This window comes from Pseudomonas gebzensis (assembly GCF_034427815.1).
Classification (GTDB): Bacteria; Pseudomonadota; Gammaproteobacteria; order Pseudomonadales; family Pseudomonadaceae; genus Aquipseudomonas.
Genome location: NZ_JAXQNS010000004.1, coordinates 340506 through 397198 on the forward strand (window position 1 = coordinate 340506; position 56693 = coordinate 397198).

A 56693-nucleotide genomic window follows, 5' to 3' on the forward strand; every position below is an offset into this window, starting at 1 on the left:
CAGGAAGACCAGGCCTGCATCGCCAGGCATCGTCAAGCCATCCAAGGAGCATGTTCATGAGTGATCATCACACTTACAAGAAAGTCGAATTGGTCGGATCTTCGCGCACCAGCATCGAAGACGCGATCAACAATGCTCTGGCAGAGGCCAGCAGCAGCCTGAAGAACATGGAATGGTTCGAGGTGACGGAAACCCGTGGCCACATCGAAGACAACAAGGTCGGCCATTTCCAGGTCACCTTGAAAGTCGGCTTCAAGATCGTTCAGAGCTGAGCACATTCGCTCGCCTGTAAGCACTGCCGCCCGCCGCCCTGATGTCGAGCGGTGACGGGTTGCAGTGCGGTATCGAAGGCCTTTGCGTAGGAGTGGGCGGGCGGTTAGCGGGGGGTCGTTTTTGCGGCCCCTCGCCCGCAGCTCGCTCCCGCGATCGTGGCGGTGTGCGCTATGTTTGAAAGCTGCGCCTGCTGTACTGGAGCGCCGTTCATGCAACCGCGTTTACCGTTGTAATCCGATTTTCATCTGTACAAGGAAAGCAGTCGATGAAGAAGTGGCTAGTGGCCTCTGGCCTGATGATGTTGGCGACCGGTGCTCTGGCAGCCGGTAAACCGTGCGAAGACCTCAAGGCGGAAATCGCCGCCAAGCTCGATGCCAAAGGGGTGCAGAACTACACCCTGGATGTGGTCGACAAGGGCACGCCCGAAGGCAAGGTCATCGGTAGTTGTGAAGGTGGAACCAAGGAAATCGTCTACCGTCGCGATTGAATCGTGGATTCACCCTGCTGCCAAGGCGTGGCCGCCAGGCCACGCACCTTGGGCATCAGCCTTGCTTGAGCGCTTGCGCCAACAGTTCGTACGAGCGCAACCGGTCGGCGTGCTCATACAGATCACAGGTAAAGATGAGCTCATCTGCGCCGGTCTGTTCCAGTAACACGTCCACCTTCGCCTTGACCTTCTGCGGGCTGCCGATCATCGCCAGGCCGAGGAAACTGCTGACCGCTTCGCGCTCATGGGGCAACCACAGGCCGTCCATGCGCTCGACCGGTGGGCGCTGCACCAGGCTCTGCCCACGCATCAGCGCCAGAATCCGCTGGTACACCGAGGTTGCCAGGTACTCGGCGTGCTCGTCGGTGTCGGCCACCACCATCGGCACACCGAGCATGACGTAGGGCTTGTCCAGCACCGTCGAGGGCTTGAAGTGGTTGCGGTAGGTGCGGATCGCTTCATGCAGGTAGCGCGGGGCGAAATGCGAGGCGAAGGCGTAAGGCAGCCCGCGCATGCCGGCCAATTGCGCGCTGTACAGGCTTGAGCCGAGCAGCCACAGCGGCACATCGGTGTCATACCCCGGCACGGCGATCACTTTTTGATCATCGGTGCGTGGGCCAAGGTAGCGCGACAGCTCTTCCACGTCTTCGGGGAAATCATCCGCGCTGCCGGAGCGTTCCCGGCGCAAGGCGCGGGCGGTCATCTGGTCAGACCCCGGCGCACGGCCCAAGCCCAGGTCGATACGGCCTGGGTACAAGCTGGCCAGGGTGCCGAACTGCTCGGCGATGACCAGCGGCGCATGGTTGGGCAGCATGACCCCACCCGAGCCCACGCGGATGCTCGAGGTGCCACCGGCCAGGTAGCCAATCAGCACCGCCGTGGCGGAACTGGCGATGCCATCCATGTTGTGGTGCTCGGCCACCCAGAAGCGGTTGTAACCCAGGCGTTCGGCGTGTTGGGCGAGGTCGAGCGAATTGTGCAGCGACTGTGCGGGCCCGGCGTCCTGGCGCACGGGCACCAGGTCGAGCACTGAATACTTGAAGTCGGACAAAGCCGTCATGGGAGTCTCCGCTGAAAATGGTTGGCCTGGGCCCTGTACGGAAAAAACCTGCGCTTGGGCAGGCGTCTTGCGTAAAGGGCCGATGCCCTTATGACTCAGTATGGGCAGAATCGGTCGATTCAATGCCGGGGCAGGGATTGGTCTGAACTTGCTGTCAGGGGTGTCCTCTGATTTTCAGTACTTCACACTATCCAGGAGGCATCATGAGCATCAAGAAGACTGCATCGGCGATTTGGGAAGGCAGTGTCAAAGAAGGCAAGGGTCAGCTGTCCACTGAAAGCGGCGCGCTGAAGCACAACCCCTATGGCTTCAACACCCGCTTCGAAGGCCAGGCAGGTACCAACCCTGAAGAGTTGATCGGCGCGGCGCATGCCGGCTGCTTCTCGATGGCCCTGTCGATGATGCTGGGTGAATCCCAGCTGACGCCGGAGCGCATCGACACCAAGGCCGAAGTGACCTTGGAAAAACAGGACGGCGGCTTTGCCATCACCGCGATCCATCTCACCTTGCAAGCCAAGGTGCCCGGCGCGACTGAAGCGCAGTTCAAAGAGATCGCCAACAAGGCGAAGGAAGGCTGCCCAGTGTCGAAAGTGTTGAACGCCAAGATCACCCTGGACGCCACCCTGGTCTCCTGATCGCGGCAACTGGAACGGCTTGCTGTAGTCTATTGCGTATCGGCAGCTCGCCTGCCACTACCGGAGCCGTTCCATGATTCGCCTCGCAATCGCTGTGCTGGCATCCCTGATGGCAACCGTCGCTGTGGCGGCGCCCAAGCCGTGCGAAGAGCTCAAGGCCGAGATCGAGGCCAAGATCCAGGCCAGCGGCGTGACGTCTTACACCTTGGAAATTGTCCCCAACAGCGAAGTGTCCGACCCCAACATGGTGGTAGGTAGCTGTGACAATCAGACGCGCAAGATCATTTACCAGAAGAACGATCAGTAACGCCTGATCGACCCGCCCGGCACCGTTCCCGGTGCCGGGCATCTTTATTCATTCATGGCACGCAAAAGATGCGACTGGGCTCGTCGACCAGCACAGTGCGCTGCGCGTCGTACAGGTAGATACGCGGCTGCATGGCCGGCGCGCGGGCCTCGAGGCGGTAGCGTTCACCGGCCTTGAACTGATTGAAGCGCACGGTCAGGTAGCAGGTGCGGTCGGTGGGATTGGTGGAGATCCCGCCTGAGTACACCTCATAGTCGAAACGCACCACGAGTTCGTGCTTGCCTGGGCTCACCTGAAAATAACGGCCATCGTTCAGGCGCTCGCCGTCGAGGCGATCGGCCATCAGCAGGCGGCCGGGGGTGATGGTGTAGAGGTCCACCCATGCCTGTTTCGGATCGACGGGCGGCAGCGGGCTGGCGCACCCTCCCAGTACGGTGAAGGCGAGCAGCATCATGGGCTGGCGCATGGTCAATCTCCTCAGGGGGTCACGATTGCAGCATAGCGCCAAACCGTGCGTATCACGTGCGTTGGCAACCGGCCGGCAAACCTTGGCCGATCAGCTTCTGGCGCTCGTCGTAGAGCTTGATCCACGGATGAAAGCCCGTGTTGCCCGCTTGCAGACGATAACGCTCACCGGCGTTGAAATCCTTGAAGGACACATTGAGCTGGCAATCACGCTGCAACGGCGCATCGACAGCGCCGATGTTGCTGGGTGCCACGGCAAACTGGTAACGCACCGTCAGCTCATGCTTGCCCGGTGGCACCTCGAAATAGCGCGTGTCGGACCAGTCGCGCTCATCCACCTGCACGGCATCGAGCGAGGTGTCTGCATGGGGCGCCAGATCGATCCAGGCCTGTTGCGGATCAGGATCGGGCAGTGTGGAACACGCAGATAGCAGCAACAGGCTGCTGACGGTAACCAGCGTACGCATGGCAAAGCTCCCCCGGGGCAAGATAGGCTTGGATGCATTGGCCATTGAGCGAGATCGACACCGTTGAAGCTTCGATTATTTCTGTTCGAGCGCTCAGGCCGCGGGGCTCTGGACTGCATTTTCAGGCGCTTTGTTCCCGCTTGCGCTGCGCTTCTGCTGAGCGGTTGCACCCCCTTGAGCTACTACGGCCAACTGGCCGAAGGCCAATGGCAGCTGCTGCGCGCCCGGCAGCCGGTGGCCAGCGTGGTGGATGATGCACACACCCGCCCTGCCCTGCGCCAGCACCTGCAACGTGCACAAGCCGCCCGCGTTTTTGCCAGCCAGCACCTGCACTTGCCCGACAACCAGAGCTATCGGGTGTACGCCGACCTGGGTCGACCGTTCGTGGTGTGGAACGTGTTTGCTACGCCCGAGCTGTCATTGCAGCCGATCACCCACTGCTTTCCCATTGCCGGGTGCGTGGCCTATCGCGGTTACTACCGCCAGGGCGCCGCCCGTGGTGCGGCGGCGCTGCTGCGCCAGGACGGGTCGGACGTTTATGTCGGCGGTGTGGAGGCCTATTCGACCTTGGGCTGGTTCGATGACCCGATCCTGTCATCGATGCTCGGCTGGGGCGATGAGCGCCTGGCCACGCTGATCTTCCACGAGCTGTCGCACCAGCAGGTGTATGTGCAGGACGACACCGCGTTCAACGAGTCCTACGCCACCTTCGTCGAGCGGGAAGGCACCCGCCAGTGGCGTGCGGTGCGCGGGCTGAAGGCCGCCAGTGACGAGGGTGTGCGCCAGCGCGAGCAGTTCATTCACCTGGTGCTGCGCAGCCGCGCGCGGCTCGAAGCGATCTACCAGAGCCCGCGTGATGACGCCGCCAAACGTGCGGCCAAACAGGCTGAGTTCGCGCGCTTGCGCGCCGACTATCGACAGCTGCGCGATGGCCAATGGCACGGCGACGGCCGATACGATGCCTGGATCTACGGCCCCCTGAACAACGCCAAGCTGCTGCCCTTCGGCCTTTACGATCAGTGGGTGCCGGCCTTTTCCGCGTTGTTTCAGCAGGTCGGTGGCGACTGGCAACGCTTTCACCAGCGCGTCGCCGAACTGGGGCGTCTACCGGCGGCGGCGCGTACGGCGCAGCTGCAGCAGCTCGCCCCACCGCGCGAGGCCGTCAGCGGCTGACGAAGGCCTGGTGCAGCTCAGCCAGGGTCTCGAAATGGAAGGCCGGCGCTTGGGCCTGCAGCTCTTCAGGGGTGCCGAACCCATACCCCACTGCAACCGCTTGCAGGCCGTTGCTGCGTGCGCCGATGAGGTCGTGCTCGCGGTCGCCGATCATCAGGGTGTGTGCGGGGTCCAGGCCTTCCTCATCGAGCAGGTGGCGGATCAGCTCGACCTTGTTGGTACGGGTACCATCGAGTTCGCTGCCGTAGATCACCTTGAAGTGCTGATCGAAGGCGAAGTGCCGAGCGATCTCACGGGCGAACTCCCAGGGCTTGGAGGTGGCGATGTACAGCGTGCGGCCCTGCTCGCCCAGCGCTGACAGCAGCTGCGGAACGCCGGCGTAGACCTGGTTTTCGTACAGGCCGGTGACGCGGAAGCGCTCGCGGTAGAAATTCACCGCCTCCCAGGCCCTGGCTTCGTCGAAGCCGTAATTGAGCATGAACGCTTGCAGCAGTGGCGGGCCGATGAAGTGTTCCAGGCGCGCCAGGTCCGGCTCGTCGATGCCCAGCTTGGCCAATGCGTACTGGATCGAGCGGGTGATGCCCAGGCGGGGGTCGGTGAGCGTGCCGTCGAGGTCGAACAGAATGTTTTGCTGGTGCATGGGGGGCGTGTCCAATCAGTGAGTGCGTTGACGCGAAGCGTCACTCGGGCCGGTCGAAGCCTTCGGCCAGGTGCTGGTCCTTGAGCTTGACGTAGTTGCCGGCGGTGTAGGTGAAGAAGGCCCGTTCCTTGTCGGTCAACGGGCGACTGGCCTTGGCCGGGCTGCCCACGTAGAGGAAGCCGCTGGCCAGGCGTCTGCCCGGTGGCACCAGGCTGCCGGCGCCGATGATCACCTCGTCTTCGACCACCGCGCCGTCCATCACGGTGCTGCCCATGCCCACCAGAATACGGCTGCCCAGGGTGCAGCCGTGCAGCATGACCTTGTGACCGATGGTCACGTCATCGCCGATCAGCAGAGCAAAGCCATCGGGGTTGAAAGGGCCGGCGTGGGTGATGTGCAGCACGCTGGCGTCCTGCACGCTGGTGCGCGCGCCGATGCGGATGCGGTGCATGTCGCCGCGGATCACGGTGAGCGGCCACACCGAGCTGTCTTCGCCGATCTCGACGTCACCGATGACGACCGCCGAGCGGTCGACGAACGCGCGAGCGCCCAAGCGGGGTGTGTGCTGGGAAAATGAGCGAATGGCCATGGAAATAGTGCCTCTCTTGCAGACTCATAGGCAGGCTGCTTGCTGCGGTCGGCGTCGATTGTAATTAAGATGGGCCAGTGTTTCTTCTGCCAAGGTGCCAAACCGTGAGTGCGACCAACCCGCTTCTGCAGTCCTATGACCTGCCGCCCTTCTCGTTGATCCGCGCAGAGCACGTGCTGCCAGCGGTCGAGCAGATCCTGGCCGACAACCGCGCTGCCATCGCCCGCCTCCTCGAAACCCAGGCCCAGCAGCCGACCTGGGCCGGACTGGTCCTCGCCATGGACGAGCTCAATGCCCGCCTGGGCGCGGCCTGGAGCCCGGTCAGCCACCTCAACGCCGTGTGCAACAGCAGCGAGCTGCGCGAAGCCTATGAGGCATGCCTGCCAGCATTGAGCGCCTACTCCACCGAGCTGGGGCAGAACCGCGCCCTGTTCGAGGCCTACCAGACCCTGGCCAATAGCCCTGAAGCCGCCGGCTTCGACCAGGCGCAGAAAACCATCCTGGAACAGGCCCTGCGCGATTTCCGCCTGTCGGGTATCGACCTGCCGGCCGAACAGCAGCAGCGCTACGGCCAGGTGCAGAGCAGCCTCAGCGAGCTGGGCAGCCGCTTTTCCAACCAACTGCTCGATGCTACCCAGGCCTGGAGCAAGCACGTCACCGACGAAGCCCTGCTGACCGGCCTGCCGGATTCGGCCAAGGCGCAGATGGCCGCCGCCGCCCAGGCCAAAGACCTCGACGGCTGGCTGATCACCCTCGAATTCCCCAGCTACTACGCGGTCATGACCTACGCCAGCGACCGCGCCTTGCGTGAAGAGCTGTACGCCGCCTACTGCACCCGTGCATCGGACCAAGGCCCGAACGCCGGCCAGTTCGACAACGGCCCGGTGATGCAGTACATCCTCGACCTGCGCCAGGAACTGGCGCAGCTGCTGGGCTACCCGAACTACGCAGAACTCAGCCTGGCCACCAAGATGGCCGAGAGCAGCGACCAGGTGCTGAGCTTCCTGCGCGACCTGGCCAAGCGCAGCAAGCCCTTTGCCGCCCAGGACCTGGCTCAGCTCAAGGCCTATGCCGCCGAACAGGGCTGCGCGGAACTGAGCAGCTGGGACGTCGGCTACTACGGCGAAAAACTGCGCGAGCAACGCTACAGCGTGTCCCAGGAAGCGCTGCGCGCCTACTTCCCGATCGACACCGTGCTGACCGGCCTGTTCGCCATCGTGCAGCGTCTGTACGGCATCGAGATTGCCGAGCTCGAAGGCTTCGACGGCTGGCACCCGGACGTGCGCCTGTTCGAGATCAAGGAAAACGGCCAGCACGTCGGCCGCTTCTTCTTCGACCTCTACGCCCGCGCCAACAAGCGCGGCGGCGCCTGGATGGACGGCGCCCGCGACCGTCGCCGCACCGCCGCCGGCGAGCTGCAGAGCCCGGTGGCCAACCTGGTGTGCAACTTCACCCCGGCCGAAGCCGGCAAGCCCGCGCTGCTGACCCACGACGAAGTCACCACGCTGTTCCACGAGTTCGGCCACGGCCTGCACCACCTGCTGACCCGCATCGAGCATGCCGGTGTCTCCGGCATCAACGGCGTGGCCTGGGATGCCGTCGAGCTGCCAAGCCAGTTCATGGAGAACTGGTGCTGGGAACCCGAAGGCCTGGCGCTCATGTCCGGTCATTACCAGACCCAGGCCGCGCTGCCGCAGGACCTGCTCGACAAGATGCTCGCGGCGAAGAATTTCCAGTCCGGCATGATGATGGTGCGCCAGCTGGAGTTCTCGCTGTTCGACTTCGAGCTGCACGCCACCCATGGCGATGGTCGCAATGCGCTGCAGGTGCTCGAAGGCGTGCGCGACGAAGTCACGGTGATGCGTCCACCGGCCTACAACCGCTTCCCCAACAGCTTCGCGCACATCTTCGCGGGCGGTTACGCGGCCGGTTACTACAGTTACAAATGGGCCGAAGTGCTGTCGGCCGACGCGTTCTCGCGTTTCGAGGAAGACGGCGTGCTCAATGCCGAGACGGGGCGTGCCTTCCGAGAAGCGATTCTGGCGCGTGGCGGCTCGTTGGCGCCGATGGTGCTGTTCGTCGACTTCCGTGGGCGCGAGCCGTCCATCGATGCCCTGCTGCGTCACTGCGGCCTCAGCGACGCTGCGGCGGCATGAGCGAGGTGGCTGTCATGAAGACCAAGAAGCGCTTCATCGCCGGGGCGGTCTGCCCGGCGTGCAGCGAGCCGGACAAGCTGATGATGTGGAACGAAGACGGCACCCCGCACCGCGAGTGCGTGGCCTGCGGCTTCAGCGACACGCTCAATGAGCAAGGCCTGTCGGTGCCCAAGGAGCTGGGCACGCGGGTCAATCACCTCGCGCCCAAGGCCGTACCGGTGCAAGTGGTACAGCCCGTGCAGTTCTTCCCCAATCCCAAGCTGAAGAAACCCACAGAGTAAGTGCCCTGTGCCGCCCTTGCGGGCGGCACGACGGCGCTCAGGCCTGGGCGGCAGATAGTCAACGCATCCGCCGCCAGCCCTCCCCGCATGCTCCGGCGCTTATCCAACAGCGCAATGGAGCGTTTCATGCACCCTAACCCCCTTCTGCACCCCAGTGCGGTTCCGGTCGACTACCCGCAGGTCACACTGGAAAACGCTCGTGAGGCCTTCGAGCACGTACTCACGGCCCACCGTGACGGCATCGCCCGGCTCATCCAGAGCCAACGCCATCTGCCCACCTGGGATGACCTGGTGCTGGCCGTCGATGGCCTCGACGCGCAACTGATGGGCGTGCTTATCGCGTTGTCTCCACTGGTCTGTCGCGGTGAAGAATGGTTCACGCTGGTTCACCAGAGCTACGGGCAGCTGCTCGGCCGCTTCGATGAAAAACTCGCCGATACGCAGTTGCAGGCGTTGTACCAACAACTGGCAGACAGCCCCCACGGGCAGAGCCTGGACGCCCACGAGCGGGCCACGCTGCGCTGGTACCGCGACGCCTTCATGCTGCACGGCGCCGGCCTCGATGCCTCGGCCAAGCTCACCCTGGCCAGTCTGCAAACGCGGCTGTTCGCCTTGGCCGGGCAATTCGCCGACAACCTGCAACTGGACCCCACACCGGTCACCGACCCTTCGCTGCTCGTGGGCTTGCCGCCGCGGGTGATCGATGAGCTGGCCGCACAGGCCCGGCAGGCACAAGCCCCAGGCTGGCTGATCGGCACCGACCACACGGCCACTCAGACCATCCTCGACCAGGCGGCCCACCGTGGCCTGCGCGAAACGGTCTATCGCCGTCATCATCAACGCGGTGTGGGCAGTGCCGGGCAGTTGGACAACGGCGAGCTGCTACTGGCGCTGGCCGACGCCCGCGACCAGCGCGCGCGGCTGCTGGGCTTTGCCGATCATCCGTCCTTGAGCCTGAAGGCCAAGAGCGCAGGTTCGCTGGATGAAGTGCTGGGCTTTCTGCACGCGCTGGCCGAGCGCATGCAGCCGCTGATGATCGCGCACCGGGCAACCGTGGAACGTCACGCTGCGGCGTCGGGCTTGGAGCCTCTGCAGCCCTGGGACCGGTGCTACGTTCAGGCGCAGGCGCGCCATGCGGCCAATCTGCTGGGCATGGAGGTCTTCCGGGAACACTTCCCGCTGAGCAATGTGATCGATGCCTTGCTGACGCTGGCAAGGCGCTTGTTCGGCCTTGAACTGCTGCGCCCTGCGGCGCCGCTCCCGGTCTGGCAGGAGGGCGTGCAGGCATTCGAGGTATGGCTCGACCATGCCCATGTCGGCTACCTGTACCTGGACCTTGTGCAATACCCCGGCAAACAGCCGGACCTGGTGGAAACCCGTTACGCACACAACCGCCGGGTCGATGCCGAAGGGCTGTTCCATCCCGCCGTGGCGCTGGTGTTCAGCGATATTGCGCAACCCCCTGAAGGCATCGAGCCATTGCTCGATCATCTGGCCATGCGCAAGCTGTTCCATGAGTTCGGCCACGCGCTGCATCACCTGCTGGTGCGCACCACCAACCACGTCAACTCGAACATCACGACCCTGGGCGCCGACGGCGTGGAGGTGTTCAGCAAGCTGCTCGAGCGCTGGGTATGGGATGCCCCTTACCTGGCAGGCCTGTCGGCCCATTACCTGCACGGCACCCGGTTGCAGCATGCGCAGGTGGCCGGGTTGCTGGAAAGTCTGCGCCTGGCTGAACTCGACAAGGCCGCCGAAGACCTGTCTCTGGCCCTGTTCGACCTCGACCTGCACACCTCCCCGCATGACGGCAGAAGCCTGCGCGCACGCCTGGAGGCCGCGCGCAGTCGCTGTGGCTACTGGCCGCTGGAGGCGTACGAGCACCCCGCGCACAGCTTCGATCATCTGCTGGGTTACTACGACGCGGGCTACTACGCCTATGTCTGGTCGGACGTCCATGCCTTCGACCTGTTCTCGCGTTTCCAGGCCAAGGGGCTGCTCGACCGTGCGACGGGCAAGGCGCTGCACATCGCGCTGCTCGAACCCGGCGCTGCCCAGCCGCTGCATGAGGGGCTACGCGCATTCCTCGGGCGTGAGCCGAGCGCCGATGCCTTTCTGAGCTGGCACGGGCTGGCGCCGCTCGGTCAGGGCTAGCAGCGACCCGAGCAGGTTCGATCGCACAGCGCCATCACCGGCCTGAGGCAGTGCGCCTGCTCGGCTGGCCGGCCCTGAAGGCGCGGCGCTCGACCCTGGACGGTCTGCAGTCCCCACACAGCGCGACACACAAAGAGGGTGCCGCTGATCAGAGGTGCTGGAGGGATCGAACAAGAGGCGATACTGTATGCACATACAGCTTAGAGGTCGCCATGATCCCCCCAGCACCCCAGAAGGGCCGTGGTACGGCCCACAATCCGCATAACCGCTTCGCTCCCAGCCAGTCCGTGGCGCTGGACGACGGCTGGCACCAGGAAGTGCCGGTGACCCAGGGCACCGAAGTGCGCATCGAACGGGCCAAGACCATCATTGCCCGCAACACCTCCCCCGACTTGCCGTTCGACCGCTCCATCAACCCTTACCGCGGTTGCGAGCACGGCTGTATCTACTGCTATGCCCGCCCCAGCCACGCTTATTGGGACCTTTCCCCGGGGCTCGACTTCGAGACCAAGCTGATCGCCAAGACCAACGCTGCCGAGGTGCTCGAACAGCAACTGAGCAAACCGGGCTACGTGTGCGCACCCATCAACCTGGGCGCCAATACCGATCCCTATCAGCCCATCGAGCGCGAGCACCAGCTCAGCCGCCGTCTGCTGGACGTGCTCCTGCGCTTTCGCCACCCGGTGACCATCGTCACCAAGGGCTCGCTGGTGCTGCGCGACCTCGACCTGCTGACCGAGCTGGCCCGCCTACGCCTGGTACGGGTGATGATCAGCCTCACCACGCTGGACGATGGCCTCAAGCGCGTGCTGGAACCCCGCGCCGCCGCGCCGACGGCAAGGCTTCGAGCGATTCGCGTGTTGCGCGAGGCGGGCGTGCCGGTGGGGGTGCTCTGCTCACCGATGATTCCGATGATCAACGACAGCGAACTGGAGCATCTGCTGGAGGCTGCCCGGGATGCTGGCGCGCAGAGTGCGGCCTACATGATGCTGCGCCTGCCGTTGGAGGTGGCGCCGTTGTTCGAGCAGTGGTTGCAGGACCATTACCCGCAGCGCGCCAGCCATGTCCTCAGCCTGATCCGCCAGAGCCGGGGGGGCGAGCTGTATGACAGCCGCTTTGGATCACAGATGCGTGGCGAAGGAGTCTTTGCCGAGTTGCTGGAGCAACGCTTTCGCAAGGCCTCGCGGCAGTTGGGGTTTGCCGGGCGTGATGCGCTGGCGCTCGACTGCACGGCGTTTGCACCGCCGGGGGAGCAAATGAGGTTGTTTTAAAGGAATAAAGAAGTGGTTCCCACAGGCACACTATTCATAACCAATAATTCTACTAATGTCCCTAGGCATCTGATGTTTTTTTGCTATTATCCAATTCCCGCCAAAGCGCTCTAGAACGCCCGTTCTAGGCCACTCGTAATTAAGCTTCAGTTAAGTTTTCCTCTATAGCGTAGGAAATCACTCCACACCGGCTGTGATTAATTACCTGTGCGTGTCATCTAAATCCCCGCATAGCCCTGATCTTTCATCGGTAACATGGACCGTAGCCACTACCGCCAAGAGGATGAATCATGCCCGTCAAGGACCCTACCAAGGCCGTACCGGCTGCACCCGCAGAGAGCGCTGAGAGCGCGATGAAGCACATCGTCGATGGCTTTCTGCGGTTTCACACCGAAGTCTTCCCCGAGCAGCAAGCGCTGTTCAAGAAACTGGCCACCGCGCAGAAGCCACGGGCGATGTTCATCACCTGTGCCGACTCGCGCATCGTCCCTGAGTTGATCACCCAGAGCTCGCCGGGCGACCTGTTCGTGACCCGTAACGTCGGTAACGTCGTGCCGCCGTACGGGCAGATGAACGGCGGTGTTTCCAGCGCCATCGAGTACGCGGTCATGGCCCTGGGCGTGCACCACATCATCATTTGCGGCCATTCCGATTGCGGCGCCATGCGGGCGGTGCTCAACCCGCAGTCGCTGGCCAAGATGCCGACGGTCTCTGCCTGGCTGCGCCACGCCGAAGTGGCGCGCACCGTGGTCGAAGACAACTGCTCCTGCGGCACCGAGCACGAAAGCATGCAACTGCTGACCCGCGAAAACGTCATCGCCCAGCTGCATCACCTGCGCACGCATCCATCGGTGGCGTCGCGTCTGGCCGCCGGCCAGCTGCACATCCATGGCTGGATCTACGACATCGAGACCAGCCAGATCGAGGCTTACGACGCTGCCGGCGACTGCTTCCTGCCGCTGACCGAAGGCGACTCGATTCCCTGCGCAACGCCGAGAGGCCGCTACTAAGCGACCCTGTCACCTGCAAATGCCTGGATAGCCGCCTGCACCCACCGGGTGCGGCGCGGTCATTAGCCTTCCCCTGAAATGCCCTGTCTGTGCTGCCGGACTTTCCCCTGGCGGCTAGCGCCTGCGCGCCATTCAGGGATTTGCGTGCTATCGGCCAGCGGAATGGCCGAGACATTGAGAAAGGAGCGTCATGGTGAACGTCACACAGATGAAAGCGGCGCTGCCGCGTGAGTTACTGGCTTCGGTCGTGGTCTTTCTGGTGGCCTTGCCGTTGTGCATGGGCATTGCCATTGCCTCGGGCATGCCGCCGGCCAAGGGCCTGATCACCGGCATCATCGGTGGGTTGGTGGTGGGCTTTCTCGCCGGCTCGCCGTTGCAGGTCAGCGGCCCTGCCGCAGGCTTGGCGGTGCTGGTCTTCGAGCTGGTGCGCCAGCACGGCATGGCGATGCTCGGGCCGATCCTGCTGCTGGCCGGCGTGCTGCAACTGCTGGCCGGACGTTTTCGTCTGGGCTGCTGGTTCCGCGTCACGGCCCCGGCGGTGGTGTACGGCATGCTGGCCGGTATCGGCGTGCTGATTGTGCTGTCGCAGGTGCATGTGATGTTCGATGCCTCGCCGCAGCCCTCGGGGCTGGAAAACCTGATGGGCTTTCCCGCTACGGTCATGGCGGCGCTGCCGCTCGAAAGCCCCGATGCCGGCTGGCAAGCCGGGCTGCTGGGCCTGGGCACCATCGCCCTGATGTGGGGCTGGGAGCGCTGGCGGCCGCAGCGCTTGCGCTTCGTACCGGGCGCCTTGTTGGGTGTGGCGGCGATGACCGGCATCAGCCTGTGGCTGGCGCTGCCGGTCAACCGTGTGGTGGTGCCGGCGGACCTGTCCGAAGCGATCGATTGGCTGCGCTTCGATGACCTGCTCAAACTGGCCGACCCGTCCCTGCTGGTGGCCGCGTTCGCGCTGGCCTTCATCGCCAGTGCCGAGACCTTGCTGTCTGCCGCTGCCGTAGACCGCATGCACAGCGGGCAGCGTTCGGATTTCGACCGCGAGCTGTCGGCTCAGGGCATCGGCAACATGCTCTGCGGCATCCTCGGCGCCCTGCCGATGACCGGCGTGATCGTGCGCAGCTCGGCCAACGTCCAGGCGGGGGCGCAGACGCGGGCTTCGGCGATTCTGCATGGCGTGTGGCTGCTGGCCTTCGTGGTGGTGCTGAGCAGCGTGCTGCAACAGATCCCCATCGCCAGCCTGGCCGGGGTGCTGGTCTACACCGGTATCAAGCTGGTGGACTTCAAGGCACTGCGCAGCTTGGGCCAGTACGGCCGCATGCCGATGCTGACCTATGCGGTGACCGCGCTTGCGATCATCTTCACCGACCTGCTGACCGGCGTATTGCTGGGCTTCGCCATGACCCTGGTCACCCTGGCACTGAAGGCGGCGCGGCTGAAGATCAGCCTGGTGCAAATGGACCGGAGCGGCCACATGGAACTGCGCCTGACCGGTGCGGCCACCTTCCTCAAGGTGCCGGCGCTGACCCAGGTGCTGGAGACGGTGCCTGCGGGTACGACGCTGCATGTGCCGTTGAGCAACGTCAGCTACATCGACCATGCGTGCCTGGAGCTGCTGGAAGACTGGGGGCGCAGCAATGCGGCGCACGGCTCACGGTTATGCATCGAACAGCGACGACTCAAGCGCCGCATCGAGGGGCAGATGCGCAGTTCGGCGGGGGCTGGGGCGTGAGGACGGTGAGCGTGGGTCAGGCGACCTGCGCAAGACGAGCCGGTGGCCGACTTCAACGCAGCAACGGCGGCGACGTGACTGGCCGCGGGGTCTGAACCCGTCGCCTGTTGCTGCCATGGACGCGATGAAGCCGTTGTTGGAGTGGCGCCGCCGGCCTGCGCAGGCCAAGCGCAGCGCCGGTCGCCCGCGCCTGCAGCGCTGAGGGTGAACCCGCCTGCACGGGGTCGAGGTGGCCCGCTTGCAGGGCGTTCGAGGGTGAGCGTGTTGCCACAGGTTGCGTGGCCAGCCCCGGCGCTGTGTTCATGCGTGCCAGGGCTGGCAGGGCATGAAGCACGCTTCAGGCCGACTGGCCGAGCGCTACCCCCCACTGGCGCGACAAGCACGGCCAGCGCTTCCACGCCTCACCGGTCTCGGGGCTGCACAGGGTATCGCGGTACTGCTCGACCGACTCGGCGGCAAAACTCTGATCGTCGAGCATTTCGTCGACCGAATGGTGCACGACCTCATCGAGCTGGTTGGCGAACGCCTCGCCGATCAACTGATGGGCGATGAGGTTGGCCACGGTGGTGTCCAGCGGAATCAGCGGCTGGCTGAAGTGGCGGATGTACAGGTCGTTGACTTCTTCGACCAGGCGATGCGCCAGGTAGGCTTCGTCGAGCAGGCAGTCCAGCCCCACATGGCCTTGCAGTTCACTGGGCGGCAGCAGGAAATAGGCTTCAGCGATCTGCAGCACGGGTTTGATCTGCGCTTCGATCCCCGCCTGGCGTGCTACCGCATGGGCCGCCTCGAGCAGCTCTGGCACTTGGTCGATGTAGGCGCTGACGAAACGCGCCAGGGTGCCACGGGCGTCCTGCTCGGGCAGCTGAATGAGCGGGTGCAGGTGAGGCAGTTGCTGTTCCAGGCGTTGCTCGAGCTGGCCGGTCTGGCGCTCGTGTTGGTGGGCTTGGCTGATCTGCTCGCGTAAAGCGGCAATGTTCATGACGACTCCAGTGGTAGGGGCAGGACAAACGGAAGACAGTAAGGTAGCTCGGTATGCCAGATACCTAAGACCGATTGGTCATAACGCGATGCACCGTTCAGGTGCTGGGGCATATGGCTTGGTCACTATTGTGACATAGCCCCCGCAGTTCGGGCCTTTGCGCGAAATTGTTCACAATCGGCAAGCGCCGGCGTAGCAGCCTTGCCCAGCATATGTTTCGAGCCTGCGCGTCGTTTTGAAACAGGGTATGTGCTAGCCACGGCCAGGTGCAGCGATGTGGCGCCGACCCGCCAGCGTGTTCGGCCATTCTGGCCCTCGGGTGGGACGTTGCCTCCCTTATGGAGCAGCGCAGAGGCGCGAATCGAGGGCGCGTCTACCCGGGGCCGGGCTGGCCGGGTGGCAAACGCTGGGGTACCGTGTCGCGCGTCGCCTCTCTCTTCGGTAGCCCACCCCATGACCCGAACCCAGAAAACCGCTGCCGTGCTCGTCGCCCTGGTGGCGCTGATCGTCGGCCTGACCGCCCACGAGGTGCTCGACGGCAAGGCCGAGCTCAACCCCGCCGAGCTGATCGATGCGGGCATCATTCTGCTGCCGCAAAGCCGTACGGTGCCGGCGGTGAGCATGACCAACCAGGACGGTGAACCGGTGGTCCTGGACCAGCTCAAGGGCAAATGGTCGTTGCTGTTCTTCGGCTACACCTACTGCCCGGACATCTGCCCGACCACCCTCGCGCAACTGCGCCAGGTGAAGCGCGAGTTGCCCAAGGAGGCGCTGGAGCGCCTGCAAGTGGTGCTGGTCAGCGTCGATCCGGACCGCGACACGGCCAATCAGCTCAAGCAGTACCTGGGCTACTTCGACAAGAACTTCGTCGGCTTGCGTGGGTCGATTGCCGATACGCAAACCCTGGCCAATGCCCTGAGCATCCCGTTCATTCCCGCAGACACCAGCAAACCCGGTTACACCGTGGACCACAGCGGTAACCTGGCGGTGGTCGGGCCGGATGGGCGGCAGCGGGGCTTCATCCGGGCGCCGTTCAACAGTCAGAAGCTGGTCGCGCGACTGCCCGCATTGGTCAGGCGCGACTGAACAGCGTTGCCCGGATCGCTCGGGCAATCATCTTTGTTAAGCATGGAGCAAGAGATGCAAATAGCAGGCAGTCACGGTCTTACCGTTGTTGGGAGACGCCCCCATGACGCGTGAGCAACGCATACTTGGCTGGCGCTTGGTGCTGTTGCCGTTTCTGCTGCTGCTCATGGCGCTGTGGCAAGGGCAGCGCGCAGACGATACCCGTACCATCAGCTTGCAGGTGCAGAACGAACTGCATGGCTTCGTGCTGAACATGCAGCAGTTGCAGGTGGAAAACCCCCGCGAACGTGTACAGATCGGTGACAAGGACTATTCACCCGCCCTGGCCGAGGCCTTGGCCCAGCGCAGGCTGCATCAGGTCGATCGCGAGGTCGCGGTGGCACGGATCGGTGGCTGGTTACCGGGGGTTTCGCAGGGCTTCGCCGCGCTGCTGCTGGTGCTGGGCGCGGTGTCACTGTTGGCCCTGCACTGGGCGGGCAAGGTGGCGCTGCGGTCCCGGGATCGTCTGGTCAGCCTGTTCTATGTGGGTCGGCAGATCTTGCCGACGGTCCTGCTGTCATTGGTGCTGTTGCTGACCATCACGGTCGTGTTGGAAATCGCCTATGAAGCGCTGTGGTTGTTCACCCTGGATCAAGGCTCGTCCGGGGTGGCCAAGCTGCAGGGGCTGGTGGGCATCATCATCGTGGTCATGCTGTGGCCCCTGTACCGTCTGCCCAGCCAGCTCAAGGCCATGACGCATCTGTTTGCCAGCGAGCCGCACGCCATCTTTGGTGTTGAGCTGACAGAAACGCAGGCCCCCGCATTGTGGGCGCGTGTGCGGACCTTGGCCGGCCGGCTGGAGGCGCTGGTGCCGGACCATATCGTGGTGGGCTACCTGGACGGCTTCTATGTCACCTCCAGCGAGGTCGAGCTCGCACCGCTCGGGCAGCGTCTGCAGGGCCGCACCTTGTACGTACCTTTGCCGCTGCTGGCCCTGCTCGACCTGCACGAGACCGATGCAGTGATCGGGCATGAGCTGGCGCATTTTTCTGGCCAGGACACCGAGTACAGCATCCGTTTCATGCCGATCTACGATGGCGCCTGGCGCAGCTTGGGCGTACTCAGCGAACGAATGGACGGTGGCTTTCTACAAGGTTTGCTGACCATGCCGGCGTATGGTCTGGCAGCGCACTTCATGCAAGGCTTCGACCATGCGGTCAGCCACTGGAGCCGTAACCGTGAGCTGCTCGCCGACGCCACGGCGGCGCGTCTGCAAGGCGCTCAAGCGGTGGTCGACTCACTGGTGCGCACCACGGCGGTGGCTCCAGCCGTCGAGGCGCTGTTGGATGAATGGTGCCAGCAGCCTGAGGCCTGGCCCGAAGATGTGTTGCAAGCGCTCGTGCTGCACCTGGCAGCCCACCCGCCGCAGTTACCGGACGCAGAGCTGGACGACAAGTTGCCACACCCAAGCGACACCCATCCGCCCACCATCCAGCGCATCCAGGCTCTGGGGGCAGGACTGGATACCGTGCACAGCGGGCGCGGGCTACGTCGCGTGCTACCGGCCGAGGCCATGGCCTGTCTCGAACAGGCGTTGCCTGGCGCGGCGGCATTGGCGCGACAACTGAGCGAGGAACTGGGCAAGCGCTTGGTCGACACCCGCGAGGCGCTGCGCCAAGACCTGCAAGCGCGCGTCGAGGCGGTGCAAGAACGCTGTGTACTTCACGAAGGGGCAACGCTGCGCGGCCGTCTGGTGATGGCCTTTTCGCTGTTGTTCGTGGTGGGCGGGTTGTGCCTGTGGCTGGCACCCTTCACCCAGCACCCGAATCCGGCAGTGATCACGTTCTTCACTATCCTGGCGGCCAGTGCCGGGACATTGGGCCTGATTTTTGCCGCCCTGGGCTGGCGCCTGATCCAGCGGGCGGCCACGCCAGCACTGATCTTCGAAGGCCAGACCGTGCGCTTTCACAACACGCCAGAGCCGGTGCCACTGCACCACATCGCTGGCTACCGCCTGATGGTCGGCGCCGGCGCTGCCATACAGTTCGTGCTCGATGAAGACGCTCCGCTGCCGTTGTTCCACACGCCCAGCTTCTGGCAGCCAGACGCCAAGTTCGATCCCAAGAAGCGAATGATCGTGCTGCAGCTGACCCGCTGGAGCATCGACGGCAAGGCCCTCAAGCCACAGGCGTTGTCCGAGCTGGTGGGCAAGTACATGGAGGGCGCCCATGCCCATCAAGCGCTGACCGAACTGCAAGCGCATGCGACGAGTGTCGAGACGGCGCCCGCTGGCGCTGATCAGATGCGGTAGGAACCGGCAGTTCAGTGCGTGGGCGGCTGAACCGCCCACTTGTCTGCGCGCGATGCAGCCGATCAGAAGGCCGGAATCACCGCGCCTTTGTACTTCTCGACGATGAACTGCTTGACCTCGGGCGAATGCAAGGCCTGAACCAGCTTCTGCATGTCGGCCGAGTCCTTGTTGTCCGGACGGGCAACGAGGATGTTCACGTAGGGCGAGTCCTTGCCTTCGATGGCCAGGGCGTCCTTTTCAGGGTCGAGCTTGGCTTCCAGGGCATAGTTGGTGTTGATCAGCGCCAGGTCGACCTGGGTCAGCACGCGCGGAATGGTCGCGGCTTCCAGTTCGCGGAACTTGAGGTTCTTCGGGTTGCCGGTGATGTCTTTGACGGTCGACAGGATATTGCCGTTGTCCTTGAGGGTAATCAGCCCGGCATTGGCCAGCAGCAGCAAGGCGCGACCGCCGTTGGTGGCGTCGTTGGGAATCACCACGGTGGCGCCGGTGGGCAGCTCGTCGAGCTTCTTCAGCTTGTCGGCGTAGGCGCCCAAAGGCTCCAGGTGCACGCCGGTGACGCTGACCAGATCGGTGCCCCTGGCCTTGTTGAACTCGTCCAGGTACGGCTGGTGCTGGAAGAAGTTGGCGTCCAGGCGTTTTTCCGCCACTTGTACGTTGGGCTGGATGTAGTCCGTGAATTCCTTGACCTTCAGCTCCACGCCTTGTTTGGCCAACAGCGGCTTGACCACGTTGAGGATCTCGGCGTGCGGCACCGGGCTGGCGGCGACGGTCAGGGTGTCGGCATGGACCGAGAACGCCGCGACAGCGGCGGCCAGAGCAAGCAGTTTCTTCATCAATCACTCCTCAGGGAGGCCACAACGGCCGCCGATTTTCAGCGCGGCGCGACAACGGTCGGCGCGCGGGATACCACATTCAAACACGCCTTGGCGCATACACATTCAGTGCCGACACGGGCTGGTCAGGCCAGCCCCGTGTCGGTTACTTGCGGGAAAAATGCACAACCAGTTTGTCGCCCACGCTTTGCAGCACTTGGACCAGGATCAACAACAGGACCACGGTCACGACCATCACATCGGTCTGGAAGCGCTGGTAGCCGAAGCGGATGGCCAGGTCACCCAAACCGCCTGCGCCCACCACACCCGCCATAGCGGTGTACGACACCAGGGTGATGGCGGTGACGGTGATCGCCGCAAAAATACCTGGGCGGGCTTCGGGCAGCAGCGCGTTGGTGATGATCTGCCGGGTGGTGGCGCCCATCGACTGGGTGGCTTCGATGATGCCGCGGTCCACTTCACGCAGCGCGGTTTCCACGAGGCGGGCAAAGAACGGCGTGGCGCCGACCACCAGCGGTGGAATGGCACCGGCCACGCCCAGGGAGGTGCCAGTGATCAGCACGGTGATCGGGATCATCACGATCAGCAGGATGATGAACGGCAGCGAACGTAGCACGTTGACCACCAGCGACAGCAGCGCATACACGCCCTTCTGCTCGAACATCTGCCGCGGCCCGCACAGGAACAACAGCACGCCCAGCGGCAGGCCCAGCAGCACGGTGAAGAACAGCGAGCCGAACAGCATGATCATGGTATCGACCGTAGCGAGCCAGATTTCGGCCCAGTCGACGTTGGCGAAGAAATTCAGAGCGTCCATCAACGCAGTACCTCCATATGCACATCCGCTGCAGCGAAGCAGGCAAAGGCCGCTTCCATGTCACCGCCGGTCACGGCCAGGGTGAGCTGCCCGTAGGGCACATCCTTGATGCGGTCGATGCGCCCGGCCAGGATGCTGTAGTCCACGCCGGTCTCGCGGGCCACGGTGCCCAGCAGCGGTGCGTAGGTGGCCTCGCCCTGGAAAGTCAGGCGCACGATGCGCCCTGGCACGTGGGCAAAATCGTCGCGCTGCTCGTGTTCATCGACCTGCTCGTCTTCCTGCACGAAGCGCTTGGTGGTCGGGTGCTGGGGGTGCAGGAACACCTCGGCAACACTGCCCTGCTCGACGATCTGCCCGGCATCCATCACCGCCACGCGGTCGCAGACCCGGCGGATCACATCCATTTCATGGGTGATCAGCACGATGGTCAGCTTCAGCTCACGGTTGATCTCGGCCAGCAGTTGCAGCACCGAAGCGGTGGTCTGTGGGTCCAGGGCGCTGGTGGCTTCGTCGCACAGCAGGATCTTCGGGCTGGTCGACAGCGCCCGGGCGATGCCCACGCGTTGCTTCTGCCCGCCCGACAACTGCGCGGGGTATTTTTTCGCGTGCTCGGACAGCCCGACCCGCGCCAGCAGCTCGGTGACGCGCTGGTCGATGGCGCTGCGCGGCAGTTCGCCGGCCAGGATCAGCGGCAAGGCGACGTTGTCGGCCACCGTCTTGGAAGCCAGCAGGTTGAAGTGCTGGAAGATCATGCCGACCTGCTGGCGGAACTGGCGCAGGCGGTTGGCGTTGAGGGCGGTGATGTCTTCGCCGTCGACGATGATCGTGCCACCGCTGGGGTTTTCCAGCCGGTTGATCAGGCGCAGCAAGGTGCTCTTGCCGGCGCCGGAATGGCCGATCAGGCCAAAGACCTGGCCGTTCTGGATGCTCAGGCTGGTGGGATGAAGGGCGGGGATGTCCCTACCGGCAACGCGGTAGGTCTTGTGTACCTGCTGGAACTCGATCACGTAGCGAACCTTGTGGGGCGCATGGAAGGTGAGGCGGCGGTGAGCCGAAACCGCGCATTTTAGCCTTTTCCCTGCTCGGTTCTTAGCTTTTATTTCACAGCGACGCGAACCGGAAGGCATAACACGACGGTTGGTAAACCCGATGGAACGTACGGGGAATTTGCCAAGTCACTACTTGAACGAGCCCGAATGGGCAGCCTGATAATGATGAGGAGCACCCGAGATGCCGACCAAGAAGACGCCGGATCCCAAGCACAGTGAGGTTGCCGGGGTCGATACACCCGACAAGGCCAACACCAACGCCAAGCTGCAGAGCCTGGGCGATGTTCGCAGCGATGCCACCGGCCAGGCGCTGCGCACCAACCAGGGCGTGAAGATTTCCGACAACCAGAACACCCTCAAGGCCGGCGCGCGCGGCCCCTCGCTGCTTGAAGATTTCATCATGCGCGAGAAGATCACCCATTTCGACCACGAGCGCATCCCGGAGCGTATCGTCCACGCCCGCGGCACCGGCGCCCATGGCTACTTCCAGAGCTATGGCGACCACAGCGCGCTGACCAAGGCCGGCTTCCTCTGCGACCCGGAGAAGATCACCCCGGTGTTCACACGTTTCTCCACGGTGCAGGGCCCACGCGGCTCGGGCGATACCGTGCGCGATGTGCGCGGTTTTGCCGTGAAGTTCTATACCGACGAAGGCAATTTCGACCTGGTCGGCAACAACATGCCGGTGTTCTTCATCCAGGATGCGATCAAGTTCCCCGACTTCGTTCACGCGGTGAAGCCTGAGCCGCACAACGAGATGCCTACCGGCGGCTCGGCGCACGACACGTTCTGGGATTTCGTTTCGCTGGTGCCAGAGTCTGCGCACATGGTGGTCTGGGCCATGTCGGACCGGGCCATTCCGCGCAGCCTGCGCATGATGGAAGGCTTTGGCGTGCACACCTTCCGTCTGATCAATACCGAGGGTAAGGCGAGCTTCGTCAAGTTCCACTGGAAGCCGAGCAACGGTGTGAACTCCGTGCTGTGGGACGAGGCGCAGAAGCTGGCGGGCAAGGACACCGACTACCACCGCCGCGACCTGCGCGAAGCGATCGAAACCGGTGACTACCCCGAGTGGGAACTGGGCGTGCAGATCGTTGCAGAAGAAGACGAGCACAATTTCGACTTCGACCTGCTCGACCCGACCAAGCTCATCCCCGAAGAACTGGTGCCGGTCACCCCGCTGGGCAAGATGGTGCTCAACCGCAACCCTGACAACTTCTTCGCCGAAGTCGAGCAGGTCGCGTTCTGCCCAGGTCATATCGTGCCGGGCATCGACTTCACCAATGACCCGCTGCTGCAGGGCCGACTGTTCTCGTACACCGACACCCAGCTCAGCCGTCTCGGTGGACCGAACTTCCACGAGATTCCGATCAACCGTCCGGTAGCGCCGAACCACAACAACCAGCGCGATGCCATTCACCGTCAGACCATCCACAAGGGCCAGGCTTCTTACGAGCCGAACTCCATTGACGGTGGCTGGCCGAAAGAAACTGCGCCGGGCCCTAAAGACGGTGGTTTCGAGACGTATTACGAGCGCGTCGATGCGCACAAGGTGCGTGAACGCAGCGAGTCGTTCTCCGATCACTTCTCCCAGGCGCGCCTGTTCTACAAGAGCATGAGCCCGAACGAGCAGCAGCACATCGTCAAGGCGTACAGCTTCGAGTTGGGCAAGGTCGAGCGCGAGCACATCCGTGCGCGCCAGGTGAATGAGATCCTCGCCAACATCGACCTGGACCTGGCTGCGGCAGTGGCTGCCAACCTGGGCCTGCCGGCGCCGAAAAAAGGCACCGTCGAGGTCAAGGAATCGAGCACCAAGACCTCGCCTGCCCTGAGCCAGATGAACCTGCCAGGCACCGTGGGCATCAAGGGCCGCAAGATCGCCCTGCTGGTCGCTGACGGGGTGGATGGCGCCAGTGTCGATCGTCTGACCAAGGCGTTTGAAGCGCAGAGCGCCCGCGTGCTGCTGCTCGGCCCATCCAGCGCCCCGGTGAAAACCGCCGACGGCAAGGAATTGAAGGTCGATGCGTCGATGGAAGGCATGCCGTCGGTGATGATCGATGGTCTGTGGGTGCCGGCCGGCAAGGCGGCCCTGGACGCACTGGGCAAAAGCGGCCTGGCCAAACACTACCTGCTCGAGGCGTACAAGCACCTCAAGCCGATGGGCCTGGCGGCTGAGGGCAAGGCATTGCTGAGCACGTTGGGCCTGCAGGAAGACAAAGGCCTGTTGCTGGGCGACGATCAGAAGGCAGTCGATGCCTTCGTGGCCGTGCTCAAGGAGCACCGCGTGTGGGACCGCGAGGCGGCAGCCGAAGCGATTCCGGCCTGACCTTGCGCTGCGACAGGCCCGGTCTCTATCGGGCCTGTCGCAGCCCAGGCCACCCAAACAAAACGGGGCAAACCGATTGCGGTTTGCCCCGTTTTGTTTGGGTGGGGTTTCAGGGCTTGGCTGGAATCAGCACGGCCTGTGCGCTGAGCATGCGCTGGATTTCGTGGCGCTGCGTGAGGTTGAAGTCAGGGTCGATGCTGTGCACGCGCTTTTTCAAGAGGGTTTTGAGCCACGGCGCGTCTTGCTTGCGCGGCACCTGGAACACCACCTCGCAGTTGTAATTGATCGCGTCGGTGGCGATGTCATCGAGCTGGCGCCGCATGGCGGCGATGTCGGTGGTGTGCAGGGCAATTACCGTGCTCGGCGCAGTGGGGTCGATGACCCGCGCCTTGGGCTTGGCTTCGGCGGCCTGCAGGGCGGCTTCTGCGCGGGCGAGTTCGGCCTTGCGCGCCTGGGCCACGGAGTCGCCGCCGATCACGGCCGGGGCCTGCGGCATCAGCGCGCGGGCCCGCGCCAGTGCGGTGGCGGCGGCATTGACGTCGCCTTTTTGCAACACGATCTGGCTGCGTTGCAGGTAGGCCTCGGCGAGCTGGCGCTGGTAGTGCTCCAGGCGTGCGTCATCCGGCGAGCCGGTTTGCAGCGCGCTGAGCTGGTCTTCTGCGGTGGCCAGCTCATGGCTGGCGATGGTTCGCTGCAGCTGCTCCCAGGCGTCGGGCTGGGCGGCCACGGGCGGTGCTTCGACCGGCTTGCTGGTACAGGCGCCCAGCAACAGCGAAAAGGCAGCAAGGAGTAGATAACGGGTGGCGAACGGCTTCATTCCTGCGACTCTCTAATTGCGCAAAAAGCGAGCAAGTCTACACCCAGGTGCGCACGCTCGAAAACAGGTCTTACAGACCCTTTACCGGGGAAAAGGTTGCAGGGTGTGCTGGTTCACACCCTGGCGCTTCAGCGTTTTGGCAGGGCCAGGCTCAGCAAGAATAGCACCGCCGCGCAGACCACGATCGATGGCCCGGCGGGCGTGTCCTTGAACCACGACATCGCCAGGCCCGCGCACACTGCCGTGATCCCCAGGAGGCTGGCGGCCACTGCCATCTGCTCGGGAGAACGGGCGTGACGCTGCGCCGCCGCTGCCGGGATGATCAGCAAGGAGGTGATCAGCAGTACCCCGACGATCTTCATCGCCACGGCAATCACCACGGCAATCAGCAGCATCAGTGCCAGGCGCAACCCGGCCACGGGCAAGCCTTCGACCGTGGCCAGCTCTTCGTGCACGGTGACCGCCAGCAGCGGGCGCCAGAGCACCGCAAGCAGCACCAGCACCAGCGCGCTGCCACCCAGAATCCAACCCAGGTCGGTGGGGCTGATGGCCAGCAGGTCGCCGAACAGGTAGCCCATCAGGTCGATGCGCACATCGTGCATGAAGCTCAGCACCACCAGGCCGAGCGACAAGGTGCTCGGTGCCAGAATGCCCAGCAGGGTGTCGGAGGCCAGTGGCTGGCGCTGTTGCAGGGTCACCAGCAGGATCGCCAGCAGCAGGCAGCCGATGGTCACCGCCAGGGTCGGGCTGACATCCAGGGCAAAGCCCAGCGCCACCCCGAGCAAGGCTGCATGCGACAACGTGTCGCCGAAATAGGCCATGCGCCGCCACACCACGAACGATCCGAGCGGCCCGGCCACCACCGCCAGGGCCAGGCCTGCAAGCAGGGCATACAGAAGAAAATCAGCCATGCTTGCAGTGTGCTCCGTGGACATGGGGGGCGGGGGTGACGACCGCGCCATGCAGGTCATGGCTGTGGTCGTGATGGTGGTGGTAGATCGCCAGGTTCGACGCCGTTTGGCCGAACAGCTCGACGAAGGCTGGATCGCCGCTGACCTGCTCCGGGTGGCCCGAGCAGCACACGTGGCGGTTCAGGCACACCACCTGGTCGGTGGCGCTCATCACCAGGTGCAGGTCGTGGGAGACCATCAACACACCGCAGCCATAGCGGTCACGCAGGCGCGTGATCAGGCGGTAGAGCTCGGACTGGCCAACCACGTCCACGCCCTGTACCGGCTCATCCAGCACCAGCAGTTGCGGCTTGCGCAGCAAGGCCCGGGCCAGCAGCACGCGCTGCATTTCCCCACCCGAGACGGTCTGAACCGGGCTGTCGATGACGTGTTCGGCGCCGACTTCCTGCAATGCCGACAGCGCCGTGGCGCGGTCCACGCCTGGTACCAGACGCAGAAAGCGCAGCACCGACAGCGGCAAGGTAGGGTCGACCTGGATTTTCTGCGGCATGTAGCCGATGCGCAGGCGTGGCTTGCGCCAGACCGTGCCACGGTGCGGCTTGAGCAGGCCCAGCACGGCGCGGACCAGGGTGGTCTTACCCGCGCCATTGGGGCCGATCAATGTAACGATCTGCCCGGGCGCGACGGCCAGGTCGATGTGCTCGAGCACCGTTTCACCGGCAAAGCTGACGCCGACCTGTTCCAGGCGGATCAGGGCATCGCTCATGCCGCACTCCGGCAGTGGCCACACAGGCCGACCACTTCCACGGTCTGGGTTTCGACGGTAAAGCCCACCTCGGCTGCGCTGCCGACGATGGCCTCGCTGATGCTCGCCTGCTCCAGCTCCAGGGCCACATGGCACACCCGGCAGATCAGGAACTGGCCTTGGTGGGCGTGCTCCGGATGGGTGCAGCCGATGAAGGCATTGAGCGAGGCGATGCGGTGGACCAGGCCGTTGTCCAACAGAAAATCCAGGGCGCGGTAGACCGTGGGCGGCGCCGCGCGGCGGCCGTCCTGTTCGCTCAGCACGGCGAGGATGTCGTAGGCACCCAGCGGCTTGTGGCTCTGCCACACCAGCTCCAGCACGCGCCGACGCAGGGCGGTCAGGCGCAGACCCTGGCGGGCGCAGAGGACATCGGCTTCGCTCAGCGCACTGTGCACGCAGCGGGAGTGATCGTGGGGGCGATGGGCCAGCGGTGTGATGGACATGGGCAGCGACGGTTCTGGATGGAGACGTTATTATGTTACCTCTTCTGTTCAGTCGAGTATTCACCATGGCCCGATTCCTGGCTTTTTTTGTCGCTTTCATTACTTTCTCGGCCCAGGCCGAGGTGCGCGTGCTGACCAGCATCAAGCCTTTGCAGCAGATCGCTGCGGCGATTCAGGACGGCGTTGGCAGCCCCGATGTACTGCTGCCACCCGGCGCTTCGCCGCATCACTACGCGCTTCGCCCGTCCGACGTGCGCCGGGTCGCCGATGCCGACCTGTTCTACTGGATCGGCCCGGACCTGGAAAACTTCCTGCCGCGGGTGATCGGCTCGCGCAGCAAGCCGACGGTGGCAGTGATGACGCTCAAGAACATGCACCTGCGTCATTTCGGTGAAGACAGCCAGGGCCACGATGATCACGACGGTCATCAAGCCCAAGAAACTTCCAGCGCCGACGAGCATGATCACGACCACCGCCCCGGCAGCCTGGACGCGCACCTGTGGCTGTCCACGGCCAACGCCCGCGTGATCGCGAGAAAGATGGCTTCTGACCTGGGCCATGCGGACCCGGCCAACGTTGCGCGCTACCATGCCAACACGCTGGCCTTCCTCGAGCGCCTCGACGCTTTGGATGGGCGCATCAAGACCCGCGTGGCGGGCGTTGCCGACAAACCCTTCTTCGTCTTCCACGAAGCGTTCGACTATTTCGAGGCGGCCTATGGCCTGAAACACACCGGCGTGTTCAGCGTGGCCTCGGAAGTGCAGCCCGGCGCCCAGCATGTGGCGGCCATGCGCGAGCGTCTGCAAACGGTCGGCAAGACGTGCGTGTTCAGCGAGCCGCCGATGCGTCCGCGCCTGGCCGAAACCCTGACTGCCGGGCTGCCGGTGCGCCTGGCCGAGCTGGATGCGCTGGGCGGCACCGACCCGGTGGACGGCAAGGGCTATGAGCGTCTGCTGGAAAAACTGGGCAACGACCTGGCGGGCTGCCTCGAACAACTCTGAGCGCGACCCGCCAGGTCCAGGCGCGACCAGCCGGGCGACGCGCGCGCCCGGCCGACGCCTCACAAAGCGAAGGGCAGCGTCAACGTGACTTGCTGACGCTGCGCCAGGCGCACCTCGAACTCGCGTGGGTCGTGAATCATCACATCCATGCCGGCAAAGGACTTGGCGGCGATCAGGCGAGACAACCAGAAACGCACGCAGGCCACACGCAACATCACCGGCCATAGTTCGGCTTCGCCTGCGCTGAACGGCCGCAGCGCTGCGTAGGCACCGAGCAGTGCGCGGGCCCGGGGCAGGTCGAGGGCGCCATCGGCGCTGCTGCACCAGTCGTTCAAGGTGATGGCGATGTCGTACAGCATCGGCCCGGAGCAGGCGTTGTAGAAGTCGATCACACCGGTCAGGTGGGTGCCTTCGAACATCACGTTGTCACGGAACAGGTCGGCATGCAGGTTGGCCTGCGGCAAGGCCATGATCTTCGGCTGATGGGCCTTGATCTCCTCGAGGGCGGCATTGAGCAGTTGCTGTTGCGCGCTGTCCAGGCCCGCGGACAGTTCCACGCCAGACGCCAGCATCCAGTCCAGCCCACGGTCGGTGCGCCGCACGATGATGCGCTCGCGCGTGGCCAGGTGGATGTGCGCCAGCAGCTCGCCGACCTGGGCGCAGTGCTGGTTGTTCGGGGTGTGGATGTGCTTGCCGTTGAGCCGCGGCTGTAGCAGCGCCGGCTTGCCGCACAGCTCGCGCAGGGCATTGCCGTCCGTGTCGCGCAGGGCGAATGGCACGGGCATGTCGGCCTCGTGCAGCACATCGAGCAACTCGATGAAGAACGGCATGTCTTCGCTGGGGCCGCGCTCGATCAGCGTCAGCACGAACTCACCCTGCTCCAGGCTCACGAAGAAATTGCTGTTCTCGGTACCGGCGGCGATGCCTTGGAAATCCAGCAGACGGCCCAGTCGATAAGGCGCCAGAAAGGTTTCCAGCTCAGGCCGGGTCACGGGGGTGAAAACTGACATGATGAAAAACTGCCCATGCGGGCGCTGCCTGACTGGCAGCGCCGGTTGATGTGAACGGTACGGCTCAGATTACCACTCGAAGATTTTCCAAGAGGGAATCAGCATGTCCGGCTGGTCGGAGCGAATGAAGTTGCCGTCGGAGCCGTCTGCGCGTACCAGGAAATAAGGTTTGCCGTGTTTGGGCGTGACTTTGATCGCATACAGGAAGCCGTTCTGCCGGTATTCCTGAATGGTGCGCTCGCCTTCCGTGCGAATGGTCACTTCGGGATCGGCCGAAGGGGCGTCGTCCGCCGCCAGGGTGACGATCGGCGTGGTTGCCAGGAGGCCGAGCAGTAACAGGCGATTGAATGTCCGCATGATAACCTTGTCCCTTTATCGTCAATGATTCTGGCTATTCTAGCGCCGGACCCGCCGAAAAGGTTGATTGCCCTCATGAGCCTAGCGCCCCTCGTCCTGGTGGACGGTTCCTCTTATCTGTACCGCGCGTTCCATGCGCTGCCACCACTGACCACCAGCAAGGGGATGCCCACCGGTGCGGTCAAGGGTGTGCTGAACATGCTCAAGAGCCTGCGCCGTCAGTACCCCGACAGCCTCTTTGCGGTGGTTTTCGACGCCAAGGGCGGCACGTTCCGCGACGCGCTGTTCGCCGAGTACAAGGCCAACCGCCCGAGCATGCCCGATGACCTGCGCGTGCAGGTCGAGCCGTTGCACGCCAGCGTGCGTGCCATGGGCTACCCGCTGCTGTGCATCGAAGGCGTCGAGGCCGACGATGTGATCGGTACCCTGGCCCGCAGCAGCGCGGCGCAGAACCGTCCGGTGATCATCTCCACCGGCGACAAGGACATGGCGCAGCTGGTCGACGGCCACATCACCCTGGTCAACACCATGACCGGCAGCGTGCTCGACATCGCTGGCGTGCATGAAAAATTCGGCGTCGGCCCAGAGCACATCATCGACTTCCTGGCGCTGATGGGCGACAAGGTCGACAACATTCCCGGCGTGCCGGGCGTGGGCGAAAAGACCGCCGTGGGCCTGCTGACCGGCATCGGCGGCGGCCTGAGCGATGTCTACGCCAACCTCGACAAGGTCGCCGGCCTGTCGATTCGCGGCGCCAAGACCCTGGCCAGCAAGCTGGAGGAGCACCGCGAGGCGGCGTTCATGTCGTACGAGCTGGCCACCATCAAGATCGACGTGCCGCTGGACATCGAGGTAGAGGCGCTGGTCTGCGCCGAGCCAGACCGCGAAAGCCTGATCGCGCTCTATACCGAAATGGAGTTCAAGAGCTGGATTGCCGATGTGCAGCGCGAGGCGGTCAAGGTCGGCGACACGGTGGCTCCGGCCAAGGCGCCGGTGGAAAAGGTCGAAGCCCGGTACGAGGTCATTCTCGATCAGGCCCGCTTCGACCACTGGCTGGCGCGCCTGAACAAGGCTGCGCTGTTCGCCTTCGACACCGAAACCACCGGCCTCGATGCGCAACAGGCGCAATTGGTCGGTCTGTCCTTCGCCATCGAACCGCATGAAGCCGCCTACGTGCCGCTGATGCACGACTACGAAGGCGCCCCGGCGCAGCTCGACCGCGACACCGTGCTGCTGGCGCTCAAACCGCTGCTGGAAAACCCTGCCAAGGGCAAGGTGGCGCAGAACGGCAAGTACGACATCAATATCCTGGCCAACTGCGCCATCGGCGGTGATCCGGCCAATGGCATCGACATGCGCGGTGTGGCGTATGACACGCTGCTCGAATCCTACGTGTTGAATTCCACCGCCACCCGCCACGACATGGACAGCCTGGCCCAGCGTTACCTGGAGCACACCACGGTCACCTTCGAGGACATCGCCGGCAAAGGCGCCAAGCAGCTCACGTTCAACCAGATCCCGTTGGAGAAGGCCGGCCCCTACGCCGCCGAAGACGCCGACATCACCTTGCGCCTGCACCATGCGCTGCAAGCGCTGCTGGCGCAAACGCCCAGCGTGCAGCCGGTGCTGATGGACATCGAAATGCCGCTGGTGCCGGTGCTGGCCAAGATCGAGCGCCAGGGCGCGCTGATCGACTGCGACTTGCTGGGGGTGCAAAGCCTTGAGCTGGGGAACAAGCTGGCCGATCTGGAGAAAGAGGCCTGGGCCTTGGCCGGTGAAGAATTCAACCTCGGTTCGCCCAAGCAACTGGGCATGATTCTCTACGACAAGCTGGGCATGCCAGTCCTGAGCAAAACCTCCAAGGGGCAGGCCTCGACGGCCGAGGCCGTCCTGGATGAGTTGGCGCAGATGCAATACCCGCTGCCCAAAGTGCTGATGCAGTACCGCACGCTGAGCAAGCTCAAAGGCACCTATACCGATAAGTTGCCGCTGCAGGTCAACCCGCGCACCCAGCGCATTCACACCTCCTATCACCAGGCGGTGACCGCCACAGGGCGGCTGTCGTCGAGCGATCCGAACCTGCAGAACATCCCGATCCGCACCGCCGAAGGCCGCCGTATCCGCCAGGCGTTCATCGCCAGCCCCGGCTATAAACTGGTGGCCGCCGACTACTCGCAGATCGAGCTGCGCATCATGGCCCACCTGGCCCAGGACGAAGGCCTGCTGCATGCTTTCCGCAATGACCTGGACGTGCACCGTGCCACCGCGGCCGAGGTCTTCGGTGTGGAGCTGGAGGCGGTCAGCAACGACCAGCGGCGCAGCGCCAAGGCGATCAACTTCGGCCTGATCTACGGCATGAGTGCGTTTGGCCTGGCGCGGCAGATCGGTGTCGACCGCAAGCAGTCGCAGGATTACATCGACCGCTACTTCGCCCGCTACCCCGGTGTGCTGGCCTACATGGAGCGCACCCGCACCCAAGCGGCCGAGCAGGGCTTCGTCGAGACGATCTTCGGCCGCCGGCTGTACCTGCCGGACATCAATGCGAAGAACCCGGCGTTGCGCCGCGGTGCCGAACGCACCGCGATCAACGCCCCGATGCAGGGCACGGCGGCAGACATCATCAAGCGCGCGATGGTGACCGTGGATGCCTGGCTGACGGAAAGCCAGCTCGATGCGCGGGTCATCCTGCAGGTGCACGATGAACTGGTGCTGGAAGTCCGCGAGGATCTGGTCGAGCAGGTGGCCGAGCAGATTCGCCTACACATGAGCGCGGCGGCGCAGCTGGATGTGCCGCTGCTGGTCGAAGTGGGGATCGGCGCGAACTGGGATGAGGCGCACTAGGCCGTGACCCAGGGGTCGGGCCTGCGGCAACCTGCCGTGGGCTCGGTGCTAGCGCTTTGATGGCCTTTTTGCGCACGGCATGAAACTGATGAATTGTTGCCTGGGCTCAGGAACTAAAAGGGTGAACCCGGACTCAGAGGTACTGAATGGCTGGTGAAGCCGTTCATGCTCCTATGTTGTGTTAAGTGTTGGCAGATATCTGGATCCCGCCCCTAGCGGTCCGGACTTGGACCCCGAACTTCCCCCTCCCCATACGAAGTCCGGGGTTTTTTTTGCCTGCGATTTGGCGACAGATGCGCTGTGAGCCGGCGCGAAGCCCTTGAAGGTCGGCGTTTCTAGCGAATGGCTTGCGCCGTCAAGGCCCGCGGTAGCGGGCCTGATGCGTCAGCGTTGCGGGCCGGTCATTCGACCGCTTTGTCTTCCAGCGCCATCCACCCGGCGAGTACGCCGTACGCTTCTTCCAGCCCCTGGCGCTTGGGCGCGGAGAACAGCTGGATGGTGACGCCTTCGCCCCAGCCCTTGCGAATCTCCGCCTGCACCTTGAGCAGGGTGTTCTTGGCCGCTCCGAAGGTGAGCTTGTCGGCTTTGGTCAGCAGGATGTGCATGGACATGCCGCTGGCGCGCGCCCAGTCGAGCATCATCTTGTCGAAGTCAGTCATGGGATGGCGCACGTCCATCATCAGAATCACGCCACGCAGGCATTCGCGCCCGCCCAGGTACGCTTCGAGGTGGCGCTGCCAGTGCTGCTTCAGCGGAATCGGCACTTTTGCGTAGCCATAGCCCGGCAGGTCGACCAGGCGCCGTTCCTCATCCAGGCTGAAGAAGTTGAGCAATTGCGTGCGGCCCGGCGTTTTCGAGGTGCGCGCCAGGCTGGCGTGGGTCAGGGTGTTGAGGGCGCTGGATTTGCCGGCGTTGGAACGGCCAGCGAAGGCCACCTCGTAACCCCGGTCTTCGGGACATTGATCGACCTTGGCGGCGCTAAGGGCGAAGGTGGCTTTCTGGCAGAGGCCGAGGATGGGGTTCTTGACTTGCATGGGATATCCGATGTGGGTGTTGCCGAGGCCAGGCATGCGGCCCCTGCGGCAAGCGGTGTCGTTTCCGTTTGGATGGCGGAAGTATATAATGCCCCAGTTTTTGTGTGCGCATTATCCCAGCGTAGGACGATGTGCACGGGGAGCCGAACAACAGCTGGCGCATTAGAACGCAGCCGGTCCCCAACCCTGAAAGCTTATCGCGCACGATGAAATGGCGACGGGTCGCCAGTCTGCGCATACCGTGTTCAGGCGCTCAGGCTACACAGGGTCCCGAGGCGTTGTACAACCGCATGTGTGCGGTGTGTCACGCCGGGCACTGCCACAGGCACCGAAAACAGGTGACCAGGCTGCCTGGGATTCCCGACTGGCGCAGGGTATGCAGGTACTGGTGGCGCAGGTCACCCAGGGTTTCAAGGCTATGCCGCCGCGTGGATTGTGCACGGACTGCAGTACCGAGGACTACCGGTTGGTCATCCTCTGAACGATCGGCAGTCCCGATACATAACATTTCACTCTTAGCCGTGTTGGATTAGCTGATGAACAAACTATTCGTGAGTCTGCTGTTGACCTTGGGCGTCGCCGGTGTGGCCAGTGCTGCACAACCGATCAAGGGCGATGCTGCCGCAGGCCAGGCCAAGACGGCCGTCTGCGGTGCCTGCCACAACCCCGATGGAAACAGCCTGGCGCCCACCTTCCCCAAGTTGGCCGGTCAGGGCGAGCGCTACCTGGAAAAGCAGTTGCACGACATCAAGACCGGCAAGCGCACCGTGCTGGAAATGACGGGCATGCTGGAAGGCTTGAACGACCAGGACCTGGCCGACATTGCCGCCTATTTCGCCAGCCAGAAAGGCTCGGTCGGCGCGGCCGACCCCACGCTCGTCGAGCGAGGCCGCGCGCTGTTCAATGGCGGTGATCTGGACAAAGGCATGCCCGCCTGTACCGGCTGCCACTCGCCCAATGGTGCGGGCCTTGAGCTGGCAGGCTTCCCCCACCTGAGCGGCCAGCACGCACAATACGTGGGCAAGCAGCTCACCGACTTCCGCGAAGGCAACCGCACCAACGACGGCGACGCCATGACCATGCGCACGATTGCCGCCAAGCTCAGCAACAAAGACATCGAAGCCGTTTCGAGCTACATCCAGGGTCTGCATTAACGTTCGGTTAATGCGCGGCAGCGAGCATCGGCAGGTCACCGCAGGAACGGGGGAATCCGTACCCGCGGTGGCCCCCATGCCCTTTTTTGGTTCCACTGCCGTTACACTACAGAACTCGCCCCCCTCCGACCTGTCACAGCACGGTCGGTCTCAAGGCGACCCTTGACTGCCCAGGAGTGAAGCATGCGTAAACTGATTCTCAGCGCCACGCTGGTTGCCGCCAGCGTATTCGGTATGACCAGCGTCCAGGCTGCAGAGCCTGCCCAAGCGGGTCAGCAGTACATCGAGCTGAGCAACCCCGTTGCCGTTTCCCAACCTGGCAAGATCGAAGTCGTCGAGTTGTTCTGGTACGGCTGCCCGCACTGCTACCACTTCGAGCCGACCCTCAATCCCTGGATCGAGAAACTGCCGGCTGACGTCAACTTCAAGCGCGTGCCGGCCATGTTCGGCGGCCCTTGGGATGCCCACGGCCAGATGTTCCTGACCCTCGAAGCGATGGGTGTGGAGCAGAAGGTCCATGCGGCCGTGTTCGATGCCATCCAGAATCAGCGCAAACACCTGACCAAGCCCGATGAAATGGCCGAGTTCCTGGCCACCCAGGGCGTCGACAAAGACAAGTTCCTGGCCACCTTCAACTCGTTCGCCATCAAGGGCCAGGTCAACCAGGCCAAGGAACTGGCGAAGAAGTATGAAATCACCGGCGTGCCGAGCATGGTCGTCGATGGCAAGTACCGCTTCGACCTGGGCACCGCCGGCGGCCCGGAACAGGTGCTGAACGTGGCCGATCAACTGATCGCCAAAGAGCGCGCCGCCAAGACCCAAGCCGCCCAGTAGGTGGCGACGCCATGCGCCGCCTGAGCCCCCTGCGCAACGTTGGCCTGCACCAGCCGCAGGTCAACGAGCATCATCTGCAGGCCCCTGGCCTGCCGGATGATGGCCGCCTGCGCTTGCTCAGTTTCAACATTCAGGTGGGCATCAGCACCGAACGCTACCACCATTACCTGACCCGAAGCTGGCAGCACTTGCTGCCGCACACGGGGCGTGCGGGCAACTTGCAGAAGATCGGCCAGCTACTGGCCGACTTCGACCTGGTGGCCCTGCAGGAAGTAGACGGCGGCAGCCTGCGTTCCGGCTATGTGAATCAGGTCGAGCATCTGGCCCAGCTCGGCGCCTTTCCGTACTGGTACCAGCAGCTCAACCGCAACCTGGGCCGTTTCGCCCAGCACAGCAACGGCGTGCTCAGCCGGCTCAAGCCGCAACAGCTGGAAGACCATCCCCTGCCCGGCCCGTCCGGGCGCGGGGCGATTCTGGTGCGTTTCGGTGAAGGCGAAAACGCCCTCATCGTGGTGATGATGCACCTCGCCCTGGGCGCCAAGACCCGCACCCGCCAGTTGGCCTATATCCGCGAGCTGATCGGCGGCTATCGGCATCAGGTACTGATGGGCGACATGAATACCCACGCCTCGGACCTGCTCGAACACTCGCCATTACGCGACCTGGGCCTGGTCGCCCCGCAAATCGAGGCCACCTTTCCCAGCTGGCGCCCGCAGCGCTGCCTTGATCACATTCTGCTCAGCCCATCGCTCACCCTGGAGCGTGTCCAGGTGCTTGCACAGCCGATCTCCGACCACCTCCCGGTGGCCGTCGAGATTCGTTTGCCTGACGCCCTGACTGTGGCTAACCTGCCGGTTCTGAGCTAGCGGCCTGATCACCTCTTCCCCCCTTGCAGGCCGCCTCCCGCCATCACCCCTCCCTAGTGGAACCTGGGCATGACAGACGACGCCGAGCGTTGGAAAGAAAAGTACCTCAAGAGCCTTGAGCAGCAGGAAAAACTCGAGCGCCGCTGGGATGCGCGTCTCGACTTGCTGCGCCGTGGCCTGGTGCGTAGTTCGCTGGCCGCCGAGGGCAGTGACAAGGCGGTCGATGAATGCATGAAGGAGATGCGTGAGGTGATTCGCGGGGACAGCATGGATGCGGGCCTGGCGGCCCTTATCCCGCGTCTGGAAAGGGCTGTACTCGATTCAGAGCATCGCCGGGAAACGCGCATGAATCAGGTGCGTGAGGCGCTTACCTCCCTGGTGCAGCAGTTGCAGAGCCTGCCGTTGCCCAGCGAGCAGGGTCGTGCCTTGAAGAAGCTGGCCAAGAAGCTCGACGGCGGCGTCAGCCAGTCCCGCGAGTTGCCGCCGTTGCTCGGTGAGCTGAGCGGCCTGCAGGGGCGTGCCCTGGCGGCGTTGCAAAATCCCGCGCACGACGCGCGGCCCGGCCTGTTCCAGCGCTTGTTCGGTACGCGCGAGGCAGAGCCATCGGCGGTAGCCGACGATTCTGCGCCGTTCACAGGGCAGGCTGGGGGCGAGCCGGTTGTGGCCGAGGCTGCGGCTCAACCCGCTGCAGCCCCCAGCGCCGAGGCATCCGCGCCGGCGCCAGGCGACGCACCTGCGCCGGCAGCGGCCCCCGCCGCGTCGGCTGGGTCGATGATGCCTCCAGCGCCTGCGGCGTCTAAAGGTCCAGCGCCTGCGGCTGATTCGACCGCCAATGCGGCGCCCGATGCAACAGCGGCCCTTGCAAGGCCTGCCGCGCCTGACGTTCGGACGCCCCCTGAAGCGCCTGCAGCCGTCGATGCGCCCAGCGCACCGAGCGCACTCCCGGCGCAGGCTGCGCCAGTGCCCCCTGCTGAGGGCGATACCCCGACGCCCCTTGCAGTCTCTGCAGCGCCTGATGCTCCAGCGACCGTTGAACCGCCCGAGCCATCCCCGGCGGCATCCCACCCGGCGCCCGCGACGTCGCCCGCCTTGGCAACACCGGCCCTGGATGCAAGCCCTGGCCACGAAGCGGCCGATGAGCGCGGTGCCCACGCAGACCCTGTGCAGCGCCCATCCTCCAGCCCGACAGCGCTTCAAACCCCAGTCACGCAGCCCATCGACAACGCATTCGCCGATCCTGCACCGCCCCAGCTGCACGCCGAATCGGCGCCAGGATCAGAGCCCACACACGCAGCGCAGCTCGGTGCCGAGCAGCCGCCCCCGCTCCCTCCGCTGACCGATACCTACGCCAGCGAAGACGGCCCCTACGCCCTGCCCCACGCGGTCGAGCCGCCGTACAGCCAGGTCGCCGCGCACATCGAACACACCCTGCTCGGCCTGCTCGACGACCTTACCCTGCCCGAGCGTTACAAGGATCAGGCCCTGGGCATGCGCGAGCGCGTGGCACGGGGGCTGAACTGGTACGAACTGATCCCCATCCTCGATGACCTCGCCGTGCTGATGCTGGCCATCAATGACAGCGGCCAGCACGCGTTCGAGGCCTACCTGCAAGCGCTCAACGAACGCCTGGAGGCATTTCACAGCCACCTGCGCGATGCCAGCGCCGGGCATGCCGATAACCAGGTCGCGGCGCGTCAGCTCGACAGCCAGTTGCGCGAGCACGTCGCCGGCCTGCAGCACAGCGTGCAAGGCGCCCACGACCTGGACAGTCTCAAGCAGGTGCTCGACAGCCGCCTTGAGGGCCTGATCGGTACGCTCGATGAGCACCAGCAGGCACGCGATCGTCGCGAGCAAGCGCTTGCAGACCGCTTGCAAGGCCTGACCGCGCGTGTGGCGGGCATGGAGCAGGAAGCCCTGGGCTTTCGCGAACACCTCGAAGAGCAGCGCCAGAAAGCGTTGATCGATCCGCTTACCGGCCTGCCCAATCGCGCCGCCTGGGCCGAGCGTGTGGCGCAGGAGCTGCACGCCTGGCAGGCCCAGGGCGGTCATTTGTCGATGGCCATCTTCGACCTCGACCATTTCAAGCGCATCAATGACGGCTACGGTCATCTGGCCGGCGACAAAGTGCTCAAGCTGGTCGCCAACGTGCTGCGCAAGCGCCTGCGGGGTCGCGATTTCATGGCCCGCTTTGGTGGTGAAGAGTTCGTTCTGCTGATGCCGCAGACCGCACCCGCTGCCGCGGCGCAGCATGTGGAAAGCCTGCGCGCTGCGGTGCAGGCATGCCCCTTCCACTTCAAGGGCGAGCCCGTCACCATCACCACCTCGATCGGCCTCAGCGCTTTCCGCTCAGGAGAAGCCAGCGAGGTGGTGCTGGACCGCGCCGACAAGGCCCTCTACCGCGCCAAGGGCCAAGGGCGCAATCGCATCGAACAAGGTTGAGTGACGGCGGGGTCCGTACGTTATGCTAGGCGCCACTGATTTCGACAGACCCCCTCTCGCCATGAAAGCTCTCTTTACCGCTGTTCTAGCACTGCTGCTGGTTGGTTGCTCCAGCGGCCTGCGCATCGACCGTGACCACGTTTCGGCCAACCAGGATGGACGCATCCAGTTCGTCGTCCTGCATTACACCAACGCCTCGCTCGAACGCTCGCTGGCCCTGCTGACCCATGGCGAGGTGAGCAGCCATTACCTGATCGGCGATGGTCCGGCCACGGTCTACCAGTTGGTCGACGAAAGCCGCCGCGCCTGGCATGCCGGTGACAGCCAGTGGGATGGCCGCACTTGGCTCAACTCCACCTCCATCGGCATCGAGATCGTCAATCCAGGCTTTACCGACACGCCGCAGGGCCGCGTCTGGCACCCCTATAGCGAAGCGCAGATCCAGTCGCTGATCGCGCTGCTCAAGGACATCGTCAAGCGCAACGCCATCCAGCCGCGCTACATCGTGGGCCACAGCGACATTGCCCCCCTGCGCAAGCAGGACCCAGGCCCGCTGTTCCCGTGGAAGCGCCTGGCCGACGCGGGCTTGGGCCTCTGGCCCGATGCCAGTGCCGTGGCCCAGCAGCAAGCTTGGTTCAACACCAATCCGCCATCGATCAGCTGGTATCAGCAGCAGCTGACCCGTTTCGGCTACGCTGTCTCGCAGACCGGCGAGCTGGACGAAGCCACCCGTCATGTGATCGCAGCCTTCCAGATGCGCTTCCGCCCCCAGCGCTTCGACGGCCAGCCGGACGCCCAGACGGCGGCGATGCTGCAGGTGCTCAACCGGATGCGTTGAGTGGTTTGATTGGCCCGGCTGCGACACGGTCCTGTGAGCGGCTAGTGCCGCGATGGGCGGCAGCGCCGCCCTACCACAAGCGCCGCCCGCTAACTGCGTGTTGCCTGAGATTCACACGGCCCTGCAGGAACGGCCGGTCCGGCGCTCTGGTCAGCCGCGCTGGGCGGCGCAGTCTTGAAACCGTCGTGGCCCACAACAGAACGCGCGTTACCACTGGCACGGCCCCTTGCTTCGCCCATCGCAGTCCAAGCCGACTGTGCTAGGCCCCCTGCAAAAGGTTCATGAAGGCCGCCCAACGGCCAGGCTGAAACGGTTCCCAGTTGCTATACCTTGGTGACTCAACCGGATGCCGCACATGCCCGTCCCCCCTGTTTCGTTGCGCCAGATGATCCTTCGTCCCTGGCTATTGGCTGCGCTCGCAGCCCTGGCCAGTGCTGCGCTATTGCTGGCGGCCAGCGTCGGCCTCAACCTGCAGCAGACCCGGCAGAGTGAAAGTGCCCACATGAATGCTCAGGGCGAGCGCTTTCTCGAACGCCTCGAACAGGTGTTCGGCGAGTTGCGGCAGGGCGTCGATACCCTGCAGGCGCAACCGCTGCGCAGGTGTGATGGGGCCATGAAGGCTCTTCTGCAAGAGGTCGGGCTAGGGTCGCGTTTCATCTATGAGGCCGCGTATGTCGACGCTCAGGTGGCGTGCTCCAACCGTGGCGGCGAGCGCGTCGTCGAGCCGCAGCGGGTGGCAGACATTCAGGGCCCCACCTACAGCTACTGGCTCAATACCAGCACCGAACCCAACGACAACCTCGCGGCCCTGATGCTTGGCCGCGGCCGTTTTCTGGTCTCGACTTCACGGGGTCACCTGACCGATGTAGTCGATCTGCCCGCCGGCGGCAGCCTGCTGGTGGTGCTCGACCACGGCAAGCGGGCGATTCCCGTGCTCGGCCCACCGCAGCCCTGGCCGCCCGCTCAGCCGTGGCCTCCGGCCTCGCACAAACCGCTGGTGGAACTGGATGACCGCCTGATATACCGCATGGCCACTCGCTCGTCTGATTACCAGTGGGTACTGATCGCGCCGCGCACCCGCCTGCCGCTCACGCTCGATGGGCCGCTGTGGCTGCTGTTCCCAGGCAGCGTAGCGCTGGCCTGCTTCATCGGTTGGCTGGTACTGCAGCTGATCCAGCAGCGCCGCTCCATGAGCGCCGAGCTGCAGAGCGCCCTGCGCCGCGGTGAGCTGCAGGTGCTGTATCAGCCGATTTTCGAACTGGCCAGCCGGCGCTGCGTGGGCGCCGAGGCCTTGGTGCGCTGGCGCCGTCACGATGGCAGCCTGACCAGCCCCGAGTTGTTCATCCCTCTGGCGGAAAACACCGGGCAGATTCGCCAGATCACCGATTTCGTGCTGCAACGCGTCCTTGAACAGCTGGGGCCGCTGCTGCGCGGTAATCGCCAGCTGTACATTTCGGTCAACCTGGCGGCCTGCGACGTCATGGCCCCACGCATTGGCCGCGTGGCGGCGCGCCTGCTGGCCCGGCACCGGGTCTCGGCCACGCAGATCGCCTTTGAAGTCACCGAGCGCGGCTTGATCGATGTGGTGGTGGCGCGGGAGAACCTGCAGGCCCTGCGCGCTTCTGGGCATCAGGTGCTGATCGATGATTTCGGCACCGGCTATTGCAGCCTGTCCTATCTGCAGACCCTGCCTGTGGACTGCCTGAAGATCGACAAGGCCTTCATCGACGCGCTCGGCCATGACGCCGCCAGCAGCGGCGTGGCCCCACACATCATCCGCATGGCTCATTCGCTGCATTTGCGGGTGATTGCCGAAGGCATCGAGTGTGAAGACCAGGCGGTGCTATTGACCAGCGAAGGGGTGAACTACGGGCAAGGCTGGCTGTTCGCCCATCCGCTCAGCGCCCGCCAGTTCATCGGCCTGATTGCTCGCGGGCGGCGGATGGGCCAGCAGCGCCTGGACGACGAACCCTGAAGGCCCGTCGCAGGCATCGACTCAGACTGGCAAGGCCATGTAGAACTGCGTGCCCTGCCCAGGCCGGGAGAACACGCCCATACGGCCGCCATGCAGTTGCACGATTTCCTTGCACAGCGCCAGGCCCAGACCAGCCCCGCCTTTCTTGCGACCCACCTGTACGAACGGTTCGAAGATCCGTCCTTGCTGACCGTAGGCAATGCCCTCGCCGCTGTCTTCCACGCTGACGATCACCCGCTCGGCATGCCGCCGTGCATGCAGGCGAATGCGCCCACCGCTGGGGGTGTGCCGAATGGCGTTGTGCAGCAGGTTGTCCAGCACCCGGTCCAGCTGGCTGACATCCGCCTGGATGCGCGGCAGCGGCAACTCCATCTCGACCACCAGCTCGATCTGTTTCTCGCGCGCCGAGGCCTCGAAGCGCTGGTTGGCCCGCGCCAGCAACGCCTCGATATCGCATGGCGCCACGTCGAGTTTCTGCAGGCCGCTCTGGTAGCGCGAGAAATTCAGCAGGTCATTGATCAACTGGGTCAGGCGCTGCATCTCTTCGCCGATGGTGTCCAGCAGATCGTACTCGCGCGTGTCAGCCGGGAATTTGATGCGCTCGCGGAACAGACCGAAGGCCATGTGCATGCCGGTGATCGGGGTGCGCAGCTCGTGGGACGCGCGCAACACGAACTCACTGCGCACTCGTTCGAAGGCCCGCTGTTCAGTGACATCGCGCAGCACCATCACCGCACCGAGAATCGGCCCCTGCGGGTGGCTGACCGGGGTCAGGCTGTAGCTGAGCAGGCGGGTGTCTTCGTCGATCTCGAAGCTGAGGTCGTCGGGCGGCCGGTCCAGGTTGCCGCCGCGCAGCACTTGGCGCAGTTGCTGTTCCAGCTCGGGCCGTTGCAGCGCCTGTTCAAGTGGCATGCCGACACGGCTGCTGTCCCAGCCCAGCTGGCGTTGGGCGACCGGGTTGAGGTGTGCCAGGCAGCCTTGTGGGTCGATGATCAGCAAGCCGTCGTCGATGCTGTCGAGCACCGCCTGCAGGCGCTGCTGCCCGGCCATCACCTCATCGATATTGGTGGCCTGATGCTTGCGCAGGGCATCGGCCATCAGGCCGAAACGGCGGGTCAGCTGGTTCAGCTCGCTGGCCTGGGCCACGGGCAGGGTCACGTTGAAGTCGCCGCGTCCAACCTGATCCGCCGCGCGTGCCAACGCTTCTATCGGCAAGCCGAACCGGCGGGCAATGCTGTGTGCGGTAATGAAGCCCAGTATCAGCACGACCAGCCCGATCAGCCCCAGAATGCCGCTGACCAGAAACGCTTGGTCGTGGTTGCGTTCCTCATTGCGGTTGATCTGCTCCAGAGCGCGAGTGCTCGAAGTAATCAGACTGCGCCGCACCTGATCGAACGCGATGCCCAGCGGCTGCTCCAGGCCCATCTGACGAGCTGGCGAGGCGCTTTCCCGATAGGCCTGCAAGAAGCTCAGGTAGCTACTGCTGACCTGGTCCAAACCGGTGACTTCGCCGCCTCCCTGCAAGCCCTGATCGAGCAGCGCCTGGAACTGAACTTGCAGGTCAGTGAGGCTTTCACGATTGGGGCTCTCATCAAGAATCTGCGTCAGTTGCTCACCCAGGTTCTGACGCAGCTTCACGCCGAGCTCCAGCACATGGCTGGTGTCCTTGAGCAGACCCTGCTGCATCGAGGCCATCTGCATCACGCTCACCAGGCCCAGCAGCAGGCCCAGCAAGGCCACGGTGATCAGCGCCGAAATACTCAGGAACAGCCGCGTACGCAGCTTCATGGACCACTTCACAGGTTGTACTGCTTGCGCTTGCGGTACAGCGTCGAGGCATCGATGCCCAGGGTCTTGGCGGCCTGATCCAGGGTGTCGCTGGTGGCCAGTACCGCCCCGATGTGCGCCCGCTCCAGCTCATCGAGGCTCAACGCCGCGCCAACACGCGGCGCGTTACCGGTCGGTTGCTCGCCCATGCCCAGGTGGCTGATCTCGACACGCTCCTGCGGGCAGATGATGCTTGCGCGCTCGATCACGTTGCGCAGCTCGCGAATGTTGCCGGGCCAGCGGTAGTTGAGCAGCGCCGCACGGGCTTCATCGGAGAAGCCACGTGCCGGGCGCGAGTAGTCCTTGACGAAACGCGCCAGGAAACGCTCGGCCAGGGTCAGGATGTCTTCGCTGCGCTCGCGCAGGGGCGGCAAGTGCAAGGTGATGACGTTCAGGCGGTACAGCAAGTCTTCACGGAAACGGCCTTCACGCACCATTTCTTCAAGGTTGAGGTTGGTCGCCGCCAGGATGCGCACGTCGGCGCGGCGCGTGACCGGGTCACCGACCCGCTCGTATTCCTTGTCTTGAATGAAGCGCAGCAGCTTGGGTTGCAGGGTCAGCGGGAAATCGCCGATCTCGTCAAGGAACAGCGTGCCGCCATCGGCCTGATTGACCCGGCCCAAGGTGCTTTCGCTGGCGCCAGTGAACGCGCCGCGGCTGTGGCCGAACAGCTCGCTTTCCATCAGCTCGGCGGTCAGCGACGGGCAGTTGATGGTCACGCAAGACTTGCGCGCGCGCTTGCTCCAACCATGAATGGCCCGCGCCAGCTCACCTTTACCGGTGCCCGACTCGCCCAGGATCAGGATGTTGGCATCGGTGATGGCCACCTGCCGCGCCGTTTCCAGCACCACCATCATGGCCGGGCTGTGCGAGTCGAGCCCGTCTTTGGGCTTGCGCACCTCGCCTTCGAGCGCTTCCAGCCGCGCCGAAAGCTGGCGTACTTCCAGCTGTTTGGCGGTGGCCAGACGCAGTTGATCGGGGCTGCACGGTTTTACCAGGTAATCGGCGGCGCCTGCCTGGATGGCATCGACGGCAGTGTCGATGGCCGAGTGGGCCGTGACGATCACCACACGCATCCAAGGCGCTTGAATGCGCATCTGTGCCAACACATCCAGGCCGTTGTCTTCACCCAGGCGCAGGTCGAGGAAGCACAGGTCGAAGACCTGGCGTTGCAGCAGGGTCTCAGCCTGGGACGCGCTGTTGGCGGTCGCAACGCTGTAGCCCTCGTCTTCCAGGCAATAACGGAAGGTACGCAGGATCGCGGACTCGTCGTCCACCAGCAGAATGCGGCCTTGGTTGTCCGGGGCGGATTCCATATTTCCTACGCTCCTTTGGGAATAGTCAGACTTAGTGTCGGAAATATCGGGCAAGTTGCATGGTCTTTTCCTGATACATCCGAAGTTTGCAATGCTAGCCGGTTGCCTTCAGGTTAGCTAACTCGTTGAAACATTGAATTTTTCCAGTGAATTTCGCGCTGGCATGGCCGTTGCGAGATCCACAGATTGTTTAAACGCTTTACCCATGACAGGAGATTTCCATGAAGCGCGCCCCTTCCCTCGCCGTATTTGCCCTCAGCGTCATGGCCAGCGCCTGCGCGTGTGCCGACCCCGTTCAAGACGCGCGGATCGAGGGCAGCGTGCAGACTGCACTCTCGCTCAACCGGGTACTCAACCCGTTCAGCATCCGGGTTGAGGTGCAAGGCGAGCAGGCACGGCTGAGCGGTGAGGTGGAGAACGAGGTGGAGCGCAGCTTGGCCGAACGCGTGGCAATGGCCACCAAAGGTATTGGCAAGGTCGATAACCAGCTGAAGGTCAACGCCGAGCTGGTCGAGCATCCGCTGGAGGCCCGCGCCTACGCCCAGCGCCTGGACGATGCGACGCTGGCTGCCATGGTCCGCGCACGTCTGGTGTGGAGCCGGGTCACGGAAAAATCACCGATCGAGGTGCAAAGCCGCGAAGGTGTCGTCACGCTGCGCGGCCGGGTCGACACAGCTGAAGCCAAAGAGCTGGCGGGGGTCATTGCGCGTACCACCGACGGCGTGCACCTGGCCAATAACCTGGTGAGCCTCGATAGCGCCGCCATGGCCCAAGCGCGCAACCAGCCAGTGGATGCGCCGTCCGGGCCGCAACCCAGTGATGCCTGGGTGATCGACAAGATTCAGAACAGCTACCGCTTCAGCCGCAACCTGGATGGCGCGACCATCCGCGTGGTCAGTGAAGAAGGCATGGTGCGGCTGTCAGGGGATGTCGTCAGCCAGGAGCTGAAGAAAGTGGCCGTCGAAATCGCGCGGCAAATCGTCGGCGTGCGGGGCGTAGACGCTGACATGCTGAAAGTGGCGACCAAGGTCGAGGGCTAGTTCTTGCAAATTGCACGACCGCAGAGGGGGCATCGTGCAGGATACGTCCTCACACCCCTTCTGCAATGTGGTTAAGTCATTGATTTAATTGGATATTTATTCTTTTCAAAGGCTGGCATGCAGGCTGCAATCATCTGGATAAGTTCGAAAAGAAAAATTCAGCAGGAGCAGCCGGCATGACTCGCCAGACCCCACACACTCAGCAGACCCCCAACACCTTGCCACTGCGCAAGCTTTTGCTGCTCGGTGTCGCTCTGGTACTCACCGTGGTCGCCGGCCAGTTCTATCACAGCGTGCAAACCGCGCGCCTGGCCGACCAGGTCGCTGCGCAGACTGCACTGCTTGCCACCATGAAAGCGGACCGGAGCCAATCGCTCGTCCAAGCCGCTGAGAAGCCGCAGCAAGCGCCGCGTGCCAAAGCTTCCCCTGCAACCATCGATACCGTAGTTCCTCAGGAGCGCTGGGTCTTCTAAGGCCCGACTCACTGATCCCATAGAGAAAGGAGAATCACCATGCTGAGTTGGGCACTTACCTTCCTGATCATCGCCATCGTCGCTGGCTACTTTGGTTTCGTAGCCGTCGCTGGCGCTGCCACGGGCATCGCGAAGATTCTGTTTATCCTCTTCCTGGTGCTGTTCGTTGCATCCTTCTTCTTCGGTCGAGGCCGTGGTCGTCCATGAACAACCTGCTTCGACATGCGCTGGCCGCTGCCCTGCTACTGGGCAGCAGCACAGCGGCGTTGGCGGCCAATGATGGCCAGGTGTACCTGAACCGGATACTGGGATCGGATGCCGAGTACCGCGATGCTTGGCAAGGTGCCATCAAGGGGCAGGAACGTTTACCGGATTGGGTCATCAGCCTGTCGGGTACCTCGCAACAGCAGATGTCTGCCACCACCGAAGACGGTGACAAATACCTGGTCGGTTCGCTCTGCGAGAGCGAGCAGACGTGTTCGCAAAAGCGCTTGGTCGCAGCCTTCAGCTGGGACAAGGACGATGCCTACGGGTTGCTCGTCGAGGCGCCTGCCGAATCGTCCCCCACGCACGATCCGCGTTTTCGCTGGATCGGCGACCCGGACGAGGGCATGAAGGCGCTGCTCAAAGAGCAGCTCTGAACGTATGCCGCCGGGTTCCTGACCCGCGGCTGCGCACTGTAATCATTTGGACGCGGAACTTCCTTAGTGTTCCGGCTTCCATGATGCGCCGCACCGATGAGGCGTGGCACATGACCAAGGGGCTGGGCTGTTCTGACGGATACACAGTCGGCGCGGCCTAGGGGCACAGGGAGTGCCTCCGTCAAGGGCCGGGTCAGAAAGGTAGCCTCGGAGGGTTCAGGTCTATGCGCTGGCGAGACCTGACCTCCGAGGCCCCGATACCCCTTTAATCGGGGTGTAGCGGTGGAAATGTCTGAGAGGACACATTTTTCCTTCACCACACATCGTTTTTTTCGCTTCGTTTGCATTCCTTTTCCGATCTCTCGACGACCATTCGGATTGTCGAACACAGCTTGTACTGTTCCCGCCACCTGCCCAATCGGTCGCTTCGTGACCGCCAACCGCTGTTCGGTTAACCGAACAGGCGTCAGCAGTGCCCTGAAAAATGCCGGTTTTAAGCCGTTTACGGTATGCAGTTTCGGCATGGGGTAGTCGTTTCCGGCATTAGACTGGCCTTCTTCGCATCGCAATAGTTGCGGCCTTTTCGCGGGCCCGAGCCCAGCTTGGACAGCCTGCGGTGACCTTTCATGGAGTCTGCCTAACGGAAGCAACAGCACCACTCGTAACCCAGCCAGATGGCTCTGGTACGGGTATTTCCGGCCGGCACACCATGTCCACTAAAATAAAGGGTAACGACATGAAGAAGGCAAAACTGAGCCTCGCCTGGCAGATCGTCATCGGTCTGGTACTGGGTGTTGCAATCGGCGCGCTGCTGAATCATTTCAGTGCAGAAAAGGCATGGTGGATCAGCAACGTCCTCCAACCTGCCGGTGACATCTTCATTCGTCTGATCAAGATGATCGTCGTGCCTATCGTAGTCTCGTCGCTGATCGTCGGTATCGCCGGTGTCGGTGATGCCAAGAAGCTGGGCAGCATCGGCTTGAAGACCATCCTGTACTTCGAGGTCGTGACCACCCTGGCCATCGTCGTCGGTCTGGTGTTTGCCAACGTCTTCCACCCAGGCGCTGGTATCGACATGAGCACTCTGGGCACTGTGGACATCTCCAAGTACCAGGCCACTGCCGCCGAAGTACAGCATGAGCATGCGTTCATCCAGACCCTGCTCAACCTGATCCCGTCGAACATCTTCGCCTCCCTGATGCGTGGCGAGATGCTGCCGATCATCTTCTTCTCGGTGATGTTCGGCATGGGCCTGTCGAGCCTGCCGAGCGACCTGCGTGACCCGCTGGTGCGCACCTTCCAGGGCGTGTCGGAGACCATGTTCAAGGTCACCCACATGATCATGAACTACGCCCCGATCGGTGTGTTCGCCCTGATCGCCGTCACGGTCGCCAACTTCGGCTTCGCCTCGCTGCTGCCGCTGGCCAAGCTGGTCGTGCTGGTGTACTTCGCCATCGCCTTCTTCGCCTTCATGGTGCTGGGCCTGGTGGCGCGGCTGTTCGGCTTCTCGGTCATCAAGATCATGCGCATCATGAAAGACGAGCTGATCCTGGCCTACTCCACTTCCAGCTCTGAAACCGTGCTGCCACGGGTGATCGAGAAGATGGAAGCCTACGGCGCGCCGAGATCGATCTGCAGCTTCGTGGTGCCGACCGGCTACTCGTTCAACCTCGACGGTTCGACCCTGTACCAGAGCATTGCGGCCCTGTTCATCGCCCAGCTGTATGGCATCGACCTGTCGATCAGCCAGCAATTGCTGCTGGTCCTGACCCTGATGGTGACCTCCAAGGGCATCGCCGGTGTACCGGGTGTGTCGTTCGTGGTGCTGCTGGCAACGCTGGGCAGCGTCGGTATTCCGCTGGAGGGCCTGGCCTTCATCGCCGGTGTCGACCGCATCATGGACATGGCACGTACCGCGCTGAACGTGATCGGCAACGCCCTGGCAGCCTTGGTCATCGCCCGCTGGGAAGGCATGTACGACTCGGTCAAAGGCGAGGCGTACTACAACACCCTGCCACACATGACCGGCAAGAAAGCGGCCACCCCCTCTGCCCAAGCGGTCAAACAGTAAGCAATACCTGGCACTCGCGGGGCTGACCCGCGAGCAGCCCGAAGCCCCGCTAGCGCGCCATTGGGTTCATCTGCATGAACCGCCCGGCGACCTAGCGGGGCTTTTTGCTGTCTGTGCAACGCGCATGTGCCGCGCAGTTCCTGGGTGGCAAGGCGCATGCGCTATGATGCGGACATTTTTCAGGGGGACTCGCAAATGCTCAACGGCCTGTGGCTCGGCTTTTTCCTGGTGGGCGCGGTTTCCGCCTTGGGGCAATGGCTGATCGGCGGCAACGCCGGGATCTTTGCCGCCATGGTCGAAAGTATCTTCGCCATGGCCAAGTTGTCGGTCGAGGTGGTGATCCTGCTGTTCGGCACCCTGACCCTCTGGCTGGGCTTTCTCAAGATCGCCGAGCAGGCCGGCATCGTCGAATGGTTGGCCAAGGTGCTGGGGCCACTGTTCGCCCGGCTGATGCCCGAGGTGCCCAAGGGCCACCCGGCGCTGGGCCTGATCACCATGAACTTCGCTGCCAACGGCTTGGGCCTGGACAACGCCGCCACCCCCATCGGCCTCAAGGCCATGCGCGCGTTGCAGGAGCTCAACCCCAGCAGCACCACGGCAAGCAACGCGCAAATCCTCTTTCTGGTGCTCAACGCGTCGTCGTTGACGCTACTGCCGGTGACCATCTTCATGTACCGCGCCCAGCAAGGCGCGCCTGACCCGACCATGGTCTTCCTGCCCATCCTGCTGGCAACCAGCGTCTCGACCCTGGTCGGCCTGCTGTCGGTTGCGCTGATGCAGCGCCTGCGCCTGTGGGACCCCGTGGTGCTCGCCTACCTGATCCCCGGCGCCCTGCTGCTGGGCTGCTTCATGGCCTTCCTGGGCACACTGTCTGCCGCCGCGCTGGCCAGCCTGTCGTCGATTCTTGGCAACCTCACCCTGTTCGGCATCATCGTCGTGTTCCTGGTGATCGGCGCGCTGCGGCGTGTGCAGGTCTATGAGGTGTTCATCGAAGGCGCCAAGGAAGGCTTCGATGTGGCCAAGAGCCTGCTGCCGTACCTGGTGGCGATGCTGGTGGCGGTCGGCGTGCTGCGCGCCTCGGGCGCCCTGGAGCTGGCCCTGGACGGCATTCGCCACGCGGTGAGCTGGCTGGGCCTGGACACCCGCTTCGTCGACGGCCTGCCCACCGCGCTGGTCAAACCGTTCTCCGGCAGCGCTGCGCGGGCAATGATGATCGAGACCATGCAGGCCCAAGGTGTCGACAGTTTCCCGGCACTGGTGGCGGCGACCATCCAGGGCAGCACGGAAACCACCTTCTACGTCTTGGCCGTGTATTTCGGCGCGGTGGGTATCCAGCGCGTGCGCCACGCGGTCGGTTGCGCCCTGCTGGCGGAATTTTCCGGCGTGGTGGCCGCCATCTGCGTCTGCTATTGGTTCTTTGCCTGACCCTGCGCCCGACCCTCCCCCAGCCCCTGCGCGCCTCAGCGTGAGGCTGCGGGGGCGTCTGCGGTGATCTTGAATCGCAGCACGCCAATCACTTGGCCATCTTCGGTGAGCACCCGTACCTGCCAACGGCCAACGGGGTTGGGCGGGAAGTTCTGCTTGTGGGTCCAGGCGCGATAGCCTTCCTTGCGCCCGCCACGGATGTCGAGGGCGATACGGTCGACCTCCTGGCCGTCTTTTTGCCACACGTGGTAGATCCGCTCGTCGAGCCCGCGTGGCGCGTTGATCGAGGTATAGGCATACAGGCCGTTGCTGCGAATGCGGCTGGCAGGCACCTCCTCCAGCGATTCACCGGGCTGACGGTTGTTGACCTCGGTACTGACTGCCACCTCGGTCATCCACAGCGTGGCCGGCGGGACCCACGAGCGCAGCAACCAACCGCCAGCGCCGATGGTCAGGCTCAGCAGCACCAGCGCGACACCTCGCCGCCAACTGGCCGGCGGGAAGCTGCTGACCAGGCTGGGGAACGACAGCACCATGGCCGTGACCAGGGCCAGCTTGAAGCTCTCGGCGGTGGTCAGGTGCAGGATGATCGGCAGCGCGGTGAGCAGGGCGGCGAACAGGGTCAGCGTGTGCAGCGCCAGGAATAGCCAGCGCCGCGGTGCCAGCCAGCGGTAGTACAGCGGATCGACGATGGAAATCAGCCCGGCAGCGGCGAGCAACCCGGTGAACACCAGTTGGCCACTGTTCCAGGTGGTGGTGATGAAGAAGAAGGGCAAGACGAAGAACAGGCTTTCCTGGTGGATCATCTGCGTGGCATAGCGCAGCAGCGGTTGCGGGATTTCGCGCTTGAAGGTGCGGGTGAACAGCCGGGTAAGGGTGTTTTCCAGCATCAGCCAGACCCAGCTGACCAGCAGCACGATGGCAATCCAGCTGGCCAGACCGGCCTGCCGGTCGACCAGAATGAAGCTGCCGATACCCGACAGGAAACCGCCCAAGGCAATGACGCCGGGGTAGCGTTTGAGCAGCGCGATGAGGCGCTGCACGATCACAGGGATTGGAGGCATGGGTCAGCAACAGGGCCGTAGAGAGAGGGCTGCGTCGGCGTACGTGCCGAGGCTGGCGCAAGGATAGCGCTGAATCATCGCTGCCGTGTAGCGCCGCTGGGGCGAGGTGCCGGGTGGCGTTGCCGGCGCGCACGCAGACCCAGCAGCAGCCCGGCGGCCAGAATCAACACCAGGCCCACGCCCACCAGCCCGTACAGCGCGTCATCGTCGAGCAAGGGGCGTTCGATGCGCACGTAGCCCTGGGACTTGAGCAGCTCGGCCAGCGCCGCATTGGCGTCCGCCAGGCTGACTTGGCGCAGTTTGCCGATCGGGTCGGTGTAGCGGCTGTTGTCGTAGTCGTTGAGGGCGCCCCAGTAATAGTCGGCCAGCGCACTGTTGCCCTGGGTGGCCCAGCTCTGGCGGGCAATGGATGCTTCCTTGATCCGGGCAAAGGTCTTGGCGTCGAGCCCATCCTTGCGCAATTGATCGAACAGCGCTTGCAGTGATGTGACGGCGGCATCGATGTCTTTGCGTTCCAGGTCGGCGTTGATGTTGAGCATGCCGCTGTCACCAAAGCTTTCGCGCTTGACCGATGGTCCGTAAGACAACCCATCGCGCAAGCGCAGCTGCTGATACACCGCCCAATCCAAGTAGCGCGACAGCAGTTCGAGGGTCTGGTCATGGTCAGTCGCCAGCACCGGCTCGATGAACAGCCAGTTCAGCTTGGCGGTGTCGCCCAGCCAGCCGCGGGTCAGCGTGCGCCGCGCCTCGGCTTGATGGGTAATGGTCTCCAGGTCGCGGCGCTCACCCGGCTCGGTGGCTGGCAACTCGGCGAAGGTGCGTTCCAGGTAGGCGGGCAGCAGCTTGTCCAGGCCGCCGACGATGATCAAGGTCATGTTATTGGCGGCGTACCAGTGCTCGCGCGCCGCACTGACCTGTTCCAGGGTCATTGCGCTCACGTCCGAACGTTCCGCGCATTTCAGGCCCAGCTCTTCGGCAAGCTGTTCGCTGGGGCGATGGCCGATGTCCTGGCGGTCGAGCCAGCGCTGCAGGTGGCCGTAATGGCCGCCGTCTTCGCGCTCGATGATGGTCTGTGCAGTGGCCAGTGCCTGGGCGTCGATGCGGGTGTCGCGCAGCAGCGCCAGCAGCAGGTCGAGCACCTTGCGCTGGTTGCGCGCCGGGGCCTCGATCACGAAGGTGGTATCGGCGCTGCTGGTAAAGGCGTTCCACTCACCGCCCAAGGCTTGCAGGCGCTCTTCCAGGCCGCCCTCGCCCGATGCGTCGATACCGCTGAACAGCAGGTGTTCGAGCAAGTGCGGCAGCTCACGCTGGTCACAGGCAAAGTCGTCCAGGCCCACGCCGATCACCAGGCGGATCGACACATGGTCGCGTTCATAGCCCGACTTGAGCACCACCTGCAGGCCATTGGGCAGCAGGTAGCCTTCGACCCGGGAGCGGTCGAGGGCCAGCGACGGCAGGGTGAACACCAGCAGGCAAACGAACATCAGGTAACGCATGGGCAGGTCCGGCACTCTCCGAAATGAGCAGGTTCACGCTTGGCGGGGCTCGTCGGGCACGCTGTCGAGCATCAGCCCACCGGTGTCCGAGCCGCCCAGTACCACATAGGCACTGCTGCAGAACAAAGAGTTCAAACGCTTCATGTCGGCGATCAGCTCCAGGTGCAGCGAGCTGGTCTCGAGACTTTGCACCACCTTGCGTTGCAGGCGACTGACATGGGCATGGGCGAGCCGTCGCTCCTGGGCGCGGAAACGGCGCTTTTCCCGCAGTAGCAGACGCGCGCTTTCCGGGTCGGCGCTGAGGAATACCGACAGGCCCAGGCGCAGATTGGCCAGCAACTGTTCCTGCAGCCCGGTGAGTTCGCCCAGGCCGACTTCGGAGAACTCCCGGCGCTGGGCAGTCTTCTGTTGCTGCACCTTGCGCAGCATGCGTTCGATCAGGTCGCTCGACAGCTTGAGGTTGATCGCCAGCTCGATGATCTCGGCCCAGCGGCGGTTGTCGTGCTCGCTCAGGTCTTCGCGGGTCATCTGCGCCAGGTACAGCTTGATCGCGCTGTACAGCGCATCGGCGTCTTCTCCCAGCGTCCGTACCTGTTGCGCCATGGCCGGCTGGGTCCCGCGCAGCGCGCCGAGCATGGCGGTCAGCAGGCTCTCGACGATATCGCCCAGGCGCAGGGTTTCCCGTGCGGCGTTGGCCAGGGCCAGGCTGGGCGTTTCCAGTGCTGACGGATCAAGGTGGCGCGGCTGGGTCTGGCTGTCCAAGTGGTCGCGCTCAGGCAACAGCGTGTTGCAGATCCGCCCCATGAACTTCACGGTGGGCAGCATCAGCAGGCAGCGCAGGGTGTTGTAGAGCAGGTGGAAGCCGATCACCAGCTCCTGCGGGCTGAAGCTCAGGCTGTCCATCCAGTTCACCAGTGGATGCAGCACCGGGATGATCAGCACCAGGCCGATCAGCTTGTACAGCAGGCTGCCCAGGGCCACGCGGCGTCCGGCGGTGTTCTGCATGCTGGTGCTGAGGAAGGCCAGCAGGCCGCTGCCGATGTTGGCGCCGACCACCAGGCCGATGGCCACCGGCAGGCTGATCAGCTCGGAGCCGGCCAAGGTCGCGGTGAGCAGCACCGCCGCCAGGCTGGAGTAGGAAATCATCGCGAACAGCGCGCCAACCAGGGCATCGAGCAGAATGTCGCCGGTCAGCGAGGCGAACAGCACCTTGACCCCTTGTGCCTGAGTGATCGGCGCTGCCGACTGCACGATCAGTTCCAGCGCCAGGATGATCAGGCCCAGGCCGATAAAGACCCGGCCCATCTGGCCAACCCGGGTCTGCTTGCGCGAGAGAAAGAAGATGACCCCGACGAAGATCAGCAGTGGCGACAGCCAGGACAGGTCGAAGGTCAGCACCCGGGCCATCAGCGCCGTACCGACATCGGCGCCGAGCATGATGGCCAGGGCTGGGGTCATGGCCATCAGGCCCTGACCGACGAACGAGGTGACCAGCATGGCCGTGGCATTGCTGCTCTGCACCATGGCCGTGACCACGATGCCGGCGATGAAGGCCAGCGGGCGCTTGTCCATGTTGTTGCCGATCACGCGGCGCAGGTCGGAGCCATACACCCGCAGGATGCCGGTACGCACGATATGCGTGCCCCAGACCAGCAAGGTGACGGCCGACAGCAGGTTGAGCAGGGTCAGCACGATGAAGCCCCCTTCACGCAATGCCCTGGATGGGCCAATGGATGACGCGGTGAGCCTGGCCCTGGCGGGGCGGTTCTGGCAGGTCTCACTCAAGCTGTAGCTGCTGTGCGCAGTGCCTGCCAGCTTGGCACGGCCGATACATATTTGAAACATCTTGCGGTATTTGCCGGAAGGCGCCGGCAATGGGGTCACATGCGCCGCCGGCACGCCATTGCGCAAGGCGTGCCGGCCGAACCCTGCAAGCCGTTACAGGCTGCTGAACAACGGGAAGATGCCCATGAGCAACGCTGCCAGCAGGATGCACAGGCCTACCAGCAAGGCCCATTTGAGGGTGAAGCGCTGGTGATCGCCGAACTCGATACCGGCCAGGGCGACCAGTCGGTAGGTCGAGGGCACCAGCGGGCTGAGCAGGTGCACCGGCTGGCCGACGATGGACGCGCGGGCCATGTCCACGGGGCTGATGCCGTAGTGGCTGGCGGCTTCGGTCAGTACCGGCAGCACCCCGTAGTAGACGGCGTCGTTGGACAATGCAGGTGACAGAAGGTCAACGGCGCCGGTCCGGCGCCGTCGACCTCAGGGCAGTTGCAGACCGCCGGCGGCCTTGTGCAAGGCGCGCAGGTGATCGCCGATCAGCCGGGCGTTGGCTTCCACGGCGGCAATTTCCTTGGCCCGGTCCGGGGACAGCAAGGCGCGCACTTGCTGGTCGAGGTTCGTACTCAAACGCAGCAACTGTGCCTGACGCTCACTGGCTGTGCGTTCCAGATGGGCGCGTTCGGCGGGCTGCGGCAGGCCGTAACCCTGGGTGCCGAGCAACTCGGCCGGCTGACTCAGAAAGCCGCTGTTGGCCAGCATCTGTTGCAAGGTGTCATTGGCGCTGTCCACCGAGCCGTCCTTGAGCGCGCTGGCGTTGAGGTAGCGCTGCTTGACCTCGTCTTGAGCCAGCAGCAGTTGGCGGCGCAGGCTGGCCTGTTCAAGCAGCAGCAATGCTGCGCTGGTGCGCAAGTCGGCCTTGGCGAACCAGGGGCGGCGCTGCTCGGCATCCTGGCCCAGCCAGTCTTCGACATTTTGCTGGGGTACCGGCAACTGCTTGCGCAGCACCTGGAACATGGCCTCGAAGCGGTCGCGGTAGGAATCGAAGCGATAACCCATGCGCAACGCCTTGCGCGGGTCGTCCAGCACGCTGGTATCGGCAAGGCCACGGGCCTTGAGCACTTCGAGCAGGCCATTGGGCATGATGCTGTCGAGGTCGTTGAGTCGCGGGTTGCCGGTGCCGCTGCGCAGCAACTTGAGCGATTCCACCGCGCAGTTGTTCGACAGGAAGTAATAGCTGCCGTCATAGCTCCAATGCATTTCCGCGGCCTGGCGCACCAGGTTTTCCACTTCGGTGCGGCTGAACTTCAGCGGAACGGATGCCAGGCTGCGCAGTTCGGTCTTGGTGTATTCATCGATCACCTGCCCCAGCGGCAATACGAACAGCCGCGAGGGATAGGCACCGACCAGGCCGTCCCAGCTCGACAGCTGGACGTCGTTGACGAAGGCGCGATAGGACAGCACCAGGTGCTGGTCGAGGTCGAGCCGACAGTCGGGCCCGCGCGGCCGGCCTGGGGCGCAGATGACCAGTCGCAGCATGCTGTGGCCCCAGCGGCTGACCCAGTTCTGGTTGGCCTCTGCCAGCAGGTAGTCGACCTCGTACACACGCTGCGGATCGATTTCGCCCAGTGGCTGGCGGGCGAAGTCGTTGCCGGCATTGATGAAGGGCAGGCCTTTGGCGCAGGTGTCCTGCGGCGGCGCCCAGCCGAAATGCTCACGCAGATACTGGTTCAACGCCGGGCGTCGGCAGGCGTAGCTGGGGTCGAGCAGGAAATACTCCATGTTGACCGCCACGAACTCCTTCGGGCTGCTCAGCTCATAGGCATCCGGGCTGCGCACGTCCTGACCGTTGTGCTGCTCGCGCTCACCGCGCCGGCCCACGTATTGCTGCCAACCGGCAAGGTCAAGCAGGCGCGGGTCGTCGCTCAAGGTGAAGCGCCGCTCTGTCTGGCCGCGGCACTGTTCGGGCAGGCCGATCTTGCCCACGCTGCTCAGCTGGCGTTTGCAGCGGTTGAGCAACGGGCGGTCGGCGGCCGACCAGAGCCGTGCGCGGTCGTAGAGGTGGGTCAGTTCGTGCAGGACGGTGGCCAGCAGTTCCTCGCGCACGGTGCCGTGCGGGCGTTGGGTCTTCTGGGTGGCGGCGCTGCCGTCTACCAGCC

General features: G+C 64.0%; 50 protein-coding genes and 2 pseudogenes (1 of these 52 only partly in view). 29 read left to right on the plus strand and 23 right to left on the minus strand.

Going from position 1 to position 56693, the window contains the following annotated elements:
- Positions 1-56 precede the first annotated feature (56 nt).
- Positions 57-272 carry a dodecin gene (locus tag SJI00_RS10515; RefSeq protein ID WP_312931670.1) on the plus strand — a complete coding sequence of 72 codons (216 nt, stop codon included), beginning with the start codon at positions 57-59 and terminating at the stop codon, positions 270-272.
- Between the two features lie 266 nt (positions 273-538).
- Positions 539-760 (plus strand): DUF1161 domain-containing protein, encoded by a 222-nt coding sequence (locus SJI00_RS10520; protein WP_322461654.1) that lies wholly within the window; start codon positions 539-541, stop codon positions 758-760.
- A gap of 55 nt (positions 761-815) precedes the next feature.
- On the opposite strand, the gene SJI00_RS10525 is transcribed toward SJI00_RS10520, so the two are convergent.
- On the minus strand, positions 816-1820 hold the full coding sequence (locus SJI00_RS10525) for an LLM class flavin-dependent oxidoreductase (protein WP_322461655.1): 1005 nt from the start codon (positions 1818-1820) through the stop codon (positions 816-818).
- Between the two features lie 203 nt (positions 1821-2023).
- Here SJI00_RS10525 and SJI00_RS10530 point away from each other — a divergent pair, with 203 nt between their 5' ends.
- Both SJI00_RS10530 and SJI00_RS10535 read left to right on the plus strand, forming a co-directional pair.
- Positions 2024-2455 (plus strand): OsmC family protein, encoded by a 432-nt coding sequence (locus tag SJI00_RS10530; protein ID WP_322461656.1) that lies wholly within the window; start codon positions 2024-2026, stop codon positions 2453-2455.
- Between the two features lie 73 nt (positions 2456-2528).
- A complete protein-coding gene (locus tag SJI00_RS10535) occupies positions 2529-2762 on the plus strand; it encodes a DUF1161 domain-containing protein (RefSeq protein ID WP_322461657.1) in 234 nt (77 codons plus the stop codon).
- 52 nt (positions 2763-2814) lie between these two features.
- Here SJI00_RS10535 and SJI00_RS10540 read toward each other — a convergent pair whose 3' ends face one another.
- Both SJI00_RS10540 and SJI00_RS10545 read right to left on the minus strand, forming a co-directional pair.
- Positions 2815-3228 (minus strand): PA0061/PA0062 family lipoprotein, encoded by a 414-nt coding sequence (locus tag SJI00_RS10540; protein ID WP_322461658.1) that lies wholly within the window; start codon positions 3226-3228, stop codon positions 2815-2817.
- A 52-nt stretch (positions 3229-3280) separates the two neighbouring features.
- On the minus strand, positions 3281-3694 hold the full coding sequence (locus tag SJI00_RS10545; RefSeq protein WP_322461659.1) for a PA0061/PA0062 family lipoprotein: 414 nt from the start codon (positions 3692-3694) through the stop codon (positions 3281-3283).
- A gap of 81 nt (positions 3695-3775) precedes the next feature.
- Here SJI00_RS10545 and SJI00_RS10550 point away from each other — a divergent pair, with 81 nt between their 5' ends.
- Positions 3776-4867 carry an aminopeptidase gene (locus SJI00_RS10550; protein WP_322461718.1) on the plus strand — a complete coding sequence of 364 codons (1092 nt, stop codon included), beginning with the start codon at positions 3776-3778 and terminating at the stop codon, positions 4865-4867.
- Here SJI00_RS10550 and SJI00_RS10555 read toward each other — a convergent pair.
- The gene (locus tag SJI00_RS10555; RefSeq protein ID WP_322461660.1) at positions 4857-5507 is read right to left on the minus strand and encodes an HAD family hydrolase; all 651 of its coding nucleotides are present in this window, start codon (positions 5505-5507) and stop codon (positions 4857-4859) included. The two genes, SJI00_RS10550 and SJI00_RS10555, sit on opposite strands and share 11 nt — an antisense overlap.
- Positions 5508-5547: 40 nt before the next feature.
- Positions 5548-6096 (minus strand): gamma carbonic anhydrase family protein, encoded by a 549-nt coding sequence (locus SJI00_RS10560; protein WP_322461661.1) that lies wholly within the window; start codon positions 6094-6096, stop codon positions 5548-5550.
- A 104-nt stretch (positions 6097-6200) separates the two neighbouring features.
- On the opposite strand from SJI00_RS10560, the gene prlC reads away from it, so the two are divergent.
- The 6 genes from prlC to SJI00_RS10590 all read left to right on the plus strand — a co-directional run bounded on the left by prlC (position 6201) and on the right by SJI00_RS10590 (position 14694).
- The gene (prlC, locus tag SJI00_RS10565) at positions 6201-8252 is read left to right on the plus strand and encodes an oligopeptidase A (protein WP_322461662.1); all 2052 of its coding nucleotides are present in this window, start codon (positions 6201-6203) and stop codon (positions 8250-8252) included.
- On the plus strand, positions 8249-8533 hold the full coding sequence (locus SJI00_RS10570; protein WP_322461663.1) for a YheV family putative zinc ribbon protein: 285 nt from the start codon (positions 8249-8251) through the stop codon (positions 8531-8533). Before prlC ends, SJI00_RS10570 begins: the two co-directional genes overlap by 4 nt.
- 126 nt (positions 8534-8659) lie before the next feature.
- A complete protein-coding gene (locus SJI00_RS10575) occupies positions 8660-10687 on the plus strand; it encodes a M3 family metallopeptidase (protein ID WP_322461664.1) in 2028 nt (675 codons plus the stop codon).
- Positions 10688-10899: 212 nt separating this feature from the next.
- On the plus strand, positions 10900-11958 hold the full coding sequence (locus SJI00_RS10580; protein WP_322461665.1) for a PA0069 family radical SAM protein: 1059 nt from the start codon (positions 10900-10902) through the stop codon (positions 11956-11958).
- Positions 11959-12248: 290 nt separating this feature from the next.
- The gene (locus SJI00_RS10585) at positions 12249-12968 is read left to right on the plus strand and encodes a carbonic anhydrase (RefSeq protein ID WP_322461666.1); all 720 of its coding nucleotides are present in this window, start codon (positions 12249-12251) and stop codon (positions 12966-12968) included.
- Positions 12969-13158: 190 nt separating this feature from the next.
- A complete protein-coding gene (locus SJI00_RS10590; RefSeq protein ID WP_322461667.1) occupies positions 13159-14694 on the plus strand; it encodes a SulP family inorganic anion transporter in 1536 nt (511 codons plus the stop codon).
- Between the two features lie 337 nt (positions 14695-15031).
- On the opposite strand, the gene SJI00_RS10595 is transcribed toward SJI00_RS10590, so the two are convergent.
- The gene (locus tag SJI00_RS10595; RefSeq protein ID WP_322461668.1) at positions 15032-15673 is read right to left on the minus strand and encodes a hypothetical protein; all 642 of its coding nucleotides are present in this window, start codon (positions 15671-15673) and stop codon (positions 15032-15034) included.
- A gap of 453 nt (positions 15674-16126) precedes the next feature.
- Here SJI00_RS10595 and SJI00_RS10600 point away from each other — a divergent pair, with 453 nt between their 5' ends.
- On the plus strand, positions 16127-16759 hold the full coding sequence (locus SJI00_RS10600) for an SCO family protein (protein ID WP_322461669.1): 633 nt from the start codon (positions 16127-16129) through the stop codon (positions 16757-16759).
- Between the two features lie 103 nt (positions 16760-16862).
- Entirely contained in the window at positions 16863-19049 is a 2187-nt protein-coding gene (locus SJI00_RS10605) for a M48 family metalloprotease (protein WP_322461670.1), read from the plus strand.
- A gap of 62 nt (positions 19050-19111) precedes the next feature.
- Here the strand turns inward: SJI00_RS10605 and SJI00_RS10610 are convergent, their stop codons facing one another.
- The 3 genes from SJI00_RS10610 to SJI00_RS10620 all read right to left on the minus strand — a co-directional run bounded on the left by SJI00_RS10610 (position 19112) and on the right by SJI00_RS10620 (position 21706).
- Positions 19112-19882, minus strand: coding sequence for a MetQ/NlpA family ABC transporter substrate-binding protein (locus SJI00_RS10610; protein ID WP_322461671.1), 771 nt, complete (start codon positions 19880-19882; stop codon positions 19112-19114).
- A 145-nt stretch (positions 19883-20027) separates the two neighbouring features.
- Positions 20028-20699: a methionine ABC transporter permease gene (locus SJI00_RS10615; protein WP_322461672.1), complete on the minus strand. Its 672-nt coding sequence runs from the start codon at positions 20697-20699 to the stop codon at positions 20028-20030.
- Positions 20699-21706, minus strand: a complete 1008-nt coding sequence (locus SJI00_RS10620) for a methionine ABC transporter ATP-binding protein (RefSeq protein WP_322461673.1) — start codon at positions 21704-21706, stop codon at positions 20699-20701. Before SJI00_RS10620 ends, SJI00_RS10615 begins: the two co-directional genes overlap by 1 nt.
- 223 nt (positions 21707-21929) lie before the next feature.
- On the opposite strand from SJI00_RS10620, the gene katE reads away from it, so the two are divergent.
- The gene (gene katE / locus SJI00_RS10625) at positions 21930-24074 is read left to right on the plus strand and encodes a catalase HPII (protein WP_322461674.1); all 2145 of its coding nucleotides are present in this window, start codon (positions 21930-21932) and stop codon (positions 24072-24074) included.
- 109 nt (positions 24075-24183) lie between these two features.
- Here the strand turns inward: katE and SJI00_RS10630 are convergent, their stop codons facing one another.
- The 4 genes from SJI00_RS10630 to zur all read right to left on the minus strand — a co-directional run bounded on the left by SJI00_RS10630 (position 24184) and on the right by zur (position 27050).
- The gene (locus SJI00_RS10630; RefSeq protein WP_322461675.1) at positions 24184-24891 is read right to left on the minus strand and encodes a PA5502 family lipoprotein; all 708 of its coding nucleotides are present in this window, start codon (positions 24889-24891) and stop codon (positions 24184-24186) included.
- Positions 24892-25019: 128 nt separating this feature from the next.
- On the minus strand, positions 25020-25802 hold the full coding sequence (gene znuB, locus SJI00_RS10635; RefSeq protein ID WP_322461676.1) for a zinc ABC transporter permease subunit ZnuB: 783 nt from the start codon (positions 25800-25802) through the stop codon (positions 25020-25022).
- Entirely contained in the window at positions 25795-26568 is a 774-nt protein-coding gene (gene znuC / locus SJI00_RS10640) for a zinc ABC transporter ATP-binding protein ZnuC (protein WP_322461677.1), read from the minus strand. The genes znuB and znuC overlap by 8 nt, the downstream gene beginning before the upstream one ends.
- The gene (zur, locus tag SJI00_RS10645; RefSeq protein WP_322461678.1) at positions 26565-27050 is read right to left on the minus strand and encodes a zinc uptake transcriptional repressor Zur; all 486 of its coding nucleotides are present in this window, start codon (positions 27048-27050) and stop codon (positions 26565-26567) included. Before zur ends, znuC begins: the two co-directional genes overlap by 4 nt.
- A gap of 65 nt (positions 27051-27115) precedes the next feature.
- Between zur and SJI00_RS10650 the strand changes: the two genes are divergently transcribed.
- Complete coding sequence (locus SJI00_RS10650) at positions 27116-28051, plus strand: zinc ABC transporter substrate-binding protein (protein ID WP_322461679.1); 936 nt, start codon at positions 27116-27118, stop codon at positions 28049-28051.
- Positions 28052-28110: 59 nt separating this feature from the next.
- On the opposite strand, the gene SJI00_RS10655 is transcribed toward SJI00_RS10650, so the two are convergent.
- Together SJI00_RS10655 and SJI00_RS10660 are read right to left on the minus strand one after the other, a co-directional pair.
- Positions 28111-29061 (minus strand): homoserine kinase, encoded by a 951-nt coding sequence (locus SJI00_RS10655; protein WP_322461680.1) that lies wholly within the window; start codon positions 29059-29061, stop codon positions 28111-28113.
- Positions 29062-29130: 69 nt separating this feature from the next.
- Positions 29131-29418, minus strand: coding sequence for a DUF2782 domain-containing protein (locus SJI00_RS10660; RefSeq protein ID WP_322461681.1), 288 nt, complete (start codon positions 29416-29418; stop codon positions 29131-29133).
- 75 nt (positions 29419-29493) lie between these two features.
- Here SJI00_RS10660 and polA point away from each other — a divergent pair, with 75 nt between their 5' ends.
- Complete coding sequence (polA, locus tag SJI00_RS10665; protein WP_322461682.1) at positions 29494-32259, plus strand: DNA polymerase I; 2766 nt, start codon at positions 29494-29496, stop codon at positions 32257-32259.
- 401 nt (positions 32260-32660) lie between these two features.
- Here polA and yihA read toward each other — a convergent pair whose 3' ends face one another.
- Positions 32661-33293, minus strand: coding sequence for a ribosome biogenesis GTP-binding protein YihA/YsxC (yihA, locus tag SJI00_RS10670; RefSeq protein WP_322461683.1), 633 nt, complete (start codon positions 33291-33293; stop codon positions 32661-32663).
- A gap of 206 nt (positions 33294-33499) precedes the next feature.
- Between yihA and SJI00_RS10675 the strand changes: the two are divergent.
- The 7 genes and pseudogenes from SJI00_RS10675 (at position 33500) to SJI00_RS10705 (ending at position 41399) form a co-directional block, all read left to right on the plus strand.
- Positions 33500-33774, plus strand: a pseudogene (locus SJI00_RS10675) (c-type cytochrome).
- A gap of 55 nt (positions 33775-33829) precedes the next feature.
- Positions 33830-34447, plus strand: coding sequence for a c-type cytochrome (locus SJI00_RS10680; protein WP_322461684.1), 618 nt, complete (start codon positions 33830-33832; stop codon positions 34445-34447).
- A 183-nt stretch (positions 34448-34630) separates the two neighbouring features.
- On the plus strand, positions 34631-35281 hold the full coding sequence (gene dsbA, locus SJI00_RS10685) for a thiol:disulfide interchange protein DsbA (protein ID WP_322461685.1): 651 nt from the start codon (positions 34631-34633) through the stop codon (positions 35279-35281).
- Positions 35282-35292: 11 nt separating this feature from the next.
- Complete coding sequence (locus SJI00_RS10690) at positions 35293-36147, plus strand: endonuclease/exonuclease/phosphatase family protein (RefSeq protein ID WP_322461686.1); 855 nt, start codon at positions 35293-35295, stop codon at positions 36145-36147.
- A 69-nt stretch (positions 36148-36216) separates the two neighbouring features.
- On the plus strand, positions 36217-38586 hold the full coding sequence (locus SJI00_RS10695; protein WP_322461687.1) for a GGDEF domain-containing protein: 2370 nt from the start codon (positions 36217-36219) through the stop codon (positions 38584-38586).
- 61 nt (positions 38587-38647) lie between these two features.
- Entirely contained in the window at positions 38648-39424 is a 777-nt protein-coding gene (locus tag SJI00_RS10700; RefSeq protein WP_322461688.1) for an N-acetylmuramoyl-L-alanine amidase, read from the plus strand.
- Between the two features lie 355 nt (positions 39425-39779).
- A complete protein-coding gene (locus SJI00_RS10705; RefSeq protein WP_322461689.1) occupies positions 39780-41399 on the plus strand; it encodes an EAL domain-containing protein in 1620 nt (539 codons plus the stop codon).
- 21 nt (positions 41400-41420) lie between these two features.
- Here the strand turns inward: SJI00_RS10705 and SJI00_RS10710 are convergent, their stop codons facing one another.
- The gene (locus SJI00_RS10710; RefSeq protein ID WP_322461690.1) at positions 41421-43199 is read right to left on the minus strand and encodes an ATP-binding protein; all 1779 of its coding nucleotides are present in this window, start codon (positions 43197-43199) and stop codon (positions 41421-41423) included.
- Positions 43196-44542 carry a sigma-54-dependent response regulator transcription factor AlgB gene (gene algB, locus SJI00_RS10715; protein ID WP_322461691.1) on the minus strand — a complete coding sequence of 449 codons (1347 nt, stop codon included), beginning with the start codon at positions 44540-44542 and terminating at the stop codon, positions 43196-43198. The genes SJI00_RS10710 and algB overlap by 4 nt, the downstream gene beginning before the upstream one ends.
- Before the next feature lie 221 nt (positions 44543-44763).
- Between algB and SJI00_RS10720 the strand changes: the two genes are divergently transcribed.
- The 6 genes from SJI00_RS10720 (at position 44764) to SJI00_RS10745 (ending at position 50192) form a co-directional block, all read left to right on the plus strand.
- Entirely contained in the window at positions 44764-45582 is an 819-nt protein-coding gene (locus SJI00_RS10720; protein WP_416221021.1) for a BON domain-containing protein, read from the plus strand.
- A 176-nt stretch (positions 45583-45758) separates the two neighbouring features.
- Positions 45759-46055 carry a hypothetical protein gene (locus tag SJI00_RS10725; RefSeq protein WP_322461692.1) on the plus strand — a complete coding sequence of 99 codons (297 nt, stop codon included), beginning with the start codon at positions 45759-45761 and terminating at the stop codon, positions 46053-46055.
- 39 nt (positions 46056-46094) lie between these two features.
- Positions 46095-46262: a DUF1328 domain-containing protein gene (locus SJI00_RS10730; RefSeq protein ID WP_312934740.1), complete on the plus strand. Its 168-nt coding sequence runs from the start codon at positions 46095-46097 to the stop codon at positions 46260-46262.
- Positions 46259-46696, plus strand: coding sequence for an inhibitor of vertebrate lysozyme family protein (locus SJI00_RS10735; RefSeq protein ID WP_322461693.1), 438 nt, complete (start codon positions 46259-46261; stop codon positions 46694-46696). Before SJI00_RS10730 ends, SJI00_RS10735 begins: the two co-directional genes overlap by 4 nt.
- 736 nt (positions 46697-47432) lie before the next feature.
- On the plus strand, positions 47433-48767 hold the full coding sequence (gltP, locus tag SJI00_RS10740; protein ID WP_322461720.1) for a glutamate/aspartate:proton symporter GltP: 1335 nt from the start codon (positions 47433-47435) through the stop codon (positions 48765-48767).
- 195 nt (positions 48768-48962) lie between these two features.
- Positions 48963-50192 carry a nucleoside recognition domain-containing protein gene (locus SJI00_RS10745; protein ID WP_322461694.1) on the plus strand — a complete coding sequence of 410 codons (1230 nt, stop codon included), beginning with the start codon at positions 48963-48965 and terminating at the stop codon, positions 50190-50192.
- 35 nt (positions 50193-50227) lie between these two features.
- Here the strand turns inward: SJI00_RS10745 and SJI00_RS10750 are convergent, their stop codons facing one another.
- From SJI00_RS10750 to SJI00_RS10770, 5 genes and pseudogenes are all read right to left on the minus strand, one after another.
- Positions 50228-51256 carry a DUF5924 family protein gene (locus SJI00_RS10750; RefSeq protein ID WP_322461695.1) on the minus strand — a complete coding sequence of 343 codons (1029 nt, stop codon included), beginning with the start codon at positions 51254-51256 and terminating at the stop codon, positions 50228-50230.
- A 74-nt stretch (positions 51257-51330) separates the two neighbouring features.
- Positions 51331-52752, minus strand: a complete 1422-nt coding sequence (locus SJI00_RS10755) for a M16 family metallopeptidase (RefSeq protein WP_322461696.1) — start codon at positions 52750-52752, stop codon at positions 51331-51333.
- 33 nt (positions 52753-52785) lie between these two features.
- A complete protein-coding gene (locus SJI00_RS10760; RefSeq protein WP_322461721.1) occupies positions 52786-54444 on the minus strand; it encodes a Na/Pi cotransporter family protein in 1659 nt (552 codons plus the stop codon).
- 246 nt (positions 54445-54690) lie between these two features.
- Positions 54691-54972 (minus strand): annotated as a pseudogene (locus SJI00_RS10765) (citrate transporter); the annotation flags it as partial.
- Positions 54973-55017: 45 nt separating this feature from the next.
- Positions 55018-56693 carry the 3' portion of a DUF7844 domain-containing protein gene (locus SJI00_RS10770; RefSeq protein WP_322461697.1) on the minus strand. 283 nt of this gene lie beyond the right edge of the window, so only the last 1676 of its 1959 coding nucleotides appear in the window; its start codon lies beyond the right edge, outside the window; the stop codon is at positions 55018-55020.

Coding starts and splice junctions, on each gene's coding strand:
- gltP (WP_322461720.1), top strand. CDS start 47,433: ATGAAGAAGGCAAAACTGAGCCTCGCCTGGCAGATCGTCATCGGTCTG.
- SJI00_RS10705 (WP_322461689.1), top strand. CDS start 39,780: ATGCCCGTCCCCCCTGTTTCGTTGCGCCAGATGATCCTTCGTCCCTGG.
- SJI00_RS10605 (WP_322461670.1), top strand. CDS start 16,863: ATGACGCGTGAGCAACGCATACTTGGCTGGCGCTTGGTGCTGTTGCCG.
- SJI00_RS10730 (WP_312934740.1), top strand. CDS start 46,095: ATGCTGAGTTGGGCACTTACCTTCCTGATCATCGCCATCGTCGCTGGC.
- SJI00_RS10660 (WP_322461681.1), bottom strand. CDS start 29,418: ATGCGGACATTCAATCGCCTGTTACTGCTCGGCCTCCTGGCAACCACG.
- katE (WP_322461674.1), top strand. CDS start 21,930: ATGCCGACCAAGAAGACGCCGGATCCCAAGCACAGTGAGGTTGCCGGG.
- SJI00_RS10585 (WP_322461666.1), top strand. CDS start 12,249: ATGCCCGTCAAGGACCCTACCAAGGCCGTACCGGCTGCACCCGCAGAG.
- SJI00_RS10655 (WP_322461680.1), bottom strand. CDS start 29,061: ATGTCAGTTTTCACCCCCGTGACCCGGCCTGAGCTGGAAACCTTTCTG.
- SJI00_RS10555 (WP_322461660.1), bottom strand. CDS start 5,507: ATGCACCAGCAAAACATTCTGTTCGACCTCGACGGCACGCTCACCGAC.
- SJI00_RS10720 (WP_416221021.1), top strand. CDS start 44,764: ATGAAGCGCGCCCCTTCCCTCGCCGTATTTGCCCTCAGCGTCATGGCC.
- SJI00_RS10615 (WP_322461672.1), bottom strand. CDS start 20,699: ATGGACGCTCTGAATTTCTTCGCCAACGTCGACTGGGCCGAAATCTGG.
- SJI00_RS10530 (WP_322461656.1), top strand. CDS start 2,024: ATGAGCATCAAGAAGACTGCATCGGCGATTTGGGAAGGCAGTGTCAAA.
- znuB (WP_322461676.1), bottom strand. CDS start 25,802: ATGGCTGATTTTCTTCTGTATGCCCTGCTTGCAGGCCTGGCCCTGGCG.
- SJI00_RS10725 (WP_322461692.1), top strand. CDS start 45,759: ATGACTCGCCAGACCCCACACACTCAGCAGACCCCCAACACCTTGCCA.
- SJI00_RS10610 (WP_322461671.1), bottom strand. CDS start 19,882: ATGAAGAAACTGCTTGCTCTGGCCGCCGCTGTCGCGGCGTTCTCGGTC.
- SJI00_RS10680 (WP_322461684.1), top strand. CDS start 33,830: ATGAACAAACTATTCGTGAGTCTGCTGTTGACCTTGGGCGTCGCCGGT.
- yihA (WP_322461683.1), bottom strand. CDS start 33,293: ATGCAAGTCAAGAACCCCATCCTCGGCCTCTGCCAGAAAGCCACCTTC.
- SJI00_RS10595 (WP_322461668.1), bottom strand. CDS start 15,673: ATGAACATTGCCGCTTTACGCGAGCAGATCAGCCAAGCCCACCAACAC.
- znuC (WP_322461677.1), bottom strand. CDS start 26,568: ATGAGCGATGCCCTGATCCGCCTGGAACAGGTCGGCGTCAGCTTTGCC.
- SJI00_RS10590 (WP_322461667.1), top strand. CDS start 13,159: ATGGTGAACGTCACACAGATGAAAGCGGCGCTGCCGCGTGAGTTACTG.
- SJI00_RS10650 (WP_322461679.1), top strand. CDS start 27,116: ATGGCCCGATTCCTGGCTTTTTTTGTCGCTTTCATTACTTTCTCGGCC.
- SJI00_RS10695 (WP_322461687.1), top strand. CDS start 36,217: ATGACAGACGACGCCGAGCGTTGGAAAGAAAAGTACCTCAAGAGCCTT.
- SJI00_RS10745 (WP_322461694.1), top strand. CDS start 48,963: ATGCTCAACGGCCTGTGGCTCGGCTTTTTCCTGGTGGGCGCGGTTTCC.
- SJI00_RS10700 (WP_322461688.1), top strand. CDS start 38,648: ATGAAAGCTCTCTTTACCGCTGTTCTAGCACTGCTGCTGGTTGGTTGC.
- dsbA (WP_322461685.1), top strand. CDS start 34,631: ATGCGTAAACTGATTCTCAGCGCCACGCTGGTTGCCGCCAGCGTATTC.
- polA (WP_322461682.1), top strand. CDS start 29,494: ATGAGCCTAGCGCCCCTCGTCCTGGTGGACGGTTCCTCTTATCTGTAC.
- SJI00_RS10520 (WP_322461654.1), top strand. CDS start 539: ATGAAGAAGTGGCTAGTGGCCTCTGGCCTGATGATGTTGGCGACCGGT.
- zur (WP_322461678.1), bottom strand. CDS start 27,050: ATGTCCATCACACCGCTGGCCCATCGCCCCCACGATCACTCCCGCTGC.
- SJI00_RS10580 (WP_322461665.1), top strand. CDS start 10,900: ATGATCCCCCCAGCACCCCAGAAGGGCCGTGGTACGGCCCACAATCCG.
- SJI00_RS10690 (WP_322461686.1), top strand. CDS start 35,293: ATGCGCCGCCTGAGCCCCCTGCGCAACGTTGGCCTGCACCAGCCGCAG.
- SJI00_RS10600 (WP_322461669.1), top strand. CDS start 16,127: ATGACCCGAACCCAGAAAACCGCTGCCGTGCTCGTCGCCCTGGTGGCG.
- SJI00_RS10545 (WP_322461659.1), bottom strand. CDS start 3,694: ATGCGTACGCTGGTTACCGTCAGCAGCCTGTTGCTGCTATCTGCGTGT.
- SJI00_RS10630 (WP_322461675.1), bottom strand. CDS start 24,891: ATGAAGCCGTTCGCCACCCGTTATCTACTCCTTGCTGCCTTTTCGCTG.
- SJI00_RS10535 (WP_322461657.1), top strand. CDS start 2,529: ATGATTCGCCTCGCAATCGCTGTGCTGGCATCCCTGATGGCAACCGTC.
- SJI00_RS10755 (WP_322461696.1), bottom strand. CDS start 52,752: ATGCGTTACCTGATGTTCGTTTGCCTGCTGGTGTTCACCCTGCCGTCG.
- algB (WP_322461691.1), bottom strand. CDS start 44,542: ATGGAATCCGCCCCGGACAACCAAGGCCGCATTCTGCTGGTGGACGAC.
- SJI00_RS10525 (WP_322461655.1), bottom strand. CDS start 1,820: ATGACGGCTTTGTCCGACTTCAAGTATTCAGTGCTCGACCTGGTGCCC.
- SJI00_RS10540 (WP_322461658.1), bottom strand. CDS start 3,228: ATGCGCCAGCCCATGATGCTGCTCGCCTTCACCGTACTGGGAGGGTGC.
- SJI00_RS10750 (WP_322461695.1), bottom strand. CDS start 51,256: ATGCCTCCAATCCCTGTGATCGTGCAGCGCCTCATCGCGCTGCTCAAA.
- SJI00_RS10570 (WP_322461663.1), top strand. CDS start 8,249: ATGAGCGAGGTGGCTGTCATGAAGACCAAGAAGCGCTTCATCGCCGGG.
- SJI00_RS10515 (WP_312931670.1), top strand. CDS start 57: ATGAGTGATCATCACACTTACAAGAAAGTCGAATTGGTCGGATCTTCG.
- SJI00_RS10560 (WP_322461661.1), bottom strand. CDS start 6,096: ATGGCCATTCGCTCATTTTCCCAGCACACACCCCGCTTGGGCGCTCGC.
- SJI00_RS10575 (WP_322461664.1), top strand. CDS start 8,660: ATGCACCCTAACCCCCTTCTGCACCCCAGTGCGGTTCCGGTCGACTAC.
- SJI00_RS10735 (WP_322461693.1), top strand. CDS start 46,259: ATGAACAACCTGCTTCGACATGCGCTGGCCGCTGCCCTGCTACTGGGC.